This is a genomic window from Dysosmobacter acutus, from assembly GCF_018919205.1.
Lineage (GTDB): Bacteria > Bacillota > Clostridia > Oscillospirales > Oscillospiraceae > Oscillibacter > Oscillibacter acutus.
This window is the reverse complement of the sequence record NZ_JAHLQN010000001.1, coordinates 1937336-1994875: the sequence shown is the minus strand read 5'-3', so window position 1 is coordinate 1994875 and position 57540 is coordinate 1937336. Positions and strand designations below refer to the sequence as shown.

The 57540-nt window shown below is 57.6% G+C and carries 53 protein-coding genes (1 of these 53 running past the window's edge); 12 read left to right on the top strand and 41 right to left on the bottom strand.

All coding sequences use genetic code 11. The features are described from left to right. The 9 genes in view from KQI82_RS09630 to hprK are tightly spaced (at most 40 nt apart) and all read right to left on the bottom strand, a layout consistent with a single transcriptional unit that may run on beyond the window. A protein-coding gene (locus KQI82_RS09630) for a DNA polymerase III subunit alpha (RefSeq protein ID WP_216632552.1) crosses the window boundary here: on the bottom strand, window positions 1–557 show its 5' portion. 2911 nt of this gene lie to the left of the window's left edge; only the first 557 of its 3468 coding nucleotides appear in the window; the start codon lies at window positions 555–557; its stop codon lies beyond the left edge, outside the window. Between the two features lie 11 nt (window positions 558–568). Then, window positions 569–1018 carry a hypothetical protein gene (locus KQI82_RS09625; protein ID WP_216632551.1) on the bottom strand — a complete coding sequence of 150 codons (450 nt, stop codon included), beginning with the start codon at window positions 1016–1018 and terminating at the stop codon, window positions 569–571. Then, on the bottom strand, window positions 1015–1437 hold the full coding sequence (locus KQI82_RS09620) for a C-GCAxxG-C-C family protein (RefSeq protein ID WP_216632550.1): 423 nt from the start codon (window positions 1435–1437) through the stop codon (window positions 1015–1017). Before KQI82_RS09620 ends, KQI82_RS09625 begins: the two co-directional genes overlap by 4 nt. Before the next feature lie 40 nt (window positions 1438–1477). Further along, on the bottom strand, window positions 1478–2377 hold the full coding sequence (whiA, locus tag KQI82_RS09615; RefSeq protein ID WP_216632549.1) for a DNA-binding protein WhiA: 900 nt from the start codon (window positions 2375–2377) through the stop codon (window positions 1478–1480). 10 nt (window positions 2378–2387) lie between these two features. Beyond that, on the bottom strand, window positions 2388–3455 hold the full coding sequence (locus tag KQI82_RS09610; RefSeq protein WP_216632548.1) for a gluconeogenesis factor YvcK family protein: 1068 nt from the start codon (window positions 3453–3455) through the stop codon (window positions 2388–2390). 12 nt (window positions 3456–3467) lie between these two features. Beyond that, complete coding sequence (gene rapZ / locus KQI82_RS09605; RefSeq protein ID WP_216632547.1) at window positions 3468–4328, bottom strand: RNase adapter RapZ; 861 nt, start codon at window positions 4326–4328, stop codon at window positions 3468–3470. Window positions 4329–4341: 13 nt separating this feature from the next. Then, window positions 4342–5256, bottom strand: a complete 915-nt coding sequence (murB, locus tag KQI82_RS09600) for a UDP-N-acetylmuramate dehydrogenase (RefSeq protein WP_216632546.1) — start codon at window positions 5254–5256, stop codon at window positions 4342–4344. Between the two features lie 22 nt (window positions 5257–5278). Continuing rightward, on the bottom strand, window positions 5279–6214 hold the full coding sequence (locus KQI82_RS09595) for an ROK family protein (RefSeq protein WP_216632545.1): 936 nt from the start codon (window positions 6212–6214) through the stop codon (window positions 5279–5281). A 2-nt stretch (window positions 6215–6216) separates the two neighbouring features. Continuing rightward, window positions 6217–7149 (bottom strand): HPr(Ser) kinase/phosphatase, encoded by a 933-nt coding sequence (hprK, locus tag KQI82_RS09590; RefSeq protein WP_216632544.1) that lies wholly within the window; start codon window positions 7147–7149, stop codon window positions 6217–6219. Window positions 7150–7439: 290 nt separating this feature from the next. Between hprK and rpmB the strand changes: the two genes are divergently transcribed. Beyond that, on the top strand, window positions 7440–7628 hold the full coding sequence (rpmB, locus tag KQI82_RS09585) for a 50S ribosomal protein L28 (protein ID WP_216632543.1): 189 nt from the start codon (window positions 7440–7442) through the stop codon (window positions 7626–7628). A gap of 194 nt (window positions 7629–7822) precedes the next feature. On the opposite strand, the gene KQI82_RS15950 is transcribed toward rpmB, so the two are convergent. The 7 genes from KQI82_RS15950 to KQI82_RS09550 all read right to left on the bottom strand — a co-directional run bounded on the left by KQI82_RS15950 (window position 7823) and on the right by KQI82_RS09550 (window position 13415). Beyond that, the gene (locus tag KQI82_RS15950) at window positions 7823–7924 is read right to left on the bottom strand and encodes an LPXTG cell wall anchor domain-containing protein (protein WP_420908123.1); all 102 of its coding nucleotides are present in this window, start codon (window positions 7922–7924) and stop codon (window positions 7823–7825) included. 258 nt (window positions 7925–8182) lie between these two features. Then, window positions 8183–9169, bottom strand: a complete 987-nt coding sequence (locus tag KQI82_RS09575) for an NAD(P)H-dependent glycerol-3-phosphate dehydrogenase (RefSeq protein ID WP_216632541.1) — start codon at window positions 9167–9169, stop codon at window positions 8183–8185. Continuing rightward, on the bottom strand, window positions 9166–9834 hold the full coding sequence (locus KQI82_RS09570) for a glycerol-3-phosphate acyltransferase (protein WP_216632540.1): 669 nt from the start codon (window positions 9832–9834) through the stop codon (window positions 9166–9168). Before KQI82_RS09570 ends, KQI82_RS09575 begins: the two co-directional genes overlap by 4 nt. 3 nt (window positions 9835–9837) lie before the next feature. Beyond that, on the bottom strand, window positions 9838–11163 hold the full coding sequence (der, locus tag KQI82_RS09565) for a ribosome biogenesis GTPase Der (RefSeq protein ID WP_216632539.1): 1326 nt from the start codon (window positions 11161–11163) through the stop codon (window positions 9838–9840). Between the two features lie 5 nt (window positions 11164–11168). Beyond that, window positions 11169–12485 carry a DUF512 domain-containing protein gene (locus KQI82_RS09560; protein WP_216632538.1) on the bottom strand — a complete coding sequence of 439 codons (1317 nt, stop codon included), beginning with the start codon at window positions 12483–12485 and terminating at the stop codon, window positions 11169–11171. A gap of 189 nt (window positions 12486–12674) precedes the next feature. Then, a complete protein-coding gene (gene rpmF, locus KQI82_RS09555; protein ID WP_187333939.1) occupies window positions 12675–12869 on the bottom strand; it encodes a 50S ribosomal protein L32 in 195 nt (64 codons plus the stop codon). Between the two features lie 42 nt (window positions 12870–12911). Next, window positions 12912–13415: a YceD family protein gene (locus tag KQI82_RS09550; protein ID WP_216632537.1), complete on the bottom strand. Its 504-nt coding sequence runs from the start codon at window positions 13413–13415 to the stop codon at window positions 12912–12914. An 879-nt stretch (window positions 13416–14294) separates the two neighbouring features. On the opposite strand from KQI82_RS09550, the gene KQI82_RS09545 reads away from it, so the two are divergent. The 6 genes from KQI82_RS09545 to KQI82_RS09520 all read left to right on the top strand — a co-directional run bounded on the left by KQI82_RS09545 (window position 14295) and on the right by KQI82_RS09520 (window position 19838). Next, a complete protein-coding gene (locus KQI82_RS09545) occupies window positions 14295–15251 on the top strand; it encodes an RluA family pseudouridine synthase (protein ID WP_216632536.1) in 957 nt (318 codons plus the stop codon). Between the two features lie 179 nt (window positions 15252–15430). Then, on the top strand, window positions 15431–16615 hold the full coding sequence (locus tag KQI82_RS09540; protein WP_216632535.1) for an ABC transporter ATP-binding protein: 1185 nt from the start codon (window positions 15431–15433) through the stop codon (window positions 16613–16615). Further along, on the top strand, window positions 16605–17477 hold the full coding sequence (locus KQI82_RS09535; RefSeq protein WP_216632534.1) for an ABC transporter permease: 873 nt from the start codon (window positions 16605–16607) through the stop codon (window positions 17475–17477). Before KQI82_RS09540 ends, KQI82_RS09535 begins: the two co-directional genes overlap by 11 nt. Continuing rightward, the gene (locus KQI82_RS09530; protein WP_216632533.1) at window positions 17474–18331 is read left to right on the top strand and encodes an ABC transporter permease; all 858 of its coding nucleotides are present in this window, start codon (window positions 17474–17476) and stop codon (window positions 18329–18331) included. The genes KQI82_RS09535 and KQI82_RS09530 overlap by 4 nt, the downstream gene beginning before the upstream one ends. Window positions 18332–18353: 22 nt before the next feature. Continuing rightward, window positions 18354–19421, top strand: a complete 1068-nt coding sequence (locus KQI82_RS09525) for an ABC transporter substrate-binding protein (protein ID WP_216632532.1) — start codon at window positions 18354–18356, stop codon at window positions 19419–19421. A gap of 24 nt (window positions 19422–19445) precedes the next feature. Beyond that, entirely contained in the window at window positions 19446–19838 is a 393-nt protein-coding gene (locus KQI82_RS09520) for a thioesterase family protein (protein ID WP_216632531.1), read from the top strand. Between the two features lie 70 nt (window positions 19839–19908). Here KQI82_RS09520 and KQI82_RS09515 read toward each other — a convergent pair whose 3' ends face one another. Further along, window positions 19909–20421 (bottom strand): ferritin, encoded by a 513-nt coding sequence (locus KQI82_RS09515; protein ID WP_216632530.1) that lies wholly within the window; start codon window positions 20419–20421, stop codon window positions 19909–19911. A 218-nt stretch (window positions 20422–20639) separates the two neighbouring features. Here KQI82_RS09515 and KQI82_RS09510 point away from each other — a divergent pair, with 218 nt between their 5' ends. Further along, window positions 20640–21968, top strand: a complete 1329-nt coding sequence (locus KQI82_RS09510) for a sigma-54 interaction domain-containing protein (RefSeq protein ID WP_216632529.1) — start codon at window positions 20640–20642, stop codon at window positions 21966–21968. A 152-nt stretch (window positions 21969–22120) separates the two neighbouring features. After that, window positions 22121–23749, top strand: coding sequence for an amidohydrolase (locus KQI82_RS09505; RefSeq protein ID WP_216632528.1), 1629 nt, complete (start codon window positions 22121–22123; stop codon window positions 23747–23749). 43 nt (window positions 23750–23792) lie between these two features. Here KQI82_RS09505 and KQI82_RS09500 read toward each other — a convergent pair whose 3' ends face one another. The 22 genes from KQI82_RS09500 to KQI82_RS09395 form a co-directional block, all read right to left on the bottom strand. After that, complete coding sequence (locus tag KQI82_RS09500; protein WP_216632527.1) at window positions 23793–27767, bottom strand: PolC-type DNA polymerase III; 3975 nt, start codon at window positions 27765–27767, stop codon at window positions 23793–23795. A 27-nt stretch (window positions 27768–27794) separates the two neighbouring features. After that, complete coding sequence (ispG, locus tag KQI82_RS09495; RefSeq protein ID WP_216632526.1) at window positions 27795–28832, bottom strand: flavodoxin-dependent (E)-4-hydroxy-3-methylbut-2-enyl-diphosphate synthase; 1038 nt, start codon at window positions 28830–28832, stop codon at window positions 27795–27797. 8 nt (window positions 28833–28840) lie between these two features. Beyond that, the gene (locus KQI82_RS09490) at window positions 28841–29902 is read right to left on the bottom strand and encodes a M50 family metallopeptidase (RefSeq protein ID WP_216632525.1); all 1062 of its coding nucleotides are present in this window, start codon (window positions 29900–29902) and stop codon (window positions 28841–28843) included. Window positions 29903–29911: 9 nt separating this feature from the next. After that, entirely contained in the window at window positions 29912–31057 is a 1146-nt protein-coding gene (locus KQI82_RS09485) for a 1-deoxy-D-xylulose-5-phosphate reductoisomerase (protein WP_216632524.1), read from the bottom strand. A 6-nt stretch (window positions 31058–31063) separates the two neighbouring features. Next, on the bottom strand, window positions 31064–31990 hold the full coding sequence (locus KQI82_RS09480; protein WP_216632523.1) for a phosphatidate cytidylyltransferase: 927 nt from the start codon (window positions 31988–31990) through the stop codon (window positions 31064–31066). A 31-nt stretch (window positions 31991–32021) separates the two neighbouring features. Next, the gene (locus KQI82_RS09475; protein ID WP_216632522.1) at window positions 32022–32774 is read right to left on the bottom strand and encodes an isoprenyl transferase; all 753 of its coding nucleotides are present in this window, start codon (window positions 32772–32774) and stop codon (window positions 32022–32024) included. Beyond that, window positions 32774–33331 carry a ribosome recycling factor gene (gene frr, locus KQI82_RS09470; RefSeq protein ID WP_216632521.1) on the bottom strand — a complete coding sequence of 186 codons (558 nt, stop codon included), beginning with the start codon at window positions 33329–33331 and terminating at the stop codon, window positions 32774–32776. The genes KQI82_RS09475 and frr overlap by 1 nt, the downstream gene beginning before the upstream one ends. Window positions 33332–33333: 2 nt before the next feature. Next, a complete protein-coding gene (gene pyrH, locus KQI82_RS09465; protein ID WP_216632520.1) occupies window positions 33334–34053 on the bottom strand; it encodes a UMP kinase in 720 nt (239 codons plus the stop codon). A 194-nt stretch (window positions 34054–34247) separates the two neighbouring features. After that, a complete protein-coding gene (locus KQI82_RS09460; RefSeq protein WP_216632519.1) occupies window positions 34248–35003 on the bottom strand; it encodes a gamma-glutamyl-gamma-aminobutyrate hydrolase family protein in 756 nt (251 codons plus the stop codon). Continuing rightward, on the bottom strand, window positions 34996–35688 hold the full coding sequence (locus KQI82_RS09455) for a V-type ATP synthase subunit D (protein WP_187333917.1): 693 nt from the start codon (window positions 35686–35688) through the stop codon (window positions 34996–34998). The genes KQI82_RS09460 and KQI82_RS09455 overlap by 8 nt, the downstream gene beginning before the upstream one ends. Before the next feature lie 11 nt (window positions 35689–35699). Next, the gene (locus KQI82_RS09450) at window positions 35700–37082 is read right to left on the bottom strand and encodes a V-type ATP synthase subunit B (protein WP_187333916.1); all 1383 of its coding nucleotides are present in this window, start codon (window positions 37080–37082) and stop codon (window positions 35700–35702) included. Continuing rightward, entirely contained in the window at window positions 37079–38851 is a 1773-nt protein-coding gene (locus tag KQI82_RS09445) for a V-type ATP synthase subunit A (protein WP_216632518.1), read from the bottom strand. Before KQI82_RS09445 ends, KQI82_RS09450 begins: the two co-directional genes overlap by 4 nt. Before the next feature lie 45 nt (window positions 38852–38896). Next, window positions 38897–39205, bottom strand: coding sequence for a V-type ATP synthase subunit F (locus tag KQI82_RS09440; protein WP_187333914.1), 309 nt, complete (start codon window positions 39203–39205; stop codon window positions 38897–38899). Further along, on the bottom strand, window positions 39198–40199 hold the full coding sequence (locus KQI82_RS09435) for a V-type ATPase subunit (RefSeq protein WP_241426678.1): 1002 nt from the start codon (window positions 40197–40199) through the stop codon (window positions 39198–39200). The genes KQI82_RS09440 and KQI82_RS09435 overlap by 8 nt, the downstream gene beginning before the upstream one ends. A gap of 19 nt (window positions 40200–40218) precedes the next feature. Then, the gene (locus KQI82_RS09430) at window positions 40219–40899 is read right to left on the bottom strand and encodes a V-type ATP synthase subunit E (RefSeq protein ID WP_216632517.1); all 681 of its coding nucleotides are present in this window, start codon (window positions 40897–40899) and stop codon (window positions 40219–40221) included. Between the two features lie 14 nt (window positions 40900–40913). Then, window positions 40914–41441, bottom strand: a complete 528-nt coding sequence (locus KQI82_RS09425) for a V-type ATP synthase subunit K (protein ID WP_241426677.1) — start codon at window positions 41439–41441, stop codon at window positions 40914–40916. 13 nt (window positions 41442–41454) lie between these two features. Beyond that, complete coding sequence (locus KQI82_RS09420; protein WP_216632516.1) at window positions 41455–43374, bottom strand: V-type ATP synthase subunit I; 1920 nt, start codon at window positions 43372–43374, stop codon at window positions 41455–41457. Next, window positions 43374–43688 (bottom strand): ATP synthase subunit B family protein, encoded by a 315-nt coding sequence (locus tag KQI82_RS09415; protein WP_216632515.1) that lies wholly within the window; start codon window positions 43686–43688, stop codon window positions 43374–43376. The genes KQI82_RS09420 and KQI82_RS09415 overlap by 1 nt, the downstream gene beginning before the upstream one ends. A 348-nt stretch (window positions 43689–44036) precedes the next feature. Continuing rightward, entirely contained in the window at window positions 44037–45773 is a 1737-nt protein-coding gene (locus tag KQI82_RS09410) for a hydantoinase B/oxoprolinase family protein (protein WP_241426676.1), read from the bottom strand. Between the two features lie 12 nt (window positions 45774–45785). Then, entirely contained in the window at window positions 45786–47846 is a 2061-nt protein-coding gene (locus tag KQI82_RS09405) for a hydantoinase/oxoprolinase family protein (protein ID WP_187333910.1), read from the bottom strand. A gap of 31 nt (window positions 47847–47877) precedes the next feature. After that, window positions 47878–49764, bottom strand: a complete 1887-nt coding sequence (locus KQI82_RS09400; protein ID WP_216632514.1) for a TRAP transporter permease — start codon at window positions 49762–49764, stop codon at window positions 47878–47880. A gap of 139 nt (window positions 49765–49903) precedes the next feature. Then, complete coding sequence (locus KQI82_RS09395; protein WP_216632513.1) at window positions 49904–50899, bottom strand: TAXI family TRAP transporter solute-binding subunit; 996 nt, start codon at window positions 50897–50899, stop codon at window positions 49904–49906. A 378-nt stretch (window positions 50900–51277) separates the two neighbouring features. Between KQI82_RS09395 and KQI82_RS09390 the strand changes: the two genes are divergently transcribed. Then, entirely contained in the window at window positions 51278–52201 is a 924-nt protein-coding gene (locus KQI82_RS09390; RefSeq protein WP_216632512.1) for a LysR family transcriptional regulator, read from the top strand. Window positions 52202–52339: 138 nt separating this feature from the next. Here the strand turns inward: KQI82_RS09390 and KQI82_RS09385 are convergent, their stop codons facing one another. Beyond that, the gene (locus tag KQI82_RS09385; protein ID WP_216632511.1) at window positions 52340–53680 is read right to left on the bottom strand and encodes a sigma-54 interaction domain-containing protein; all 1341 of its coding nucleotides are present in this window, start codon (window positions 53678–53680) and stop codon (window positions 52340–52342) included. A 395-nt stretch (window positions 53681–54075) separates the two neighbouring features. Here KQI82_RS09385 and KQI82_RS09380 point away from each other — a divergent pair, with 395 nt between their 5' ends. Together KQI82_RS09380 and speB are read left to right on the top strand one after the other, a co-directional pair. Next, window positions 54076–55422, top strand: a complete 1347-nt coding sequence (locus tag KQI82_RS09380; RefSeq protein ID WP_216632510.1) for a YjiH family protein — start codon at window positions 54076–54078, stop codon at window positions 55420–55422. 27 nt (window positions 55423–55449) lie between these two features. Beyond that, complete coding sequence (speB, locus tag KQI82_RS09375; RefSeq protein WP_216632509.1) at window positions 55450–56373, top strand: agmatinase; 924 nt, start codon at window positions 55450–55452, stop codon at window positions 56371–56373. A 70-nt stretch (window positions 56374–56443) separates the two neighbouring features. On the opposite strand, the gene KQI82_RS09370 is transcribed toward speB, so the two are convergent. Further along, window positions 56444–57367, bottom strand: coding sequence for a LysR family transcriptional regulator (locus KQI82_RS09370; RefSeq protein ID WP_216632508.1), 924 nt, complete (start codon window positions 57365–57367; stop codon window positions 56444–56446). Between the last annotated feature and the right edge of the window lie 173 nt (window positions 57368–57540).

Genomic DNA, 57540 nt, shown 5'->3' with positions numbered 1-57540 from the left:
AGCTTCTGCTCGGCGATGCCGTGGTCCTGCATCTCAAGGTAGAAGTTATCCTCCCCAAAGAGCTCCGACATCTCAAGGGCATAGCGCTTTGCCCCTTCGTAGTCCCCGTTCTTCAGCCGTCGGGGAATCTCGCCGGCAAGGCAGGCCGAAAGGGCGATGAGGCCCTCGTGGTGCTCCCGCAGCAGCTCCAGATCAATCCGCGGCCGGACGTAGAACCCATCCACAAAGGCCATGGAGACCATGTAGCTCAGGTTCCGGTATCCGTTCTCATCCTTGCACAGCAGCACCAGGTGGCGGCTCTCCGCGTCGTATTCATGCTGCTTTTGAAGCCTGGTGCGCCCCTCCGGCGTCACATAGACCTCGCAGCCGATGATGGGCTTGACGCCCTCCGCCTTGCAGGCGCGGTAAAAGTCCACCGCGCCGTACATGACGCCGTGGTCCGTGATGGCGCAGGCCTCCTGTCCCAGCTCCCTGACCAGCTTGGGAAGGTCCCGGATCCGGCAGGCTCCGTCCAAAAGGCTGAACTCCGTATGTACATGCAGATGGGTAAAGGCCATGCTCTCCCTCCTCAGCTCAGATTCTTTTGAATGAACTCCATCAGCACGGGAATCTCTTTGCGGTTGCGCAGCGCCTCGCGAATGCCCAGCAGCGCGATCAGAAAGTAGAGCACGTCCCGGGCAAGTCCGCTGACGCCGTAAAGCCTCACGTCCATGACCGCCAGCCACAGCGCGATGATCAGCAAAATCACCGAACAGATCAGCGTGGTGGGCGCGACCCCGGCCTGCACCGAAACATCCGTCCCGCCTGCTTCCCGCTTTGTCAGGCGCACTCTGGCGCTGACGGCGCCAAAGATCTTGCCCGTATAGGCCACCTCCACCAGGCCGTCCCTGCGTGTGCGGAAATAATAGGACTTGCGGGTGGTCCACAGCTTTTTTTCACTCCAGGCGCCGGCGTTCTTTTTCAGCCGGTCGGCAATCTCCTCCGCCGTCAGACTGCTCTCCAGTTCACATTGTGTCATACCGATTTCTCCATTGTATTTATAAATTCTTCCGTCAGGTCCACAGCGGCCGTGATCAGCGCGCCGCAGGGCCGCTCCGGCCCTCTGTTGGCCTCCAGCAGCTCATTGCAGCGCAGCATGCCGAAACGTTGGCGAAACCGCTCCTCCAGAGCGCAGGTCAACTGGTACATCCGCTTCTTTTCCTCCGCCGGCTCCCGACCGGAATGATATTCCATCAGGCCAAGCACCATCACCGCGCCGCCAAACGCGCCGCACAGCTCCTCCCCGCTGCCGATTCCCTTTCCGAATCCTGCGGCAATGGCAAGGGCCTCCCGCTCCGAAAGTCCGGTTCTGTCTCCAAAGGAAGCCAGCACGCTCTGGGCGCAGTTATATCCCCTGTGGTGAAATGACAATGCAAGCTCTCCGCGATTCGCTGCCATGGTTCCGCTCCTTTCTATATGTCTATACGCTTCCCGCCGTCTACAGCTCCTTTGCAAGCTGCTGAATTTTCCGCAGCCGGTGGTTCAGGCAGGATTTTGTGATGGGCGGTTCAAATGTCTCCGCCAGCTCGCTGAGGGTCAGCTCCGGGTTTTCCAGCCGCGCGGCGGCCGTCATCTGAAGCTTGTCCGGCAGCTGCTCCATCAACCCCACGCCCATAAGCTTCCGGATGGCCTCCAACTGCTCCTGAGCCGCGTCCACCGCCTTGTCCAAATTGGCGGTGTCGCAGTTGAGCCGGCGGTTGATGCTGTTGCGCAGGTCCTTCTCCACCTTGGCCGACATCACCGCCATAGCCGCCACCGGAGCGCCGACCAGTGTGAGAAAGTCCTCAATGTGCTCGCTCTGTTTGAAATAGGTCACATGGTAGCCGTTTCTCTGAACGCTTTTGGGATGAAAGCCCATGTCCATCAGCAGCGACTCCAGCTCCCGGCCCGCCTGCTGATGAGAGGTGGCCAGCTCCAGGTGATATCGTTTTTGGGGATCGGTTGAACTGCCGCCGGCCAAAAATACGCCCCGGAGGAAGGCCGCCCGGCAGCACTCCTCCTCCAGCAGGCCGAAATTCACATGGAGCACCAGATTCTGCTCCGGGCTGTAGCCTAACAGGTTGACGATGTGGCTCAGCTTCTTCCGGTCCGTGATCTGGAAGATCAGCTTCCCCTCCTGCTCCGTCTCCGGAAGACGGTCAAAGCGCAGGCCGAAGGCCCGGTGGAAAAGCTTTGGAAGCCGCTGGGCAAACTCGCTGTTCTCCGTGATGATCCGCACCTCCGTGGTGTTGAAGGTGTTGCAGTAGAGCAAAATCCCGTATGCCTCCGCCCGGGCGCAGCAGAGCTTTTGCACCGCCATCCTGCACAGCTCTAATTTTGCATCATAGGAAAATGACATCCCCGCCTCCTTACCGCTTTTCGATCTCCAGCCGGTATGTATCATCTGTAAAGTCAAAACGCTTTCCGGCAATACGGACGCTGCGCTCCGCATGGAGCAGGATCAGTTCCCGCGCCAGGTGCCCGGGGCTGTGGCGCACAAAGCCGTTCTCCACGGTGGAGACCGGCCGGTTCACCACCTCCACACCAAGTTTACTGCACTCCTCCCGGTCGCAGCAGATAGGCTGCGCTCCTTCCAGGGCGTAGCGGGCCGCCACGCCCTTGGGGATGGGAGAGGAATTGGTGAGGCAGATGTCAAATAGACCCGGAGCGGAATGCTGGAAAATGGCCCGGATGTGGTCGGAAACCGTATATCCCTCCGTCTCCCCGTCCTGGGTCATGACGTTGCAGACATAGATTTTCAGGGCGTCGGACTCCTGAACAGCCTGGACAATTCCATCCACCAGCAGATTCGGAATGATGCTGGTGTAGAGGCTTCCCGGCCCTAAGAGGATCATATCCGCGTCCCGTATGGCGTCGATCGCCATAGGCAGCGCGGCCGGGCGCTCCGGCAAAAGCCGCACCTGGGCGATGCGGCAGTCCTGAGATTTCTTGCAGTCGCAAATCCTGGACTCGCCCACCACCCGGGCACCGTTTTCAAACTCCGCCTCAAGTTTCACATTTGCGTTGGTCACAGGCAGCACCCGCCCGGTGATGGCCAGCACCTCGCTCATGCGGCTCACCGCCATGTCAAAGGAGGGAGAAATCCCGTTGAGGGCGGCCAGAAAGAGGTTTCCAAAGCTCTGGCCGGCCAGCTGACCGTCCGGGAACCGGTAGTGCATCAGCTCCGCCATCAGCGGCTCCGTGTTGGCCAGGGCCTCCAGGCAGTTGCGGATGTCCCCCGGAGGAGGCATGCCCAAATCCTCCCGGAGCCTGCCGGAACCGCCCCCGTCGTCGGCCACCGTGACAATGGCCGTCAGATTTTCCGTATAGGCCTTCAGGCCCCGCAGCATGGTGGACAGCCCGTGCCCGCCGCCGATGGCGACGACCCGGGGACCATGGATACGGGGCAGCCGGTAATCCGTCGTTCGATTTCCCACTTCCCTGCTCCTTTAGCCCCGGGTCATGTCCCTGTGGTTTTCGCTGACCTGATAGCCCAGCCTCCCGATGTACTCCGCCAGAGTCCTGGTCACCGCCACGGAGCGGTGATGGCCTCCGGTGCATCCGATGGCGATCACCAGCACGGTCTTCCCCTCCTCCGCGTAAAGCGGCAGGGCAAAGGAAATCAGGTCTTCCAGACGCTTCATCAGCTCTCCTGTCTGCTCAAAGGAAAAGACATAGTCATACACGTCCTGGTCCAGACCGGTCTTGTGGCGCAGCGACTCCACGTAAAAGGGGTTGGGCAGAAAGCGCACATCCATCACCAGGTCCGCCTCCATAGGGATACCGTATTTATATCCAAAGGAGATCACGTTGACAGACATGCCGCCCTTGCGGCCCTGGGCGTCAAACAGATGGAGCAGCTCCCCCCGCAGCTTCCCCGTGGAGAGGGTGCTTGTGTCGATGAGATAGTCCGAACGCTCCCGCATCGGCTGTAAAAGCTCCCGCTCCCGACCGACGGCCTCCTCCAAACTGGTTCCTCCGCTCATGAGAGGGTGGAGGCGGCGGGACTCCTTATAGCGTTGGATGAGGATTTCCGGCGCGGCCTCCAAAAAGAGAGTATGGCAGGTGCACTTCATCTTCTGCAGCTGATCCAGTACGTCGAACAGCTCGCTGAAGTTGGAGCTGGTGCGCACATCGTATACCAGAGCCACCCGGTCGTAGCGTCCGTTGCTTGTGATGCAGAACTCCGCAAATTTCAAAATCATGGCCGCTGGCATATTGTCCACAATATAAAAGCCCATGTCCTCCAAGAATGAGGCGGCCTTGCTCTTTCCCGCTCCGGAGAGCCCGGTGATGATTACAATTTCCATGGTTTCACTTCTTTCAGCGGATGATCCGCACTTCTGGCTCAAGCTGCACGCCGCTCTCCCGGAGCACCGTCTCCTGTACCAGCCGGATCAGCTCCGTTACATCGGCGCAGGTGGCCCCGCCCCGGTTGATGATGAATCCGGCGTGTTTTTCCGATACCTGGGCGCCGCCCACCGTCCTGCCCTTCAGGCCGCATTGATCGATCAGCGTACCGGCATACTGGCCGGCAGGGCGCTTGAAGGTGCTGCCCGCGCTGGGATACTCCAGAGGCTGGCTGGCCTTCCTCCGCCTCATCAGCTCCTCCATCTGCGCCTTGATCTGCTGTTCATCCCCGCACTGGAGCCTTAGGACGGCCGAGAGGACCACCGCGTCGGCCTGATCGGAGAATATGCTGTGGCGGTAGCCGAACTTCAGCTTGTCGCCTTTCAATGTCCGCACTCCGTCGGGAAAGAGGGCCGTAACCTCCTCCACCACCTGGCACATCTCACCGCCGTAGGCTCCGGCGTTCATACACACGGCTCCCCCAAGGGACCCCGGAATGCCGTGGGCGAACTCCAGCCCGGTGAGAGAGTCCTTTCTGACAAAGTCCGCAAGCCTTGCAAGAGACACCCCCGCGTCGGCCTCTACCGAACACTCCCCAGTCCGGCGAATGGAGGTAAGGGACCGGGACAGGTTGATCACCAGCATATCCAGCCCCTCATCCGCCGTCAGGAGATTGGTACCGTTGCCCAGGACCAGGGTCCTTGCGCCGCACTCCCGGGCAAAATGGGCCACCAGCACCGCCTGGGCCCGGCTGGCCGGGAAGGCCATCCGCTTTGCCGGCCCACCGATGTGAAAGGAGGTGTGGCGGCTCATGGGTTCGTCGCAGGCTATCTTCAAATCCGGCAGATACTCCTTTGCCTTTTCATCCAAGCACTCGTACCAGAACATATATTCCTCCAAAAGCTGTTTTTCAGCGGCTGCGTCCCAAAAACGCCGCGCCGATCACTCCGGCGTCGTTTCCAAGAAGCGCCTTGACCACCCGGGTTTTCCGCCCGCCATGGCTGGCATAGCACTCCCGGTCCACAATCTCCCGCACCGGCCGGAGCAGGGACTCCTCCCGTTCGTTGCTGATGCCCCCTCCAATGGCTAAAACCTCGGGGTGGAGCAGATTGACCAGATTGGTGATCCCTTGGGCAAGATAGCGGATATAGGCGCCGCAGACAGCCCGGGCGGTTTCATCGCCCCTTCTTGCCGCTTCAAACGCCGTGCCGCCGTTGAGCCGCTCCCGCTTTCCGCCGGTGATCTTCCAAAGAAGGCTCTCCGGATGGGCCTCCATGGCCTCCCAGGTCATTCGCCGCAACCCGCTGGCGGAGGCGTACTGCTCCCAGCAGCCCCGCCGGCCGCAGGGACATGGGACTCCGTCAGGCTCCACCACCATGTGGCCCACCTCGCCGGCCATGCCCAGCCCCTCGTAAATCTTCCCGTCAAAGACCATGCCGCCGCCGATTCCCGTGCCAAGCGTGATGGCCACCAGGCTGCGGCAGCCCTTTCCGGCGCCGCAGTGATACTCCCCCAGTGCGGCGCAGTCCGCGTCGTTGCCAAGGTACACCGGCAGGTCCAGATGCGCCCGGAACAGCCGCTCCATAGGGATGTTCTTCATGGGGATGTTGCAGGTGTAGACAATGGTGCCGCCCTCCACCGCGCCGGGGACGCCCATACCCACCGACCGGACCTGATCCAGGTCGTCCGCCGCCGCGGCCAGGGCCATACCGGCCAGCCGGATGGCAAGCTCTTCCGGGGCCGATACCGGGCCCAAGGGCTCTTTCAGGGTCCGCAGGAGCTGCCCATCCTCATCCACCAGCCCTGCCTTCAGATTGGTTCCGCCGATGTCGATCCCAAGATACATAATTATTTCTTCCCCTTATCCACGTGCTTGTCAATGCGCCGGGAAAGCTCCTCCGCGGCGTTGAAGCCGTAGCGGTGGTGGCGGTTGTTCAAAGCCGCCACCTCCACAATGCTGGCCAGGTTCCTGCCCGGGCGGACCGGCATGGTCACGCAGGGCACCTTCACATCCATAATAGTCATAAAATGGGTTTCAATGCCCAATCGGTCGTAAAATTTGTCCTCGTCCCACTGCTCCATCTGGACCACCAGGTCGATTTGGGCGTCGGTCTTGATGGCGCGCATGCCGAAGAGCTGGCGCACATCGATGACGCCGATTCCCCGCAGCTCCACATAATGGCGGATCAGCTCCGGCGCCGTGCCCACCAGATAGTCGGAAATCTGACGGATCTCCACCGCGTCGTCCGACACCAACCGGTGCCCGCGCATCACCAGCTCAATGGCCGTCTCGCTCTTGCCGATGCCGGACTCTCCCAACAGCAGCACACCCTCGCCGTAGACGTCCATCAGCACGCCGTGGCGCGTCACCGTGGGCGCAAGCTTGTGGTTGAGATACTCGATCATATGGCTTGTGAACTCCACGGTGGTCTCGTCGGTGCGCAGCAGCGTCCGTTCAAACCGTCTGGCGCTGTTCAGGCACTCCTCGGAACATTCAAGGCCCCTTGCGATGACAAGAGCCGGGATATCGTACTGAAAGATGTTGTCATAGGACTCCTGACGCCTCTCGCTGCTCAGACCGCTGAGATAGGTGATCTCCGCCTTGCCGATGATCTGCAGGCGCCGGGGGTCAAAATAGTCAAACGAGCCTAAAAACTGCAGTCCGGGACGGTTTACGTCCGTAATCGTCAGCAGTGCGCTATCGTAGTCTTTGCCGCGGTTGAGAATCTCCAGCCCAAAAATGCTGACCGCCTCGGAAACCTTCACTCCTTGTTCACTCATAAATGCAACAACGCCTTTCCGCCAGAGGGGAAAAGTCTCCCTCCAGACTGTATCTTCTGGAAATTTATTGAAATTTTCTCTGTTGTTTATATCAATCTGATTATAGCTTACCCGGGTATTTTTCGCAATAGCAGGGGAAAAATAGTTTCTCCATCCTTAATTTTGCATTTTTTGTAAAAAGAAGCGAAATTTTTTTGAATATCTCTTGCATTTTTTGAAAACTTCTGCTATTATATCAGTCGTGCCTGTGTGAAATAGGCAGAAATAGCAACAGCAAGGAGGTGCAACGGATGGCTAAGTGCGAGTTTTGCGATAAGGGTGTCACCTTTGGTATCAAGGTTTCCCACTCCCACAAACGCGCCAATCGTTCCTGGAAGCCCAATGTGAAGCGCGTGAAGGCAATCATCAACGGTACGCCCCGCCATGTATATGTTTGTACCCGGTGTCTGCGTTCCGGTAAGGTTACCAGAGCGGTGTGATCAATTGAGAAAAGCTTCGGGCAGTCGCCTGGGGCTTTTTTTCTACCTTTCCCCTGTCCATAAAAATGCCGCAAGAGTTGGGCGGGGTTCTCAAAACAGCAAAAGGCCGTGTATCGTTTTGATACACGGCCTTTCTGTATACGCAGTGTTTGGGAAAGCCGCTCCCCAACACGTCCTGTCAGGAAAACCGGGAGTTATCTTTTCCGCTTAAACAGCAAAAATACAATAATGCCCACAATCAGAATACCGGCCAAAACAAAATAGACCCAATTGGATTGTCCGGATACAAAAATCACGGTGGGTCCATCCGCTCCGCCGATTATGCCGATGGATTCGGAGGAGCAGCCAAATAATCCAAATAGGCAAACACCTGCCAATAAACAGGTCAATCGCTTTTTAATGGAGAAATACCCCCTCTATGAAACCCTCTGATCTGTCTTTCTGCGGCCATTATAGCAGGTCTTTCGTCACACCATAAGAATTTACGAATAGAGAGCGGCCGGCCCGCCCTCTATGACTGTTTTACGGGCACCCGCCATTTCCGGAGGCACTTTTCAATTTTCCTGCTTCTTGGCCCGAGTCATCAGCTCCCGCACCACAGACTCCGTCTGCTTTTCGTGGTACAGCACGTCGTAGGCACAGCGGCAGATGGGCATTTCCACGCCAACCTTCTCCGAGAGCTGGCACACGCTTTCCGCCGCATAGTACCCCTCTACCACGGCGCCCACCTCATCCATGGCCTCCCGGGCGGTCCTGCCCTGGCCGATGAGGATGCCGGCCCGGAAATTGCGCGAGTGCATGGAGGTGCAGGTGACGATCAGGTCTCCCATGCCGGCAAGCCCGGCAAAGGTCAGCCGGGAGCCGCCCATCCGCTCTCCCAGGCGGCCCATCTCCGCCATGGCCCGCGTCATCAAAAGGGCCCTGGTATTGTCTCCGTATCCCATACCGGCAATGACGCCGCAGCTGAGGGCCACCACGTTTTTCAGCGCCGCGGCCAGCTCCACCCCCACGATGTCCGGGCTGGTATAGATACGGAAATAGTCGTTCATGAACACGTCCTGCACCGTCCGGGCCACCGCCTCCTCCTGATGGGCCGCCACGCAGCCGGTGGGCATCCGAACCGACACTTCCTCTGCGTGGGAAGGTCCGGAAAGTGCAACAACTTTACACTTTCCCTCTGTCTCCTGAACCAGAATCTCTGACATCCGACAGTTGCTGCCCTTCTCAATGCCCTTGGAGACCGACACGATCACCGCGTCCTGGCGCAGATGGGGGGCGGCAGTCCGTCCGGTGGATCGGACCGCAAAGGAGGGCGTCGCAAAGACCACCGCATCCGCATCCTCAACGCACTTCAGATCATCGGCATACCGGAGAGCCTCCGGCAGAGTCACCTTGGGAAGCAGCGGGTTGCACCGGCTGGAGCGCAGCTGCGCCGCCTTTTCCGGGCTGTGGGACCAGAGCGTCACGTCGTGTCCGTTGTCGCAAAGCACCATGGACAGAGCCGTTCCCCAGGCTCCGCTGCCCAAAACCGCGATTTTCATGGCGTCCCCTCCTTTTTCCGATGGATGCTGAACTTGGATTCCGTCCCGCGCAGAATGCGCTTCAGATTCCCCCGGTGCTTCCAGACCACCAGAGCCCCGATGATGAGCGCCAAAACCGTGATAACCGGATCATGATAGACGAAGAAGCTGGAGATGGGGAAGGTGGCCCCGGCCCAGATGGAGCCCAGAGAGACCCATCTGGTCACCACAGCCAGCACCAAGAAGCCACCCCAGACCACTATCGCCACCCGCCAGTCAATCATAATGGCCATGGTGCCGCCGGAGAGAATGCCCTTGCCCCCTTTGAAGTGGAACATGCAGGGGAACATGTGGCCCAACAAACAGAAAAGGCCCGCCCAGTACTTGCCGTAAATCACCCACTCGCCCTCCATGAAAAAGGACGGCAGAAAGCCTTTGGCCACCCAGACGCCGATCAAAATGGCCACAACCGCCTTCAGGACGTCGGTCAGGATGACCACTATCGTCAAAGGCCCGCCGAAAGTGCGGTAGAAATTGGTCAGTCCGGCGTTTCCGCTGCCGTGCCCCCGCACATCATCCCGCAGGATGTACTTGGAGACGATCACAGCCCCGTTGAAGCAGCCGCAGAAATAGGCCGCCGCCGCGATGATGGCGGCCCGGAGCCAAAGCTCAGTCCATACGCTCATCGCCTACTCCTCCTTGTCGCCCTTTTGCCGGATGGACAGGATGATCGGAGTGCCCTCCAGTCCAAAGGTATTGCGGATACAGTTTTCCAGATACCGCTGATAGGAGAAATGAAACAGCTTCTTTTCATTGCAGAAGACCACAAAATGAGGCGGCTTAATGCCCACCTGGGTCATATAGTAAATCTTCAGCCGGCGGCCTTTGTCCGTGGGCGGCTGCACCCGGGTCTGGGCGTCTGCAAGGACGTTGTTCAGCATGCCGGTGGTGATCCGCGTGGCGGCCTGGTCGTTGACATAGTTGATGAGGTCGAATAGGCGCTCCACCCGCTGGCCCGTCAGGGCGGAGATGAACACGACAGGCGCATAGGTCATATAGCTCAGGTCCCGGCGGATGTCCTCGCGCATGCGGTCCATGGTCTTGTCGTCTTTTTCCACCGCGTCCCATTTGTTGACCACGATGATGCAGGCCTTGCCCGCCTCGTGGGCCAGCCCCGCCACCTTGGTGTCCTGCTCGGTGACGCCCTCGTTTGCGTCAATGAGGATGAGACACACGTCGCAGCGGTCAATGGCCATGGTGGCACGGAGCACGCTGTAGCGCTCGATGTTCTCCTCCACCCTGGCCTTTTTCCGCATGCCGGCGGTGTCGATGAAAATATATTTGCCCTTTTCATTTTCAAAGACCGAGTCAATGGCGTCCCGGGTGGTGCCGGGCACATCGCTGACGATCATGCGCTGCTGGCCCAGGATGCGGTTGGTCAGGGAGGATTTGCCCACGTTGGGCTTTCCGATGAGGGCCACGCGGATGAAATCATCCTCCGCCTCCTCCTCATCCTCCGGCGGGAAATGGGCCACACAGGCGTCCAGCAGGTCTCCCGTGCCGTGTCCGTGGACAGCGGAAACCGCGATGGGATCGCCCAGCCCCAGGTTGTAGAACTCATAGATATCCGGGTTGGTGACGCCGGTGGAATCCATCTTGTTCACCGCCAGAACCACGCTCTTGCCGCAGCGCAGCAGCATATTGGCCACCTCGTGGTCTGAGGCGGTCACGCCGGTTTTGATGTCGGTCAAAAAGATGATCACCGCAGCGTTGTCGATTGCGATCTGGGCCTGCTCCTTCATGAACTTCAAAATCTCATTGTCGGTGCGTGGCTCAATGCCTCCGGTGTCCACCAGGGTAAACTTCCGCCCGTTCCACTCCGACTCCCCGTAAATCCGGTCCCGGGTGACGCCGGGCGTGTCCTCCACAATGGAAAGGCGCTGGCCGATCAATTTATTGAACAGCATGGACTTGCCCACATTGGGCCGTCCCACAATGGCAACGATGGGTTTCATCCCTTTCACTCCCCTTCTTGAATCCTGCCGCAGAAAATGGCGTCCACCAGGCTGAAGCCATCCTGCTCCACCACAGTGACCGGCCGCTCAAGCGCCCGCTCCAGGTCCGCCACCGTCAGGTCGTCCAAAAATACATCTCCCCCGTGACGCAGCATGTTGGCCGGGATCAGTACATGCTCCCCCAGGCTTCTGCCCTTCAGCTGGGCGATGATGTCCTGAGCGGTGAGCAGCCCCGCCACGTCGATGGTGCGGCCGAAAAAGTCGTTGTAAATGCCGATGACCTCACCCCGGAGGGATGGGCACCAGGCCTTTGCCTTTTCCACAAGGCCCGCGATAAACGGTTCGGCGGACTTGCCGGTAACGCTGGTAAAGGAGGGATAGCTCCCCTTCGGGTCCACATCCTGCAATCCCCGATCAAACTCCGTGAGGAAGGAGCGCAGCATTCCCACGCCGTTTTCTATCTGGGCAAAGTCCTCATAGTAGGACTCCTCCGGCAGCTCCCGTCCGGCCTTGATATACAGCTCGTCGGCGCAGAAGAATTTCCGGCTCCCATACCGCTTCAGGCACCGGGCCCCGTACTCATCCACCGTATCGATGATCTCCGCCGCCTTCTCCGCGTCCACCATGCCGATTTTGGCAAGGCCTTTGCGGTACTTGGTCAGCCCCACGGGCACCACGGAGCAGCTGGCAAAGCCGATGTCCATCAGGTCCTCTATGCTGCGCCGCAGGTGTACCCCATCGTTCCAGCCGGGGCAGACCACGATCTGCCCGTTCATCACAATGCCGGCCTCGCCGAAAGCGCGCATGTAGGCAAGGCTTTTGTCGGCGTGGACGTTGCCCAAAAGCCGCTTGCGCAGCTCCGGCTCCGTGGCCTGGACCGAGACGTTGATGGGGGAAATCCGCAGGTCGATGATCCGTTGGGCCTCCCGCTCGCTCAGATTTGTCAGGGTGATGTAGTTCCCCATCAAAAAGCTGAGCCTTGCGTCGTCGTCCTTAAAATATAAAGTGTCCCGCATCCCCGGCGGCATCTGGTCCACAAAACAGAAGAGGCAGTGGTTGGAGCAGGGCCTGGGCTCGTCCATCAGATAGGTGTCAAAGTTCAGCCCTAACTCCTGGCCCTCTAACTTTTTGATTTGAAGTCTCCGCTCCGCGCCGCCGCTTTCGCGCAGCACCAGCTCCAGCACCGGATCATAGCAGTAAAACCGATAGTCCAGCACGTCCACAATTTCATGGCCGTTGACGGCAATCAGTTGTTCCCCCGCTGTGATCCCGGCGCGCTGCGCCGGACTGCGCTGATCGACAGAAGTAATGATCGTGCTCATGAATCGGCCCTTCCCCAAGTCTCCTCCGGCCAAAGGGCCGGGAAAATGCGTGCTGCATCCGGGTGCGGCACAGCTTCCAAACGCTCTATTGCGTATTATATCCAATCAGGCGGAAAACCGCAACAGCGCGGACGCACAAAAAGATAAGGAGGGAAGAATGACTTCCCTCCTTCAAGACACATCTGATGCTTATTTCGCAACAACGGACTTGATCTCTTTGACCTGACGGCCATTGTAGGTACCGCATTCCTGACACATTCTGTGAGGCAGGTGCAGCGCACCGCATTTGGGGCACTTCACAAGACCGGGAGTCGCCAGCTTCCAGTGGGAGCTGCGCCGTTTGTCGCGTCTTGCTTTGGATACTTTTCCCTTAGGGACTGCCATTGTGACACCTCCTTGATCGGAAAGGCAGGACTGCCTTTGAACTTATTGATCGGAATTATCTAAAAGCTTTGCCAGGACGGCAAGTCGGGGATCAGGCTCCTTTTTGCAGGAACAGGGGCCAAGATTCAGATCAGCCCCACACCGCGGACATAACCCCTTACAATCTTCCGAACACAATGTCTTCGTGTCCATTTCCAGGATAAACGCCGTCCGGGCCAAATCCTCCACGTCCACCTCGCCGTTTTCCAGCAGCACGATCTCGTCGTTCTCCTCATCCTGAAGCTCCTCCGCCAGCATGCACTGGAACCGGACGGTCTTCAGGTTTTGAAACGGCTTGGCGCACCGGTCGCAAACGGAGGAGAGTATGGTTTTCGCCGTCAGCTCCAGCTCCAGCACATCGGCCCGGTTGCGCACGGTACCCGTCACCTCAATGGGCTGACGCGCCGGATAGGCGCCGCCGAACTCCACATCGGAAAGGTCCATGGAAAACCGGAACGGAAGCTCCTTTCCCGGTGCTGCAAGGATGGATTTTACATCAAGACGCATAATTCACCTCGTAATGACACGAGTAGTATTATAAGGGATTGTCTGTCACTTGTCAAATCTTTTCTTGCAAAATTTTTCAAATGACGGCGAGGTAATACGAGAAGGCTGTGGAGCGCTATGGACATCAGCGTACTAAAGAAGACGCCAAAAAGGGGAACTAGAATGTAGGAGTGATGTTACACCCTATGCTTAGCGCCAGTGAATGGGGTCTGTTGAAGCTTAAAGGTTAGGTAAATTGAGAAGCGGAAACGAATGGAGATACACAAAACGGTAACAGGCATAGATGACCTCAACCACCATCCCTAATCTTAGTGGGTAAGGGGCCTAGCAGGACTATATTGGCTTTGGGCAGTGGGCGCAGTAATTGAAATTCCTGTTGAGATAAGGGGATTACAGCCCAAAGAGGGTGGGGATACAAATTCAGTAGTCATAATGGTGGTGCGCTGGGTGGGAGGAGGGAGAGGTGGAGACTTATTGGAGGGCCGGAGAGGATCTCATTGAGCGGGGCATGGGATGATGTGTGGTGGGGGGGCTGGGATAAATAAGGGCCGTTGAGAGGAAAAAGAACTGGCAATCGGCAATAGGTGATGAAGCGAGCACAAGAGGCGGGGGGATCGAGGAGGGGGTTTGTGTCAGATAAATGGAGAAGGTCGTATTATTTCTGACTTGATTGAACTCAATAAGTATTTTTTTTTTTGGTTAGCGCATGCACGCGACGGATGAGGATACAGGGGTAAAGCCGGGGGGGCACTTTGTGGCGGAAGCGGAGGGACACAACACGACCGAGGAGGGACTTAAATTTTTCAAATCAGATAAAATAGAAAATACTACTTTTTCAGCGGGACATCAACCGCTGGTTTTTTGCGGGAGGGCAACGGAATGCGGGAACTCACCATTGGGAAAAATGACGCCGGTCAGCGGCTGGACCGCTTTGTTGCAAAGACGCTGCCGCTGCTGCCCCCCGCTCTGCTTCAAAAATACATCCGCCTCAAGCGGGTCAAGGTCAACGGCAAGGGCTCCAAAAAAGATGCGCGCCTGCTGGCGGGCGATGTTATACAGCTCTACATCAACGATGAGTTTTTTGACCGGCCCACAGAGGACAACGCCTTCCTCACCCTCTTCAAGCCTCAGCTGGACATCCTCTATGAGGACGAAAACCTGATGCTGCTGAATAAGCGCCCCGGCCTTGTAGTGCACGCGGACGAAACGGAGAAGGTCAACACCCTCATCAACCACGTCCAGGCATACCTATATCAAAAGAAAGAGTGGAACCCCAGGGGGGAGAACTCCTTCACGCCGGCGCTGTGCAACCGCATCGACCGCAACACCGGCGGCATCGTCATCGCTGCCAAAAACGCACAGACCCTGCGGATCATCAACGACAAGATCCGAAACCGGGAGATCAAAAAGCTCTACCTCTGCATTACCTTGGGGCGGATGCAGCCTCCTCAGGGAAAATTAGAGTGCTTCCTCTTAAAGGACGAGGCGAAAAAGCAGGTCTTTGTCTACCACCGCCCGGTCAGCGGCGGCCGCTCCGCGCTGACGCTTTACCGCACGCTGGAGACCCGCGGTGAGCTTTCCCTGGTGGAGGCGGAGCTGCTCACCGGCCGGACCCACCAGATCCGGGCCTCCTTTGCCGATGCCGGCCACCCGCTGTTGGGGGATGGAAAGTATGGAGACGGCGCGGTCAACCGGCGGTATCACGAGACGCGCCAGGCCCTCTATTCCTACCGCCTGGTCTTCGATTTCCCCACTGACGCGGGCCCGCTCAACTACCTGCGGGGCAAAGCCTTCAGCGTGTCCGACGTGGCATTTAAAAATAAGTATTTTCCTTAAGTATTTTCTTGACTTTTCAAGATGTTTCCTATATAGTTGCATTCAGCGCGGCTGCATGCTGTTCTTTCGACAAATTTTCGTTGTAAGAAGGTATGCGGCCACCATTCTATGCCGAATTTCAGGTTCCCCTGGGGCAAAGAGAAGAGGCGGATCATTACAAAGGAAACGGGGGAGGATAAATGTCCAAAGAGTTGATTCGCCTGCGGGGCTGCTGCATGGCGTTTGACGATGAGCTTGTTCTCAAAGACATGAATCTCTATATCAAAGACAAAGAATTCCTCACACTGCTTGGGCCCAGCGGGTGCGGCAAGACCACCACGCTGCGGATTATTGGCGGCTTCACGACACCTACGTCGGGAGACGTCCTCTTCGACGGTGTGAGGATTAATGATGTTCCGCCCTATAAGCGGCAGATCAACACGGTGTTCCAGAAATACGCTCTTTTTCCCCATTTGAACGTATTTGAGAACATCGCGTTCGGCCTTCGGATGAAGAAAATCCCTGACCCGGCCAACCCCAAGCGCATGGTCAAATTAGAGGAGGAAGAAATCCAGAACCGTGTGATGGAGATGCTGGAGATCATCAGCCTGAAGGGATTTGAACACCGCAAGATCGACGCCCTCTCCGGCGGACAGCAGCAGCGCGTGGCCATTGCCCGGGCCCTGGTCAACCAGCCCAAGGTCCTTCTTCTGGATGAGCCCTTAGGCGCCCTGGACCTCAAGCTGCGCAAGGATATGCAGATCGAGCTGAAGAAAATTCAGCAGCAGGTGGGCATCACCTTTGTCTATGTCACCCACGACCAGGAGGAGGCCCTCACCATGTCCGACACCATCGTGGTGATGGACAAGGGCACCATCCAGCAGATCGGCACTCCGGAGGATATCTACAATGAGCCGAAAAACGCCTTTGTGGCGGACTTCATCGGTGAGTCCAACATCATCGATGGACTGATGGTGGAAGACGGCGTGGTGCAGATGTACGGAAAGAAGTTCCCCTGCGTGGACGGCGGCTTCGCGCCGAACGAGCCGGTGGATGTGGTCATTCGCCCCGAGGACATCGACATCGTCCCCGTGGCCCAGGGCCAGCTCACCGGCACGGTGACCAGCGTCACCTTCAAGGGCATGCAGTACGACATCATCGTGGACTTCCGGGGCTTCAAGTGGCTCATTCAGACCACCGACCACTCCCCCGTGGGAGCGAAGATCGGCGTCAAAATCGACCCGGACGGCTTCCACATTATGAAAAAGAGCGATTACTCCGGCAAATTCGGCGACTACAGCTCCTACAGTGAAGAGTATGACGAGCTTTCCGACGCCACCGAGGACGAGGAGGAGCCGCCGGAGGGTGAAAGCGATGAAGAATAAGTGGCTCTCCCTCCCCTATGTGGTCTGGATGGCGATCTTTGTGGTGGCCCCGCTGATCCTGGTGGTGGTCTATGCCTTCCAGTCCGACTCCGGGTTCACCCTTGAAAATTTTAAAACCATGGGGGAATACGCCGGCGTGTTTGGCCGCTCTTTCCTCCTGGCCGCCATTGCCACAGTGCTGTGCATCCTGATCGGATATCCCATGGCCTACTTTCTTGCCCGGGAGGGCCCCGGCATGCGGCGCATTGCCACCATGCTCATCATGCTGCCCATGTGGATGAACTTTCTCCTGCGCACCTACTCCTGGATGTCTCTTTTGGAGAACACAGGCCTTATCAACACCTTTTTCAAGAACATCGGCCTCATCGATCTCTATAACAACATCGCCGTCCACTTCGCGGCCGACCCCAGCAGATATGTGCCCATCTCCTTCTTCCCCATGATCAACACGGAGGGGGCCATTGTGCTGGGCATGGTCTACAACTTCCTGCCCTTTATGATCCTGCCGATTTTTACGGTCATTGAAAAGATCGATCCAAAGCTCATTGAGGCGGCCCAGGACTTAGGGGCCAGCACCTCCATGGTGTTCAAAAAGGTCATCTTCCCCCTGTCTCTTCCCGGCGTGCTCTCCGGAATCACCATGGTGTTTGTTCCGGCCGTGTCCACCTTCGCCATCTCCCGCCTCTTAGGCGGCGGCATGGTGACACTGCTTGGCGATCTCATTGAGGCCCAGTTCTTAGGCGGCGCCTACAATCCCTATCTGGGTTCCGCCATCTCTCTGGTGATGATGGTCATCGTCCTGATCTGCATGGCGGTGATGAATCGCTTCGGCGAAGGTGAAGAGGAGGCGATGCTGCTGTGAAAAGGAACAATTTCCTCAACCGCTTTTTCCTGGTGCTGGTCTTTCTTTTTCTCTATGCGCCCATTTTCGTCCTGATCGTCTTCTCTTTTAACGCCACCAAAAGCCGCACGGTCTGGGGCGGGTTTTCCCTGCAGTGGTATGTGAAGCTGTTCCAGAACGACGCCATTTTACAGGCGCTTCAGACCACGCTGCTGGTCTCCGTTCTGGCGGCGCTGATCTCCATGGTGGTGGGCACGGCCGCCTCCATCGGCTTTGCCTCGTTGAAGCGGCGCTGGCGCAGTGCCTGCATGTCCATCAACAACGTGCCGCTGACCAACGCGGATATCGTCACCGGCGTCTCCCTCTCGCTGCTCTTTGTCCTGGCCATTGACACCTTCAACGCCACGCTGGGCCAGGCCGCCGGCGTCACTTGGACCAAGGGGTTCGGCACCATGCTGATCGCCCATGTGACCTTTGACATTCCCTACGTAATCCTGTCCGTCATGCCCCGGCTGCGCCAGCTGGACCCCCATATCTATGAGGCGGCCCAGGACTTGGGTGCCACAGGCTTCACGGCGTTCCGGAAGGTAATTCTGCCGGACCTGATGCCCGGCATCATCAACGGCGCCATCATCGCCTTCACCATGTCCATCGACGATTTCGTGATCTCCTACTTTACGGCCGGCTCCAAGGTCTCCACCCTTGCGATGGAGATATACGCCATGGCCCGGCGGCAGATCACACCGGAGATCAATGCCATCTCCACGCTGCTGTTTGTGTCCGTACTGATGCTGCTGGCCATTGTCAATCTGCGCCAGGCCAGCCAGGACCGGCAGGCCATAAAACAAAAAGCGGCTTTGATACCGCAAAAATAAACGGAAAAGGAGACTACCTGAATTGAAAAAAAAGCTTTCTCTTGCCCTGGCACTGCTGATGCTTTCCACCCTGCTGGCCGGATGCGGTTCCAGCAACACGCCCAACGGCGAGGTAAACGTCCTCAATTGGGGCGAATACATCTCTGACGGTGAAGACGATACCATGGATGTCATCAAGGAGTTCGAGGAGCAGACCGGGATCAAGGTCAACTACAAGGTCTGTTCCGACAATGAGACCCTGTACTCCAACCTGAAGCAGGGAGACTCCTATGATGTGATTATTCCCTCCGACTACATGATCTCCCGCCTGATCGAGGAGGGCATGCTGCAGAAGCTGAATTTTGACAACATCCCCAACTTCTCCGATGTGATGGATAACTTTGTCAACCCCGAATACGACCCCGCCAACGAATACTCTGTGCCCTATATGTGGGGCACGGTGGGCATCATCTACAACACCTCCATGATCTCCGACTCCATCACCAGCTGGAGCGCCCTGTTCGACACCAAGTATGCCGGGCAGGTGCTGATGATCAACAACTCCCGGGACGCCATCGGCATTGCCCTGAAGTATCTGGGCTACTCCTACAACACCACCGACCCGGGTGAGCTGCAGGAGGCCATCGATCTTCTGGCCAAGCAGAAGGCGGACGGCATCGTCCAGGCCAAGGTGATGGACGAGATTTTCGGCAAAATGGAAAACGGCGAAGCCGCCATCGGCGTCTACTATGCCGGAGACTTCCTGACCATGCAGGAGACCAACCCGGACCTGGCCTTTGTCGTTCCCTCCGAGGGGTCCAACCTGTTTACCGACGCCATGTGCATCCCCACCAGCGCCGCAAACAAGGAAAACGCCGAGAAGTTCATCAACTTCATGTGCTCCACCGAAGTGGGCCTGGCCAACTGCGAGGCCATCGGCTACTCCACTCCCCTCCAGTCCGTGTACGACGCATTGGACGAGGCAACCCGCAGCAACCCGGTAGCCTATCCCTCCGACGAGGTGCTGGCCACCTGTGAGACCTTCACCAATCTGCCCCAGGATATCCTGAAGGAGTTCTATACGGACAAATGGCTGAAGCTGGGCTCCTGATTTTATGGGAGCGAGGTGTCAATTGTGACTAAAATCGGTTCTAAGTTTACAGTGGAAGCAGTTGTGACGGACCAAATGTCCGCCGCCGCCGCAGGTTCCGGGGCTCTGCCCGTGTTCGGCACTCCGTTCATGCTGGCCATGATGGAAAGCGCGGCCATGCAGTGCCTCCAGCCGTTTCTTGAAGAGGGGCAGGGCTCTGTGGGCACCCATCTGAACGTCTCCCATGACTCGCCGACCCCCATCGGAATGAAGGTGCGGGCGGAGGCGGAGATCATCGCGGCGGACGCCAAGATGGTGGAGTTCAAAGTGATGGCTTACGACGAGCTGGGCCTGATCGGCCAGGGCACCCATCAGCGGGCTGTCATCGCCAGCGAACGCTTCCTCACCAAGTGCAACGCAAAGCTCAAAAAGGGATAAAAACGAAAGCCCCGCGCACGAATGACGTGCGCGGGGCTTTTTCTATGCCTTTGGAAGCGTTCGCAGCCGCTTACAGCACCAGGGATGGGGCCGCGTACACTCTGGCGGCTAACTCGCTGTTGAGCATGTAGAGGCTCTTGGGATCGGAACCAAATAGCTCCATTTTGGAGATCAGGTCGTTGGCGTTGGTCTCCTCCTCGCCCTGCTCCTTGACAAACCAATCCAAAAACTGCATAGTGCGGAAATCCTTCACCTCATAGGCCGCCGCATAGATGTCGTTGATGAGGCTGGTGACGTAGATCTCATGCTCCAGCGCGGCCTTCAGCGGAGCCATATCGTCGCTGAACACCTTGTCCGGCTTGTCAATGGCCTCCAGCGTCACAAGCTCGTTGTTGTTCTGGAGATACTGATAGAAGAGCATGGCATGATCCCGCTCCTCCTGGGCCTGCACCTTGTACCAGTTGGCAAAGCCGTCCAGGCCGCGGCGTTCATAGTAATTGGAAAAATCCAGATAGAGATAGGCGGAATAGAACTCCTTGTTCACCTGCTGATTGAGCAGTTTGGATACTGTTTCGTTCATCATTGTTACAATCTCCTTCGTTTTGAATTGGGCCGTTCGGGGCCTTATTGTTGTTTTGATTTTACCTCTAAAACCGGATACTCGCTATTGCAAATACCACATTTCTTTCAGTTTCATAGAATTTTTTTGCTCCCTTGCTTTCCCCGCTTTTCTTAGCTACAATATTAAAATAAGCTTTGTTTCTCCGCGCACCAGTTTTATGCGGAAGGTAGGAGAGTTCCATGCTCATCAATTACATGCAGCAGGCCGTGGGCCTATATGCAAACGCCGACGCCCTGATCTTTTGTGACAAGGATGGATACGTGGAGTACGGAAAGTGGTCCGATAACCGCTATTACCAGTGCTCCGAGGTAGTGGGAAAGCACATATTGGAGCTCTATCCCACGCTGACGGAGGAGACCAGCACCATCATGCGGTGCCTGCACAGTAAATCCGCCCGGATTGACGACATCCAGCATCTCAAGAACTTCAAAGGCGACCAGGTGGATATTGTCAGCACCACCCTTCCCATCGTGGTGGAGGGAAAGGTGATCGGCGCCCTCTGCGCCTCTTCCTATTACGGGGACGGCGCAAAGCGGGAAAAGAGCGCCGGAAAGGATGGCGGATTGTACCAGCTCTCCGACATCATCACGGAAAACGAGCAGATGAAAGAGCTGAAGATTCAGATCGCGGGCATTGCCCAGACCCGTTCCCCGGTCCTGATCTACGGCGAAACCGGCACGGGAAAGGAACTGGTGGCCCAGTCGATCCACACCAGCGGCAGCCGCAGGGAGCGGCCCTTCATCGCCCAGAACTGTGCCGCCATCCCGAACACGCTGCTGGAAAGCCTCTTTTTCGGCACGGAAAAGGGCAGTTTTACCGGCGCGGAGCGAAAGAAAGGGCTCTTTGAACTGGCGGAGGGCGGAACGCTCTTTTTGGACGAGATCAACTCCATGGACTTTTCCATCCAGTCCAAACTGCTCAAGGCGTTGGAGGAGCACACCTTCCGCAGGGTCGGCGGCACCCGGGACATCGCCGTGGACACCCGGGTGATCTGCGCTATGAACGAGTCCCCCCAGGAGGTTCTGCGCAGCGGAAAACTCCGCCGGGACCTCTTCTACCGAATCAGCGTGGTCCCCATTTCCCTTATTCCCCTGCGCCGGCGCAAAGAGGATATCCTGCCTCTGTCCGCCCACTTCATCGATCGCTTCAACTTAGAGCTTGGCCGCTCCATACAGGGCCTCAGTGATCTGACCTCCCATGCGTTTTTGAGCCACGCCTGGCCCGGCAATGTCCGCGAGCTGCGCAACGTCATTGAGCACGCTTTTAATGTGGAATGCAGCGGCCAGATCACCATCAAGAGCCTGCCGGAGTATTTCTTCGACTCCCCGGCGGAGGAGGAGCGCCGCCTCAGCACCGGCACGCCGCTTGTGGAAGCCGTGGGAGCCTACGAAAAGCTGCTGATTGAGCAGGCCCTCCGCTCGACGGGCAGCATCACCTCCGCTGCCCGTCTGCTGAAGACCTCCCGCCAGACCCTGCGGTATAAAATGGAGAAATACCAGATCGGGTAGGGCAAAATTTTTTGCCCTACCGATGTAAAATTCTTTGCCTTTCCTTCCCCCCGGCCCCTGCATTCCTTGATTCTTCAGGCCAACAGATTGGCACGAAATTTGCTTATATTCTTGTGACCGGACATCCGGTATGAAAAAGGAGGTATTGGAGAATGGATTTGATTCTGAAAAACGGACGCGTCTACACCATGGACGGCAAAATCGCCCAAGCGGTGGCGGTTCAGGGCGACACCATTATGAAGGTGGGCACAAACGAAGAGGTGGAAGCGCTGGCGGACGGCTCCACCCAGGTGATGGACCTTGGCGGCCGGGCAGTGGTCCCCGGCTTCATCGATACCCACACCCATCTGGTGGCCTATGGCTGCTCCATCAACGCGGTGAATTTAGAGGGAGTGGGCTCCAAGGAGGAGATCGTCTCCCGCTGCGCCGACTTCATCGCCCAGCACAGCATTCCTGAAGGGACCTGGGTCCTGGGCCGGGGCTGGAACCAGAACCTGTTCAGCGGCGAGAAGACCTTTCCGGACAAAAATGACCTGGACCGTGTCTCCCGCACCCACCCCATCCTCATTATCCGCACCTGCGGCCATATCGGCATTGCCAATACGGCGGCGCTGGAGAGCGTCGGCGTTTGCAAGGACACCTACATCGAAGGCGGCCAGTTCGACTTAGGCGGCGACGGGCTGCCGAACGGCGTAATCCGCGAGGCGTCGCTGGAGTGGTTCAAGAAGAATAAGACCGCCAAACAGAACTTAAGCGAGATCAAGCGGGCCATTGTGGACGGCGGCGGCGACCTTCTGCGCTACGGCGTCACCTCCATCCACACCGAGGACTCCTATGACCTGGGCTATGGCGGGGACTTCATCGATATCTACAACGCCTACCAGGAGCTGATTGCCGAGGGCCGCCTCCCGGTCCGCATTTATCAGAAAATCTCCCTGCCCAAGGCTGAAGATATCGCTGAGTTCCTTGAGCGCCACCCGGATCTGCGGACCGGATACGGAAACGATTTTTACCGCATCGGCCCCATGAAGCAGTGGTCCGACGGCACCCTTGGTGCCAGGACGGCGGGGATGCTGGAGCCCTACAGCGACGATCCCGGCAACACAGGCCTCTATTACTACACCCCTGAGGAGCTGTACCAGAATATCCTCACCGCCCACAATGCCGGGATGCAGGTGTGCATCCACGCCATCGGCGACGGCGCCCTTGAGATGCTGCTGAACGCTTATGAGCGGGTTTTGAAGGAATCGCCAAAAACCGACCACCGCCACCGGATCGTGCACTGTTTTGTGGGGCATCCGGACCAGTACAAGCGCATTGCAAAAATGGGCCTGATCATCAATACCCAGCCCATCTCCACCTCTACCGACATCCCCATGATGGCGAGCCGCGTGGGCGAGGAGCGGGAAAAGAGCTGCCACGCCTGGCGGGCGCTGACCGACCTTGGCGTGGTGATCACCGGCTCCTCCGACATCCCGGTGGAAACCCCAAACGTCTTTAAAGGCGTCTACGCCATTGTCACCCGCCGCAATGTGGATCACAATCCTCCGGAGCCCTGGAACGCCGACCAGGCGGTCACGGTGGAGGAGGCTCTGAAAATCTTCACCATCAACGGCGCCTACTCCGCCTTTGAGGATCATCGCAAGGGCACCATCACCGAGGGCAAGCTGGCGGACATGGCGGTTTTGGACAAAGACCCCTTTGCCGTGGAAGCCGAGGCGCTGCGGGACATTTTGGTGGATCACACCATTCTGGGCGGCAAGGTCGTCTACTCCCGGTAACTGTCAAAAAGGCAGCCGCTTTTGATAAGCGGCTGCCTTTTCCTTAGAAGAGGGTGATCTGGCTGGTTTCCGCCATGCCCGCGAACGCGCCCAGTCCCCTCAGCTGTTCGATATGGGTCTTGGACAGCTTGCTGCAGCACATGGAGAACTCCTCGATGGAGATGAAGTGCTTTCCCCTCCGCTTTTCCACGGTGTCCAGCGCGGCGGACTCGCCCAGTCCATGGACAGAGGTAAAGGGCGGCAGCAACCCCTTTTCCACCACCTTGAACTTGGTGGCGTCGGATTCATAGATGTTGATGGTGTCAAAGTGGAAGCCCCGGAGATAGAACTCATAGCACACCTCCAGGGTGGTCAGCAGGTCCTGCTCCACCGCCGTGGCGTCCTTGTTGTTTTCAATCTCCCGGATTTTTTTCTTCACCGCGTCCAGCCCGGCGCAGCAGTATTCCGCGTCAAAGGCCTTTGCACGGACCGAGAAGAAGGTGGCATAGAAGGCCAGCGGCTCATGAACCTTGTACCAGGCGATTCGGAAGGCCATCATCACGTAGGCCACCGCGTGGGCCTTGGGGAAGAGGTAGCCGATCTTGGCCAAGGAATCGATGTACCACGCCGGCACGCCGTGGGACTCCATGGCCTCCACCCAGCCGTCCTCAAAGCCGTTTTTCTTCACCTTTCCCTTACGGACAGATTCCATGATCTTAAAGGACATCTTGGCCTCCAGGCCCTTGGAGATCAGGTAGAGCATAATGTCATCCCGGCAGCCCACCGTCTCGAGAACGGAGGCCGTGCCGCTGACGATCAGCTCCCGGGCGTTGCCCAGCCACACGTCGGTGCCGTGGGAGAAGCCGGACAGCCGCACAAGGGTGTTGAAGTCCTTGGGCTGGGTGTCCACCAGCATCTGGCGGGTAAAACGGGTGTTGAACTCCGGAATGGCCACAGCGCCGGTGGGGCCAAGGATTTCGTCGTTTTCATACCCCAGCACCCTGCTGGAGGTGAAGATGGACATGGTGTCCGGGTCGTCCAAGGGGATGCCGTGGGGGTCCACGCCGGTCAGGTCCTGCATCATGCGCACCATGGTGGGATCATCGTGTCCCAACATGTCCAGCTTCAGGAGGTTGTCCTCCATGCAGTGATATTCAAAGTGGGTGGTGACCGTATCGCTGTTGGGGTCGTCCGCCGGGTGCTGAACCGGGCAGAAGTCCTCGATGTCCATGTCGTCGGGCACCACCACCAGCCCGCCGGGATGCTGCCCGGTGGTGCGGCGGGTTCCCACGCAGCCCAGGGTTAGGCGGTTCTCCTCCGCTCTGCCGGCGCTCATGCCGTTTTCCTCCAGGTACTTTTTCACGAAGCCGTAGGCGGTCTTCTCCGCCAGCGTGCCAATGGTTCCGGCCCGGAACACCTGGGTCTCGCCGAACATCTCAATGGCGTGGCGGTGGGCTTTGGCCTGGTACTCGCCGGAGAAGTTCAGATCGATATCAGGCACCTTGCCGCCTCCGAAGCCCAAAAAGGTCTCAAAGGGGATGTCAAAGCCGTCTTTTACATACTGCTCTCCGCAGACCGGACATACCTTGTCCGGCATATCCGCGCCGCAGCCGTAGGAGCCGTCCTGGATGAACTCAGAGTGTTTGCATTTGGGACAGCGGTAGTGGGGCGGCAGGGAGTTGACCTCCGTAATACCCGACATATAGGCCACAAGAGACGATCCCACGCTGCCTCGCGAGCCCACAAGATAGCCGTTTTCCAAGGACCGCTGGACCAGCTTCTGGGCGGACATGTAAACCACGTCATACTTGCCAAGAATGCCGCCCAGCTCCACATTCAGGCGGTCCACAATCAGCTGGGGCGGATCCTCGCCGTAGAGGGCGTGCACCTTCTCCCAGACCAGGCGGTTCAAATCCTCCTTGGAGTTTTCCAGCCGGGGCGGGAACAGCTGGCCCTTGGGCAGCAGCTCAATGACCTCTACCTGGTCGGCAATGGCCTGGGGGTTTTTCACCACCACCTCAAGGGCCTTCTCCTCACCCAAATAGGAAAACTCCGTCAGCATCTCGTCCGTTGTCTTGAAGTAGATGGGCAGGGGTTCGTTGGCGTCCGGGAACTTCTTGGACGCCAGCAAAATGTGGCGGTATACCTCGTCCTCCGGCTCCTGAAAGTGGACGTCGCCGGTGGCGCAGACGGGCTTGCCCAATTCCTCGCCCAGCCGGCAGATGGTGCGGTTGAACTCCCGCAGCTCCTCCTCCGTCCGCACGGTTCCGTTGCGCAGCATAAACTGGTTGTTGCAAAGAGGCTGAATCTCAAGGTAGTCGTAGAAGGAGGCGATCCGTTTGAGCTCGTCCCAGTCCTTGTGGTCCACCACGGCCCGGAACAGCTCCCCCGCCTCGCAGGCGGAGCCGATGATGAGACCCTCCCGGTGGGCGATCAGCTCGCTCTTTGGAATGGTGGGCACACGCTTAAAGTATTTGAGGTTGGAGGCGGAGATCAGCTGATAGAGGTTCTTGAGCCCCGCCTTGTTCTTAGCCAGCAGAATGATGTGCTTGGGCTGGCGGTTGACCTTCTTCCCCAGGGGCCGCAGTCTGGCCATCTCGCCGTTTACCTCCTGGATGTCGCCGAGGCCCTTCCCTTTCAGCATCTCAAAGAAGGGGATGAGCATGTAGGCCACCGTGGCCGCGTCATCGCTGGCCCGGTGGTGATTAAAGGCCGGCAGCTTCAGCGCCTCGGCCACAATGTCCAACTTGTATTTCCCCAGCTCCGGCAGCAGATTCTGCGCCAGGATCAGCGAGTCCACATAGGTGGGCTGAAATGGAAGCCCCACCTTCCGGCAGCCCTCCCGGATGAAGCCGATGTCAAATTCCGCGTTGTGGGCAGCCAGGGGCCGCCCGTCCACAAAGTCCAGAAAGGCGCTCAATGCCTCCTTGAGCTGCGGCGCGTCCCTGAGCATGTCGTCGGTGATCCCGGTCAGGCCAACGATCTCCGGCATCAGGCGGCGGTTGGGGTTGACAAAGGTCTGGAAACTCTCACAGACCTCACCGTTTCGCAGCACCACCGCGCCGATTTCCGTAATGGCCTCCTGCATCACCTTCAGTCCCGTGGTCTCGATGTCAAAGCAGACGAACTCCCCGTCAAAGGCGCAGCTCTGGGTCCCGTGGACGGCGATGCGGTCGTCCAGGTTGTTGACAAAGTATCCTTCCACGCCGTAGATGACCTTGATCTTGTCCCCGGCCGCCTTGGCGGCTTCCGGAAAGGACTGGGCCACGCCGTGGTCGGTGATGGCGATGGCGCTATGGCCCCAGCGGATGGCCTCCTTCACCACCTCCTTGGTGTCGGTGAGCGCGTCCATATTGGACATCTTGGTATGCAGGTGCAGCTCCACCCGCTTTTCCGGCGCTGTGTCCTGCCGCTGGGTGTGCTCCACCACATTGATGCAGTAGGGGTTGAGCTGCACATCCCGGCCGTCGTAGGTCAGCTCCATCTTCCCCTGAACCCTCAGCCACATCCCGGGCGAGATGGCGTCCTTAAGCTGCTCCACCTCCTGATCCCGCAGCATCTTCCGAACGGTGATGGAATTCCGGAAATCAGTCATGTCAAAGCTCAGGCTCCATACGCCGGGGCGGCGGGTCTCATGGCAGTCGGCAAAAAATACCTTTCCCTCCACGGTGACGGTGCCCATCTTTGGGTTCAGGTCCTCCATGGGAACGGGGCTTCCCTTGATGACGCTGCCCAGGAGAATCTGAGAGGGCGCTTTTCCGCCTTTTCCGCCGGATTTGGCGCTCACTTTCGGGGCTGGGCGCTGGCAGGAGGCGTCGATTTTCACCTTGCTGAATCCGTAGACTCCGGCGATCATCTCCTGAAGGTCGGAGACCTCCTTTCCGCACAGCTCCACCTCCGTCACCAGCTGGAGGGTGATGCTCCGCAGGGACCGGTCCATGACCGCGCCGCTCAGATAGGAGCCATAGAGCTTCAGGTGAAGCTCCCGGGGCGGCGTCAGGTCGGCAAACATATCAAAAAATGGGATCTTTTGAGCCATTGATCTTCCTCTTTTGCATTGATGTCGTTACAGCAGTTCAATCTCTTTCATCAGGGCGTCCACCAGCTGTTCCTGAGGAACCTTGTAAAGCAGTTTTCCTTTTCGGAATAGGATTCCCTCCCCATTGCCCCCGGCAATTCCGATGTCCGCGGCCGAGGCTTCCCCTGGCCCGTTGACCGCGCAGCCCATCACCGCCACGGTGATGTTTTTCCGGCAGTTTTGCAGCCTCCGCTCCACCTCCTCCGCAATCGGGATCAGGTCGATCCGGGTGCGTCCGCAGGTGGGGCAGGCGATCAGATTGACGCCGGAGGCGCGCAGTCCGGCGGCTCTGAGAATCTTATGGGCCGCGTAGACCTCCTCCACCGGGTCCGCGGTCAGCGTCACCCGGATGGTGTCCCCGATGCCAAGGCACAGCAGTCCGCCGATGCCGATGGCGGATTTTACCATTCCCATAGAGGGCGTGCCCGCTTCCGTGACTCCAAGGTGCAGCGGGTAGTCCGTCCGCTCGCTGAGCAGCCGGTAGGCGGACATGGTCAGGGGCACGTCGGAGCATTTGACGCTGATGCAGATGTCGTCAAAGTCAAATTGGTTGAGCAGCGCCACATGCCCCATGGCGCTTTCCACCAGCGCCTCGGCGGTGACGCCGTTGTATTTTTGGCGCAGCTCCTTTTCAAGGGAGCCTCCATTGACTCCGATGCGGATGGGAATTCCCTTCTGACGGCAGAGCTCCGCCACCGCCCGTACCTTCTCCCCGCCGCCGATATTGCCCGGGTTGATTCGGATGGCGTCAACGCCCCGCCGGGCGCACTCCAGGGCATAGCGGTAGTTGAAGTGGATGTCGGCCACCAGCGGAATGGATATCTGCTCCTTGATCCGGTCCACCGACCTGGCCGCGGCCTCGTCGGGAATGGCCACGCGGATGATCTCACATCCTGCCTCCTCCAAACGATGGATCTGGGCCACCGTGACCTCCACATCGCGGGTATCTGTGTTGCACATGGACTGGATGGACACCGGCGCGCCGCCGCCCACCAACACATTGCCCACTTGAAGCTGCTTTGTCATACTTCACCTCATTGAAACAGTTTTACGATATCGTTGAATGTCACAAACAGCATCAGCACCATCAGCAGGGCGAACCCGGCCGCATGGATGTAGTTTTCATATTTGGCCGGAATCTGCCTGCGCAGAAGGTGCTGCGACAGAGTGTTGACCACCAGGAAGAAAATTTTTCCGCCGTCCAGGGCAGGCAGGGGCAGCAGGTTCATCACCGCTAAGTTGACGGCAATCAGCGCCGCAAAATAGAGGATGTTGTCCAGCGCATCCCGCCAGGAGGAGGCGTCCTCCCCCACCTGGGTGATGGTGCTGACGATTCCAACAGGGCCGCTGAGGTCCTTTACGGAGGCCCCGCCGGTGACCAGTTCCACCAAACTGTAGCGGACAATGCGCACAAAATCCACCGCGTTGAGCCAGCTGTATTTCAGCTTGGCAAGAAGCGTCCCCTCCTCCAGCACACCAAAGTAGAGCCCATACCCCTGGTAGCTCTTCCCGTCGGTGCCGGTGTACTCCTGATAGGGCAGTGAAAGCGTAAGATTTTTCTTCTCCCCGTCCCGGAGGATCCGCAGTTCATAGGTGTTGTCGTCTCCGCGGCTCAAGAACAGGGGGATATCGGAATAAACATAAATTCGCTCTCCGTCGATGGACAAAATCCGGTCGCCCTCCTGAATCCCCATCTCCCCTTCCGCGGTGAATTCGGGGGCAAAGCCGCTGACCACCGGCATCCGGAAGGCGCCTGCGGAGGAATACAGGATCATGATGATCAGAAGACCTGCAATGAAGTTCATGATCGCGCCGGCGGCAAAAATCAAAACTTTTTTCCAAAACCCCTGGTTGTTCAGGGCATGGGGGTCTTCAGAGTCCTCCTCTTCCCCCTCCATGGCGCAGTAGCCGCCAATGGGCAATATGCGAAGGGAGTACTCCGTCTCCCCTTTTTTCTTATGGAAAATCGCGGGGCCCATGCCGATGGAAAACTCATTGACCCGCACGCCGCAGGCCTTTGCTGAGAGGAAATGGCCCAGCTCATGGACCGCGATCAGGATGCCGAAAATGAGAATTGCCGCTAAGATATAAACCATTCTATTACCTCATTGTCTGCCAAGTACAGCTGCCCGGGCGCACCTGTCTGCTTCCAGTATATCCTCCAGGGAGGCATTCCATTTCACCAAAACCCTTCTCCGGGCAGATTCCACCAGTTCGGGAATCTCCGTGAAGCCGATTTCCCCCTTCAGGAAAAGCCCCACCGCCTCCTCATTGGCGCCATTGAGCACCGCACAGGCAGTGCCTCCCTCCTGCGCCGCCTCCATGGCCAGGCGCAGGCAGGGAAAGGACTCCAGGTCCGGCGCTGCAAAGGTCAGCGGCGGGCAGGAGAGCAGATCCAGAGGCGGCTCCGGATTTTCACCTCGGCAGGGATAGGTCAGCGCATACCGGATGGGTAAACGCATATCCGGCGTTCCCAACTGAGCCAGCACCGCGCCGTCCCGGTACTCCACCAGGGAGTGGACAATGCTCTGGCGGTGAATCACCACATCCACCTGGGAAAGAGGCAGGCGGTAGAGCCGCATCGCCTCGATGACCTCCAGTCCTTTATTCATCAGCGTTGCACAGTCCACTGTGATTTTAGGGCCCATCTTCCAATTGGGATGATGTAAAGCATCTTTACTTGTCATATGCTTTAACTCTTCTGATTTTTTTCCATAAAAGGGGCCGCCTGAACAGGTCAGGATCAGGCGGCGGAGCTCCCGGCGGTCACGGCAGCCCTGGAGGCACTGAAAGATGGCCGAGTGCTCGCTGTCCACGGGCACCACCTCCGCCCCATGGCGGTCCGCCGCATCCATGACCAGCTCCCCGGCGCACACCAGCGTCTCCTTGTTGGCAAATGCGATTCGCTTTCCCTGCTCAATTGCGGCCAGTGTGGGGCGCAGGCCCACCATACCCACCACGGCCGTCACCACGGTATCCGCCTCTTTGATTGACGCGGCTTCCAAAAGTCCCTCCATTCCGGAGAGGACCTTTACCTCTAAATCCTTCACCCGGCCGCGGAACTGCTCCGCCGCAGCCTCCTCATAAACCACGGCAAGACGCGGCCGGAACCGCCGCGTCTGCTGCTCCAGCAGTGCAATATTCCGGTTGGTGGTCAAAGCGGCCACTTTCAGTCCTAACTGTCCGGCCACGTCCAAGGTCTGACGGCCGATAGAGCCGGTGGAGCCCAGTACAGAAATCACTTTGCTCATCTTGTCTCACCAACTCATCTTCCAGCTCAAAAGGGCCCAGACAAAGGGCGCTACAAACGTCACGCTGTCAAACCGGTCCAAAATTCCGCCGTGGCCGGGCAGCAGATTGCCATAGTCCTTAACGCCGAACTCCCGCTTGATGACGGAAAAGCTCAGATCGCCGATCTGGCTGATCACACTGCCCACCAGTCCCAGCACAATTACCCACGTCCAGCTGAGCCCTATGCCCGCCTGAGCGACCACAGGAGGCTCACTGGTCAGGGCAAACTGCATCGTGTCGGTAATCAGCTTGAAGATCGTCATGCCGATCACACCGCCTAACAGGCCGCCTACAGCGCCTTCCACCGTTTTTTTGGGGCTCACATGGGGCGCTAACTTGTGTTTTCCGAACAGCATTCCCGCAAAAAGCGCGAAGGTGTCGCTGCCGAAGGAGATGCACAGCGGCACAAAGACCCACGCCTGCCCCTGATCCATCAGCCGAAGCCGCAGCAGGCAGGAGAGCATGGTTGGAAACACCATGCCCGCAAAAATGGCCGCCGCCACCTCTCCGAAGGAGACCTGCTTTTCCTTCCCATAGCAGAAGATGGCGTCGAAAAACAGCACTGTTATAAACACCATGGCAAGCAGAGCCACGATACTGAACTCCCGCTGCAGAATCCTCTGGAACCACTCCGGCCGTTCTCCCCAAAACCGGACTACAGAATCATGCTCGAAGGGCCAGGCGGAAAAGAGCAGCGCCGCCCAAAGGACCGACCAGACCATGGGGTCTTTGGTTGATTTTCCCCGCTCGCCCAACACCGCGTGCATCAGCTCATAGGCTCCAATGACGCACATGGCACAAACCAGCACCAAAGTGGCCCAGGAGGGCGCCCATACCAGTACAAGGAGCAAAAAGGGTATGCCCACCACAGCGACCAAAATCCTTGCTTTCATACAAAATCCCTCACAAATGTGAAAAGTGCTTTCACTTTACTCCGCCGAACCGGCGGTCTCTGTGCTGATAATCGGCAATGGCCTCATCTAACTGGGACTCGTCGAAGTCCGGCCAGAGTGTATTGGTGAAATAAAATTCGGAGTAGGCGCACTGCCACAGCAGGAAATTGCTCAAGCGCAGCTCTCCGCTGGGCCGGATGATCAGCTCCGGGTCCGGAATACCGCCGGAGTCCAGATAGGCGGAAAATAAGGACTCGCCCAGCTCCTCCGCCTCCCGTTTACCCGCCGCGCAGTCGGAGGCAAAGCGGCGCACTGCCCGTAAAATCTCATCCCGCCCGCCGTAATTGAGGCAGATATTGGCCTGAAAATCCTCCTCACTGAGGTGAGAGGAAATCCGGTTGGTTCGATCCACCAGAGACTGAAGCTCCGGGGAGATGCGGCTGAGGTCCCCAAAAAACCGGAGCCGGATGTCGTCTTTTTCCATGGTGTCGATGGCTTCAAGGAGATAGCGCTTCAAAAGCCCCATGATGACGCCCACCTCGTCTTCCGACCGCTTCCAGTTCTCTGTGGAGAAGGCGTAGACCGTCAGGTATTTGACGCCCAGGTTCTTGCAGTGCGTGGCGATTTTTCGAAAATTCTCCGCGCCCACCTTATGTCCGGCGGTGCGGGGCAGGCCCCGCTGCTTTGCCCAGCGGCCATTGCCGTCCATAATAATCGCAATATGGCAGGGCAGGCGGCCCAAGTCCACCTGCCCCGCCCTGTCTTTTGATAGAAACTCCGCCATCAGACTGCCATCAGTTCCTTTTCTTTTTTCTCCAGCAGCTTGTCGATCTCCTTGCAGCTGTCGTCGGTGAGCTTCTGCAGGTCCTTCTCCACCTGCTTCATCTCGTCTTCCGTGATCTCGGAGGCCTTCTCAAGTTTCTTGAAATGGTCCATGGCATCACGGCGGATGTTGCGCACCGCCACCTTGCCGCCCTCAGAATACTTGTGGATCTGCTTTACCAGCTCCTTGCGGCGCTCCTCAGTGAGCTGAGGGAAGTTCAGACGAATGCTCTTGCCGTCGTTCTGGGGATTGATGCCCAGGTCAGAGTTCTGAATGGCCTTTTCAATGGCCTTGACCGCAGAGGTGTCCCAGGGCTGGATCACCAGGGATCGGGGATCGGGAGAGGCGATGGACGCAATCTGCTGGATGGGAGTGGGCGTACCGTAATAGTCCACGCTGATGCGGTCCAGTACAGCGGCGTTGGCCCGGCCGGCGCGGACGGAAGCAAAGTCTGCGCTGACAGACTCGATGCTCTTTTTCATTTTTCCCTCATAGACCTTGTATTCCTCTTTTAACATGGTTATGCCTCCTTCACAATTGTGCCGATTTTCTCTCCGCAGACAACGCGGACAATGTTATGGGGATCCTTCAGTGCAAACAGCAGGACCGGGATGTGATTGTCCATGGACAGCGACGTGGCGGTGGAGTCCATCACCTGGAGGTGCTGGGCCAGCACGTCGTCATAGGTAATGAAATCATATTTGACGGCATCCGGGTCCTTCATGGGATCAGCGGAATACACACCGTCGATATTTTTCGCCAGCAGGATCACCTCGGCGCTGATCTCCGCCGCACGCAGCACCGCGGCCGTATCCGTGGAGAAGAACGGGTTTCCCGTGCCACAGCCAAAGATCACCACCCGGCCCTTCTCAAGATGGCGGATGGCCTTGGAGCGGATGTAGGGCTCCGCAATGGCCCGCATCTCAATGGCGGTCTGTACCCGGACGTCCACGCCCTTTTGCTCCAGTACGTCCGCCACCGCAAGGCAGTTCAGCACAGTGGCCATCATACCCATGTGGTCGGCCCGCGTGCGCTCCATCCGTCCTCCGCCGTCCTTGACGCCCCGCCAGAAGTTGCCGCCTCCGACCACCAGGCCCACCTGAACGCCCATCTGCACACACTCTTTGATGGAGTCGCACACCCGGCCGATGACCTCAAAATCCAAGCCGGAATGTTTGTCCCCGGCCAGCGCTTCTCCGCTGATCTTCAACAGCACCCGCTTGTATATGGGAGTGTCCATGTCCTTATAACCTCCGAACCTTTAAAATCACATACAAACGTATTTTACCGTATTTTCCCCGTTTTGCATAGGGGGAAAACAAAGATTTTCAGAAAAAGACACATTTCACCAATTAAAAAATTGAGCCGCTTTCAGCGGCTCAATTTTTTTACACTGGTTCAGAGGAATTTTTGTTTCACTGCGCCCGGAACCGCTTACTTTAGTCCGGCGAAATACAAAAACAGCTTCTCCGGCTCCGCCGTGTCCTTTCCATCCGGACTCAGCAGCTCAGGATGCCACTGCACGCCGAAAAGCGGCAGCGACCGATGGCGGATTCCCTCTACCGTGCACTCCGCCGTGTAATCCTCCTCTGAGCCCCGGCTGAGTTCCGCGCAGAGGAACCTCCTCCGCTCCGGGGAAACCGTATCGTCAAACCAGACCTGACACAGGGTAAACTCCGGAGCCAACCGCTTAATGGACTGATGGTGCAGCGTATTGATCACGGTTTTGGGGCCGTAGAGACGCTCCAGCCAAGTGTCCGGCAGGGAGTATGCGCCGTGTAGGTCCTCTCCCCTTCCGTTGGCACGGTGAATCGCATTGGTCCTTCCATCCTGCACCAGACTGCCGCCGAAATGGACGTTCATCAGCTGATATCCCCGGCAGATGCCAAGCACGGGAACGCCAAGCTCCACCGCCCGGTCCAGCATCCTGAGCTGCGCCTGGTCCAGCGCCGGATTTACGCCCCGGCTGCTCTGATTTTCCTCAGCGTAGAGCGCAGGGTCCACATCGGGAACTCCGCCGGGCAGAATCATCCCATCGCAGGAATCAAGGTCTTCCGGATTTAAGGAGATCAAGCGCTCCACCCCGGGCAGAAAGCGCAGCACAGCGTTTGAAACCGCCCGCACCGACCCAAAGGCGTCATCCGGCTGAGGACCGGCAATCAAAATCCGCTTCATCTGTCTCTTATGCATTCCGGAATTCCCGCAGGGCGGCCTCATCCCGGGCACGCTGCTCCTCTATGGCTTCCTTCAGCAGCATATCCTTCACCTTCATCAGCCGGGTGGTGGTGGCCCGGTCGTTTTCGTCCAACTTCATGGTGATATAGCGGATGGTCTCCTGGGTGTCGGGAATCATCACATACTCCAGCGCGTTGACGCGGCGGCGGGTCTTCTCGATCTCCTCGGCCATCAGCTGGGCGGATTTTTCAATCTGCGCCAGCTTCAGCATATCCTGAAACACCCTGCCCAAGGCGTCCACGGCGGTGTCTAACTCGCCGGAGGTGGCCGCGAAGCCATAGGGGTAGATGTCGCTGTCCGACTGGGTCTTGGTGCGGAACTCATAGACCGGCACGTTGACCGACATGATGTTCTTGAAAGTCATGGACAGCTCCACGCTCTGCTTAGGGTACATCAGAGCCTGCTCCAGCGCCTCGGAGGACATGAGGGCCGAGGCCACGGTGAAAGAGCCGTGTACCGTCATCAGCTCTTCCTCCACTTTGGCGCGCAGGTCCTTGACCTCCCGCACCGTGTCCAAGAACTGCTTCATCAGCTCATCCCGCTTATCCTTGAGCAGCTTGTGGCCCCGCTGGGCGGTGCGGAGCTTTCCCTTCAGCCGGGTCAGCTCCATTCGGGTGGGGTTCACATTGATCTTTGGCATGCTCCCACTCCTTACTGTTCTTTTTTCGGCAGATACTTATCGATGTGCTTTTGTTTGATTCGTTTCAGCTCTGAGGTGGGCAGGATGCTCAGAAGCTCCCATCCCAGGTCCAGCGTCTCCTGAATGGAGCGGTTTTCATCATAGCCCTGGTTCACATAACGCCGCTCAAACTCATCGGCAAATTTGGCAAACAGCAGGTCCGTGGGCGTCAGAGCCGCCTCACCCAAAATGCTCATCAGCTCCTTGTTGTCCTTACCAGTGGAATAGGCGGCAAAGAGCTGGTTCATGGTGTCGGCGTGGTCCTCCCGGGTCTTTCCCTCGCCGATGCCCTTATCCTTCAGTCGGCTCAGGGAGGGCAGCACATCCACAGGGGGATTGATTCCCTTGCGGAAGAGCTCACGGCTCAGGATGATCTGTCCCTCGGTGATATAGCCCGTCAGGTCGGGGATGGGGTGGGTCTTGTCGTCCTCGGGCATGGTCAGAATGGGGATCATGGTGATGGAGCCGGGGCAGCCCAGACGGCGGCCGGCCCGCTCATACATGGTGGCAAGGTCCGTATAGAGGTAGCCGGGGAAGCCGCGGCGGCCGGGTACTTCCTTCTTGGCCGCGGAGACCTCGCGCAGCGCCTCGGCGTAGTTGGTGATATCCGTCATGATGACCAGCACGTGCATGCCCTTTTCAAAGGCCAGATACTCGGCGGCGGTCAGCGCCATGCGGGGCGTGGAGATGCGCTCCACGGCCGGGTCGTTGGCCAGGTTGGAAAAGAGCACGGTGCGGTCGATGGCGCCGGTGCGGCGGAACTCGCTGACAAAGAACTCGGACTCCTCAAAGGTGATGCCGATGGCGGCAAAGACCACGGCAAAGTTGGAACCGTCATCCCCCAACACCTTGGCCTGGCGGGCAATCTGGGCGGCCAGGTTGGCGTGGGGCAGGCCGGAGCCGGAGAAAATAGGCAGCTTCTGGCCGCGGACCAGGGTGTTCAGGCCGTCGATGGTGGAGACGCCGGTCTGGATGAACTCATTGGGGTAATCCCGGGCGGCGGGGTTCATGGGAAGGCCGTTGATGTCCCGGTACTCCTCCGCCAAGATGTCGGGGCCGCCGTCGATGGGCTGGCCCATGCCGTTGAACACGCGGCCCAGCATGTCGCCGGACACGCCTAATTGCAGCGGATGGCCCAGGAAACGGACCTTGGACTGGGCCAGGTTGATGCCCTGGGCGGATTCAAAGAGCTGCACCACGGCGGTGTCGCCGTTGACCTCCAGCACCTTGCCGCGGCGGATGCCGCCGTCGGGCAGCTCCACCTCCACCAGTTCATCATAGGTGACGTTCTCCACCATGCGAACCATCATCAGCGGGCTGGCGATCTCCTGAATGGTACGATATTCGCGAATCACTGGTCCTCACCTCCCTCGTCCACAATGGCTTTGATCTCTCGCTCCATTTCCGTCTCAATGGCCGCATAGACCTGGACATATTCGTCGGCCTCCACGCTCTTGGCGCGTCCGATCTTTTCACGGGCCGGGATATCGAAGAGCCTGGCGGTGGGCGCGCCCTTCAAAATGGCGGCGCGGCACAGCGCGTCGTAATTCAGAATCAGACTGAGCAGCTTTTCCTGCCGGTCATAGGAGGAGAAGCCGTCCACATCCACAAATGCGTTTTGCTGAAGGAAGTCCTCCCGAACCATGCGGGCGGCCTCCAGCGTCAGCTGGTCCGCGGGAGAGAGGGCGTCCTTACCCACCAGCTGGACGATTTCGTTCAGGCTTGCCTCGCTTTGGAGCAGCTTCATGGCGGCGGCGCGGTTGGCCATGAACTCCTTCCCCAGGTTCTCGTCAAACCAGGGCTTCAGGGAGTCCAGATACAGCGAATAGGAGCTCAGCCAGTTGATGGCCGGGAAATGGCGCTTATAGGCCAGCTGGGCATCCAGGGCCCAGAAGACCTTGACAATCCGCATGGTGGCCTGGGACACAGGCTCGGAGAGGTCGCCGCCGGGAGGGGACACGGCGCCCACGGCGGTCAGGCTGCCACGGCGGTCGTCGGAGCCGATGCACTCCACGCTGCCGGCCCGCTCGTAGAACTGGGCAAGGCGGGAGGCAAGGTAGGCGGGATAGCCCTCTTCACCGGGCATCTCCTCCAGGCGGCCGGACATCTCGCGCAGCGCCTCGGCCCAGCGTGAGGTGGAATCGGCAATGACGGCCACGTCGTAGCCCATATCCCGGAAGTACTCGGCGATGGTGATGCCGGTGTACACGCTGGCCTCACGGGCGGCCACGGGCATATCGGAGGTGTTGGCGATGAGCACCGTGCGCTTCATCAGGCTTTCGCCGGTACGGGGGTCCTTCAGCTCCGGGAACTCCCGGAGCACGTCGGTCATCTCATTGCCCCGCTCGCCGCAGCCGATGTAGATCACAATGTCCACGTCGGACCACTTGGCCAGCTGGTGCTGCACCACTGTCTTGCCGGAGCCGAAGGGGCCCGGAACTGCGGCGGTGCCGCCCTTGGCAATGGGAAACATGGTGTCGATCACGCGCTGGCCGGAGCACAGGGGCTTGACCGGAGGATACTTGTGCTGGTAGGGGCGGCCGGTGCGGACTGGCCACTTCTGGGACATGGTCAGCTCCACCTCGCTGCCGTCTTCTCTGCGCAGCGTGGCCACCTGCTCCAGAACCGTGAAGGAGCCGCTCTGAATTCTGGTGATGGTGCCGCTCAGATTGGGAGGGACCATCACCTTGTGAAGCACCACCGGCGTCTCGGGCACCGTGCCGATGATGTCGCCGCCGGTCACCTTGGCGCCGGGCTCCACCACGGCGGTGAACTCCCACTTCTTCTCATGGTCCAGCGCGGGCACTTCCACGCCGCGGGTGATGCAGGCGCCTACCTTCTCCACGATCTTTTCCAGCGGACGCTGGATGCCGTCGTAGATGCCCTCGATCATGCCGGGGCCAAGTTCCACACTCATGGGGTAGCCGGTGGTCTCCACCTCGGCGCCGGGGCCAAGGCCCGAGGTCTCCTCATAGACCTGAATGGAGGCGGAGTCACCGTTCATCGTCAGGATTTCACCGATCAGCCGCTGCGGGCCCACCCGGACCACGTCGGACATATTCGCGTCCGAAAGTCCGGTGGCAACCACCAGCGGGCCGGAAACTTTTACAACTTTACCACTCAATACGAAAACCTTCTTTCAGGATAGATTCGCCAGAAGGGGCGCCGCTCACAGGATATCCGCGCCCACGGCGCGTTCAATGGCCCGCTGGAGGCTCTCTTTTCCGATTCCAAGGGAGCCCTCCCGTCCGGGGATGAGGATGATGGCCGGGCGCAGCTCATCCTTGTACCGGGCAATCTCCGCCGTCAATCCGGCGGCCAGCTGCTCGGTGAGGTAGATCACCGCACAGTCCTCTTTGGCCAGTCGGTGAATGAGCTCCCTTGCCTCATCCGGCGAGGTCACGGGGTAGGTATCCAGTCCCAGGGCCCGGAAGCCCATCACCGATTCCCAGTCCCCAATCACAGCAATTCTATACATACGCTTCACGCAGCCTTTCCCGGATAATCTCCGGCGAGAGCCCCGCGGCCCGGCCCATCAACAAAATGCGCAGGTTGGTAAACTCCGTCTCCCTGGCGGCCAGATACCCCACCAGCGGTGCCTCGCCAAAGGCCACATACTTGGCGTCGGCCAGATAGTCGCTGACCGCGTCGTCGCAGAGCTTCTCAAACCGGGTCAGCGGTCCGCCGGAGAGGGCAGCGGCCCCCGCCTCGGCGGCCTCAGCCAGCACGGTGGAGGCATAGGCCTCGCCCATGTTGCTGCCGCCGGAGACAGCTATCGCGCATACGGCGTCCGCCGGCACCGTTCCGCCCTCGAACACCACTCCGGAGAGGAACTCCGGGCTCTTGCCCATGCGCAGCGTACGGACCAAGGTCCTGAGGTTCACCGCGTCGATCATGGTCTTCACGTAGCCCACCAGGAAATCGCTTCCCGTGGATTCTGCCAGGTCGCGCATCTCCCTGTAGCAGCGCCTGTCTAACACCACGTCGCTCAGCTGGGGATCGCCAGTGGTCTGGAGCACTTCTTTCGCCTCAACATACCCTTCCGCCAGGGCCCGCGGCAGCTCGTCCAGTTCCCCGGATTCCTCCGCCCCGCGCAAAAGCGCCGTATCCACGCGCCCAAGATTCATCAGCATATGTCCCGGATCGGTCTCCATCGCCTGGGCCTTCAGCAGCACCTTGAGGTTATGGTAATCGTACTTGATCCGGAAGAGCTCCAGGTAGCGTCCATCCGGCGCAAATCCGCTGAGATCCTCCAGCATCTCCTGCCGGGCGGCGGAGAGCGCCTCATCCATCTCCTCCGGGTGCTGGGCGGAGAGCTTGGGGTAGCCGCACTCCTCCAGAGTCTTGGAGATTTCCTCCTCGCTGCGGCTCTCAAGAAGCTCCTCCAGGCGGTCGCGGCTGAGCAGACTGTTCTCCATGGCCTTGATGCGGCTGGAAAGGAACAGATAATCCGTATCTTTGATATGACTCAAGGCAGTCCCTCCTAATTCCTTACGAGAACAGGATCTTGGCCACCTCGCCGGCGATCTCGTTCTTCTGGAGGCGCACCAGTGTTTCAAAGGTGCAGTTTACCTCCACGTTCTGGTCCGCAAGAATGAATCCGCCGCGGACGTCACGGGTCTTTTCAGAGAGCGTCAGCATAGCCGTTCCCTGCGCCATCGCGGACACGCTGGTGGCCACCTTATTCAGCAGCGCCCCCACCTTGGAGTCCCCTAACTGAAAATCGGGAGCCGCGGCCTTGGCCAGCAGCTCATTGGCCCGGGCCACAGCCGCCTTGCCGACGCGCCTGCGGTCCTCCGGAGAGAAGATGACCTCTTCCCTGCCGGTCTGTGCCGCCTGCACCATCAGCTGGGCAAGCGTCTCCACATACTCCTCTTCAGGCAGCGAGCAAAGCTGGTCCAGCGCCTTGTCAAACGCCTCGTCCAGCATCTTCTGCTTGGCCGATAAGGTAACCTTACGGGCCTCCATATGGGCCACGCTGATCAGGCGCTCTTCCCGCTCGGCGGCATTTTTCCCGCTGCGCCCGTCTAACTCGCCCTTCTCCCGGTCCGCCTGGGCCTGGTAGGCCGCCCGGACCCTGACCGCCTCCGCCTCCGCCTCGGTGCGGATCTGATCGATCTCGGCCTGGACGTCCTGTCGGATGCGGTCTGTGATTCTGTCAATGCCGTTCATGGTTCCGTCCCCGCTTACTTGCTGATGTTGATGATCATCAACATGGAGGCCAGCAGAGACAGGATGGCGTAGAACTCAACGGTGATGCACAGCACCATGCCCTTGGACCAGTCGTCGGGCTTCTTGGCCAGGATATTGATGGAGCCGGCGGCCACGCGTCCCTGAGCGATGGCGGAGAAGAGTCCGCCCAGCGCCATGGGCAGGCAGGCCACAAAGTACTGCATGCCCTGGGCAATGGTCAGCGCGGGCAGCGTGCCGGAGAGCAGACCCATGCGGAAGATGGCGAAGAACCACACCACCAGGCCATAGAGGCCCTGGGTGCCGGGGATCACCTGCAGGATCATGACTTTACCAAACTTGGAGGGGTCCTGGCACAGCAGGCCCGTACCGGCCTCGCCGGCCATGCCGGTGCCCTTCGCGCTTCCGATGCCGCTCAGGACCGCCGCCAAACCGGCGCCCAGCAGGGCCAGGGCCAGGCCGCCGATGCTTCCAAGGAATGTGAGGCTCTGCTGGAGTTCCACCATCTGTGCAATGTCAGTCATAATAATTTCCTCCTTATTCTTTTACAATATCCACAAATTTTGTATTCATCTCCAGGGGTCTGAAGGGCTTTCCCCCGTCCTTGTAGAACTTCCCGAAATACTCCAAGCACTGCAGGCGCAGGTCATGGACATAGCAGCCCAACAGGTTCAGCGCAAAGTTCAGGGCGTTGCCCGCCATGGAGATGATCAAAAATACCACGATGTTGCCAGGAATTGCGCCCAGTGTATTGAACACCTGGGCAATGACGCTGCCCGCCAGCATCAGGGCCATCAGTCGGGAGTAGGAAAGGATGTCTCCGAAATAGCCGGTCACATGGTTATAGAGGGAGCCAAACACGGCCGTTACCTTTCCAAAGCCCTTTGCGTTCCAGCCGGAGCCCACCAAAACCATCACGATGCCAGCGATCAGCAGGAGGTTGGTCACGCCCAGAACGGCCAGCCCGATACCGGCGAAGACCACCCACCAGGTCACTTCCTCCCAGATGGCGTCCATCACCTCGCCGCGCCGGAGCTTTTCCACAAAGCTGATGGCCATGCCGGTGATGATCTGGACCGCGCCCAGGCACATGGAACCCACCAGGATCATCAGCGTGTCGTCCAGCGGCGTAAAGAGGGACGGCAGCGCGGTGAAGGTGGTGTCGGGATTGATAATCTTTGCCACCTGGGGCAAAAAGTCGCCAAAGAATCCGCCGGTGAGCGCGCCCATGAGGAAGGTGCTGATTCCGCACAGGCCCAAAAGCCCAAAGAAGTGGCTCATGGTGCCCTTGGGCCGGTATTTCTTCAGCACCACCGCCGAGGCGATCATCATCAGAAGGCCGTAGCCCATGTCCGCCATCATGATGCCGTAGAACAAAATGAAGAACGGCGCCATCAGCGGGTTGGGGTCCACGCCGTCATAAGCGGGCAGGGAGTACATCTCCGTCACCATGTTCAGCGGCCGGGTCAGGAGGTTGTTTTTCAGCTTCACCGGGACCTGGGGATACTCCTCCGGAGCCGGATCCTCCGCCTCCCAAGCGCATCCCTTCTCCTCAAAGAGGGACTGAAGCCGGTCTATGGAGTCCGCCGGCGCCCAGCCTTCAAAAAAGACGATGGTGCCGTCGGTCATCAGCCGCTCCGCCGAGGATTCCTTTGCAGCCGCCACGTTCAGCTGATCCGCATAGATGCGCAGCTTGCCGTAGTCCTCCTTATGGGAGGCGATGGACTCCACGGTCTCCGCCTGGCTTTTGCGGTTCTCCTCCAGCGACCGGTCGATCTGGGCCAGATTCTCAGATACAGTGCCGGTATAGCCTTTGAAGGACGTGAGACTGACTCCATGGGGCCGCAGAACCTCCATGGCCTTTTGCTCATCCAGGCGGTGCACGACCAACAGCAGATACCGCTGCTGCTTGTCGGCGCTGACCTCAAAAAGCTCCGCCGCTATCCCGGAAAGCTGATTGCGCATCTCCCTGGGGTCGGCTCCCGCCGGGCAGACGGCCAGGCGGAACAGCGTCCACTGGGTCCCTTCCCGCTCCAGGGGCAGATCCAACTCCGCCCAGGGCATCAGAGACTGGCGTCTGGCGATCAGGCGCCCCTCCTCCCCCTGCAGATGGCTCAGGGTCTGGAGCAGTTCGTTGACCTCATTGCTGAGCTGTGATGCCTGAAGTCCAAAAAATTCCGACTCACCGATGGCATTCCGCTTGACAAATAATCCATCGGACACTTTTCCATATTTGCGAATGGCAGAGAGGGCCGCGTTGACGCCGGTGATTCTGCTCCTGGTATCCATCAGGGCAGAGCCGTTCTTGCTCAGCAAACGGGCCCACTGGGGATCGGCCAGCTTCTCCCCCGGCTCACTGATCTCCACACAGCCAAGCCGAAGGAGCCGGTCCAGCAGCTCCTGTCGCTGACTTGCCAGTGCGATGACACGGAGCCGCTTCATTTTGACAATGGCCATCAGCGACTCACAACCCTTCTGACAATAAACTGCGTAGCCTCGGTCATCTTGCTGGCGGCTGCCTGGCAAAGGTCTTCTCCGCTGCGCCTGGCCTCCTCCATGATTTCAGCCGTCCGCTTTTCCGCCCGCTCCTCCGCCTCGGCAAGCAGCGCCTTGCCGCGCTCCTCCGCCTCAGCTCTGGTCTTCTCCACAAGCGCTTTTCCGTCGCGCTCGGCATCGGCAAGGAGTTTTTTTGCCGAAGTTGCAGCCGCAGCCTTCTCCTCCTGCATACTCTGCTCGGCGCCCGAAATTTTTTCAATGGCCTCAAGAGACATTCCGTGTCACCTTCTTTACTACATATTGTGTAAATTATGGAAACTTCCAGCAATAAAACACATCATTTATTATATAAGATTTACCAAAAAAAGCAATAGCATTTCTCTCTTCTCATTCAGACATTTTTTGAATACTGTCATAACATATCCTTATCCATGTCCGATTCTCTGCAATATGAGTGTTCCCGCTTTGCGTCAGACGATTCTTTTTCCGGCAAAAGAACAAAAAAGACTGCGGTGCAGCCTTTGCACCGCAACCCTTTGCAAGGTTTCACCGCTGCCGCCTGACCTCCCGGGCCCATTCGGATGTGGAGGGGATCCGGAATTGGCCCGGGAGTGTGATCTGCATCACTTTCTCAAAGCGGCGGTAGCAGCCTCGTCGACTGTTTTTGTTTCCATATTGATGACAACGCCATAGAGTTCCCTGGCGTTCTCCGCGCTGACCTTCTCATTGAGCACATCCTCAAGCACATACTCGGGGCGGCGCTTGAAGGGGTTGCCGTAGCCGCCGGAGCCGGGCGTCTGGGCGCTCATGATGTCGCCTTCCTTCAGCTCAATCTCAGAGGATTTCGCGGAGGGCAGCACCTTTTCACCCGGTGTGTCGGGGTTGATGACGAACCGGCCGGGAGCACCGGGCAGACCGCCTTCCAGTCCCCAGGGCGCCACTTTCTGACGGTCGCCGTGAGAGCCGAAGATGGTATCCTGCAAAATACGGTAGTCCCGTCTGTAGCCCAGGCCGCCGCGGTACTCACCGGCGCCGCCGGAATCGTTGCGGATCTCATAGCGGTCCACCATGATGGGATACTCCGCTTCCATACACTCAATGGGCAGGTTGGAGGAATTGGTGATGTGGACGTGGACGCCGTCCAGGCCGTCCTTGTTGTAGCGGGCTCCAAAGCCGCCGCCAAGGGATTCCGGATAGACGAAGAACCGGTCGTGCTTCACATCGTTTCCAGAGAAGATGACGGTGGTCACGGCGCTGTTGCAGCCGGCCATCACCTGCCTGGGCACCACCTGGGCCATGGCGCCGAACACCACGTCCGCCACGCGCTGGCAGGCGTCGGTTCTTGCGCCGCAGGCGCCGGGTACCTTCGGATTGACCAGGGTGCCCGCCGGGGCGTAGATTTCAATGGGGCGGTAGAATCCGCCGTTGGGGGGCAACGTGGGGTCCACAATGGCCTTCAGGGAGTAGTACACCGTGGCCTTCAGCGCGTTTTCCACCACGTTGACCGCGCCCTTGACCTGGGGAGCCGTGCCGGTGAAGTCCAGATACATGCTCTCGTCCTTCACTGTCAGCTTCAGGTGGATGGGCACGCGCTTGCCGATATCGATGCCGTCGTCGTCCATATAGTCTTCGAACTCGTACTCGCCGTTGGGAATCTCATGAATGCCGGCACGCATCTTGCGCTCGCCGTAGTTCATCAGCTCCTCCATGCCGGAAAGGACGATGTCACGGCCGTACTTGTTGATGACATCCACGGTGCGCTCCGCGCCGATGGTGTTGGCTGCCACCTGGGCCATGATGTCGCCGGTGCGCTCAAAGGCCGTGCGGCAGTTGAGCATGATGACGTCCATCACGTCCTGGAGCAGTTTGCCCTTTTTCATGATGTGAATGGGCGGGATGCGCAGACCCTCCTGGAAGATGCTGGTGCTGTCGCCGGACATGCTGCCGGGCACCCGGCCGCCCACGTCGCTGTGGTGGGCGATGTTGGCCACATAGGCGACGATCTCGCCGTCGTGGAAGATGGGCGCCGCAATGGTGATGTCCGGAAGATGGGTACCGCCGCCGCTGTAGGGGTCGTTGGCGACGAACATGTCGCCCGGCTCAATCTCGCTGGGGTCGTACTTCTGGGTGATCTTCTGCACAATGCCCAGCATGGACCCCAGGTGGACCGGGATGTGCTCCGCCTGGGCGATGGTCTCGCCCTTGGCGTTGAAGATTGCGCAGGAGCAGTCTTTTCTTTCCTTGATGTTGGTGGAGTATGCGGTTCTCACCAGGATGCCGCCCATCTCCTCCGCGATGGACATGAACGCGTTGCTCAAAACCTCAACAGTGATCGGATCAACCTTCATATAGTTAAACATTTCCACGCCCCCTTATTTCGCCTCGTAGCTGATCATCAGGTTCAGATATCTGTCTGCACGGGCCGTATGTCCCGGCGGAACCACGATGGTGGAGTCCATCTGCTCGATGATGGCTGGACCCTGGACCTCATTGCCGGCCTTGATCAGGTCGCGGTTATAGATGTTGGTGTCCACATACTCCCCGGCCTCTTCAAAGTACACATCCCGCTTGCCGATGACGGCTGCGGAGGCATCTGGCCCCTCAATGGGGTGCTCCACCAACTCGATGGTCTGAACCTTGCCCAGTGCGGTGGCGCGGTAGTTTACAATCTGCACCAGTGCGCCTTCGTTGCAGTAGCCGTATTCCCGCTTATGGGCCTGATGGAACAGGTCGCGGATTTCGTCGATGTTGTCCTTGGTGATCTCCTTGTAGGGGATCTCAATGCTCAGCTCGAAGTTCTGGCCATAGTAACGCATGTCGGCGTGACGGATGATGACCTTATGCTCCTCGTCGATCTTTTCATCATCCAGCCAGGCATCGCCCTTATCGGTCAGTTCCTTGAAGTTTTCGTTCATCTGGTCGATATTTTCGGGGACAAAGTTCGCAATGCTGGTCTTCACATAGTCAGAGCGGATATCGGATACCAGAAGGCCCACCGCACAGAGGATGCCGGGGTTGCAGGGGATCATGACCTTGTTGATGCCAAGGTCTTTGGCCACGTTGACCGCGTGGAGGGCCCCCGCGCCGCCGAAAGCCACCACCACGAACTCTCTTGGGTCATAGCCGCGCTCCACAGAGACCACGCGGATGGCGCGGGCCATGTTGGAGTTGACCACGGTGATGATGCCGCGGGCCGCGTCCAGAGCGCTCATACCCAGGGGCTTCGCCAGCTTCTCCTCAATGGCCTTGTAGGCCGCCTCTTCGTCGATCTCCATGCGGCCGCCCAAGATGACCTTGGGATTGAGCCGGTGGAGCACCACGTTGGCGTCGGTCACAGTGGGCTTGTCGCCGCCCCGGCTGTAGGCGATGGGGCCGGGATAGGCGCCGGCGCTCTCAGGGCCGACCTTCATCATGCCGCCGTTGTCGATCCAGGCGATGGAGCCGCCGCCGGCGCCCACTGCGGTGACGTCGGTCATGGGGACCTTTACGGGGAATTCGGCAATGGCCTTGGCGGTGGTCAGCTTGGGAGAGTAGTTCTCGATCAGGGAGACGTCGGTGCTGGTGCCGCCCATGTCAAAGGTGATGATGTTCTTTACGCCTGCCAGCTTTGTGATGTAATTGGCTCCGGACACACCGGCGGCAGGGCCGGACAGCGCGGTGCGGATAGGGTTTTCAAATGTGGTCTCAATGCTCATCAGGCCACCGTTGGACTGGTTGATATAGGGAGTCAGGTCCATGCCCATATCCTTGACGCGCTGCTTGAACTGTTTGGCGTAGATGCCCACCTTGGGGCCGATGTAGCTGTTCAGCGCGGTGGTGGTCATGCGCTCATACTCCCGGATTTCCGGCAGCACCTCGCTGGAGACGGAGACATAGGCCTCAGGATGGCGCTGGAGGATGATTTCCTTGATCTGCTTTTCATGCTCAGGATTGATGTAGGAGTGCAGCAGGCAGACCGCGTAAGCCTCCGCCCCTGCTTCCTTCAGCTCATCCACCAGCCGCTCCACCTCGGCGGTATCCAACGCCTTGAATACGGTGCCGTCGGCCATGATGCGCTCATCTACCTCCTTGCGCATCTTGCGGTAGATGATGGGGATGGGTTTTTCCACCTGGGTATCGTAGAGGGATGCACGGGTCTGGCGGGCCAGCTCGATCAGGTCCCGGAAACCCTTGGTGGTGATGATCGCCGTTTTGGCACCCTTGCGCTCCAGCGTAGCGTTTGTGGCCACCGTGGTGCCGTGGACCAGGTTGGACACCGCTGCGGGGGATACGCCGTGCAGCTCCAGGATTTCCTTCACGCCGTTTCCGATGGCCTCGGAGGGGTCCCAGGGGGTGGAGGGCAGCTTATAGACATTCACTTCCCCGGTGTCCTGGTTGAACATACAGACATCTGTAAAGGTACCGCCAACGTCAACTCCAATTTTGTAACTCATAGTCTCACCCTTCAATTTTATTCAGAATTCTTCAGACGGCAGGCTCGCTCACCGTGTTGCCCTTCTTCTTCTGCAGCAGAAGGAGGGCCATCAAAACGGCAAAGATTGCCAGGCCGATCACGTCGCAGATCTTGAACTGGAGGAACATAAACACCGCACACACAAAGAACGCCAGCCGGAGCAAAACGCCCAGGCGCTTGACCATATAGCCCTGGATGGCCGCGGTCAGAGCATAGCACATCACAATGCCGCACAGCACGGCCCACAGGATATCCAAAATGCCGCCGTTCATCAAAAAAGCGGTATTGTAGACGAACATATAGGGGACGAAGAATGCCACAATCGCCAGCTTGCAGCCCTCGCTGGCCGTCTGGATGGCCTTGGAGCCGGCGATGCCGGCGCCTGTATAGGCGGCCAGGGCCACGGGAGGCGTAATGCCGGAGAGGCAGGCAAAGTAGAAGATGAACATGTGCGCCGCCAGAGGCACGATGCCCATACTGGTGAGCACAGGGGCCAGCACGTTGGCGCAGAGTATGTAGGAAACCGTGGTGGGCAGGCCCATGCCGAAGAGGATCGCCGTGCACATGCTGAGGATCAGGGCCGGCAGCACGTTGCCGCCGGAGAGGCCGATGATCAGGCTGGAAATCTTCAGGCCCAGGCCGGTGAGGCTGATGCAGCCGATGACGATGCCGGCGCAGGCACAGGCGCAGGCGGTGGAGGCCGAGCCCTTGGCCGATACAATCAGCGTCTCAACAATGGACTTGAAGCTCATCCTTGTTTCCTTCTTGAACATGCACACCACAATGCAGGCCACCATGGCAAAGAAGGCGGACTTGATAGCGGAGTAGCCCACCACTGTCAAAAGAACGATCAGTAGCACCAGGGGAAGGAACAGGGGCCAGTCTTTTTTCAGCACCGCCTTCAGCTTGGGGAGCTCATCTTTATTCAGGCCGTTCAAACCGTTTTTGGCGGCAATGGCGTCAATCGAAATCCAGATGGTGAAGAAGTACATCACTGCGGGAATGATGGCCGCAACCACAATATCCAGGTACTTCATGCCCAGATATTCCGCCATCAGGAAGGCGCCGGCCGCCATGACCGGAGGCATAATCTGTCCGCCGATGGATGCCGCCGAAACGGAAGCTGCGGAGAGAGTCCTGTCGTAATTCATCTTGATCATCAAAGGGATGATGATCGATCCGCAGGCCGCCACACAGGCGACGGCGCTGCCGGAAATGGTGCCGAACAGGGCGCAGGCGATTACCGCCACCTTGGCGGGTCCGCCCCGGGCCGCTCCGGCAACGGAGGAGGCCAGATCAAAGAACGCGGCGCCGGCGCCGGTCTTTTCCAGGAACGCCGCGAAGATCACGAACATCACCACAAAGGTGGCCGCCGTATCCAGCGCCGTACCAAATACGCCGTCATAGGTATAGAGGGTGGTAATGATGCGCTTGACACTGTATCCGGAATGTCCCAGCATGCCGGGCAGGTATTGGCCCAAAAAGGCATAGAGGATGAATACGCCGCCGATGATGGGCAGGGCCATCCCGTTCGTCCGGCGGGTGGCTTCCAAGACGCACAGCAGCGTGATGAGGCCCATAATCACATCCAGCTGCGTGGTAAAGATGCCGCCGCGCAGCAGGATGTTCTCAATGTTGAAATAGGCGTAGCCGACGCTGGCGATGGACAATGCGATGAAGATCAGGTTTATGATGCCAAGGTCCTTTTTCTCCCCCTCCTTCGGCTTGAAGGTGGGATAGATCAGGAATGTCAAAAGCAGCACCAGCAGCAGGTGGAAGCTGCGAAATGCCATGGCGGGCCGGGGGATAAAATTCAGTACCACAATGTGATAGACGCCGAAGATGATGCCGATCAATGCGATAATCTTTTTCACAATGTTGTCTATTTTTTCACTCATACTTTCTTTCCCTCCTGCGCCTTTGCAACTTCAGGCGCTTATGGCTCAGGCAGACGGGATTGCTACCTTTTTTGAGATTGAGGATATGTACAATGTCCCGCATCATACATATCCTCCATATCCTCAATCAGTCACTGTCTTACTTGCACTCGGGCGGGATCAGGTTGTCGGGGACCTTGATGCCGGCTTCCTCAAAATAACGGATCGCGCCGGCATGGTAGGGAATCGTGGAATAGCCGATGTTCTCCAGGGACATCTCGTCGCCGAACTGGGCAAAGATGCTCTTGATGAGATCCTGGTTCTCGTAGCAGGCCTTGACCACCTGATACACCAGCTCCTCATCCACGTTCTGGTTGGAGATCACCATGTTGTAAAGGCCCACGTTGTTGGTGTCCTCGGGCAGAGCCTTATAATATCCGCCGGGGATATCCAGCCACACGTACTGGGGATACTTCTCCTTGAACGCATCCACCTTGTCGTCAGGGATGGTAAGGATCTTTACCTCGTTGGTGGCCTCCAGCTCACTGACCGCGGAGGCGGGATGGGCCAGGGTAAAGCCCTTGATGGTGCCGTCGCCCAGGGCACGGGAGGCGTCGGAGTTGGGCAGGTTGGACATGTCGACGCTGATGCCGCAGACATCCAGCACACGGTTCATCAAAATCTGGTTGGAGCTGCCCACAGGGCCGCCGGACCAAGACACGCCTTCAATGTCATAGAGGCTCTCAAAGCCGGAATTTGCCAAAGTGATAAACATGTAGATGCCGCCCCAGCCAGGCATAACCGCGCGGATGTCGGGGCAGGCCTGCTGGCCTTCAAAATCGTAGATGCCGTTGTATGCCTCGTACATGACCTCGGTGGCACACATGCCCATCTCGATTTCACCGGCCTGGGTCAGAAGCGCGTTGTTGGCCGAAGCGCCCGTCACCTCGACGGTGGCCTCATAGCCGTCTAACTTGGAGTTGACAACAGTGGAGATCGAAGAAGCGCCGTTGTAGAAACCGCCGCCCACCGAAGATGCTCCGATGGAGAATTTGACGGTCCCCCCCGTCTGTCCGCCGCCTCCGCCGGAACCGGAAGCAGATCCAGAACCGCTTCCGCCGGTGGAGCCGCAGCCGGCAAGCAGGCTCAATACCATTAGTCCTGATAACAAGATAGCCGCTACTCTTTTCATTGCGTTTCCTCCCTTTTTGTAGTTGGTTTTGTCATTTCTGACATGCAATCACTGAATGGTTGATTATTCTATCACTCTACTTTTTCTAACAACTTCATCACTGATTGCTGTTGTCACTCTACCATTTCCCAATTTTCTTTGCAAATATCTTTATTTTCAAAATAGTTATGACGAAATAATCATATTCTTTTTAATCTGATTTTTATTAGTTATTATGCCTATTTTGTATCCGTATTTTTTGTGCATTAGCTCCAACCAATCAGAAAAATTTGATTTTATTGCACAAATTGTTTAGAATATGTTTTACATACCCCCATCCAAAACAAAGGACTGAGTACATCTATGTTTTCTGAAAAATACGCGTTCTTTTTGGAGATTGCCGAGTGCGGCAGCGTCACAAAAGCCGCCGACCGCCTGCTGATTTCCCAATCAGCCCTGAGCAAATACCTGCGGCGTCTGGAGGAGTCCTTGAACACACAGCTATTTGACCGCAAGTCCCTTCCCCTGAAGCTGACCAGGTCCGGGGAGGTTTTCTACCGCTATGTCACCCAGTGCATGGATCTGGAAAAGCAGTGCATGACACAAATCGAAAATCTGAAGGAAAATGTGGTGGAGACGCTGCGCATCGGCGTGGGGCCGTGGCGTGCAAGCTGCTTTCTTCCAAAGGTGCTCCCCCTGTTTCAGGAGAAATATCCCTTTGTGAAACTGGAGATTTTAGAGGGGGTTTCCGATTTTCTGGCGGACAGCATCGCAAAGAATAAGATTGACATCTGCCTGATGGGCGCTTCCAGCCGCTATCCCTTCCTGGAGCATATTCCGCTGGGAAATGAGCGTATCCTGCTGGTAGGCAGCAACTTTCATCCCATTGTGAAGCAGCTTCGGCTGAGCCATTCGGATTATAACGACTTCATTAATGTGGATATCCGCCTCTTTCGTCAGGAACGCCTGATTATGACCACCACCCGGCAGGGATTTGCTCAGTCCATTGAAAATTACTTTGCCAAGGTGGACTTTGCACCCACAGATGTGATCCGCATTGAAAACCTGCAAACCGGAATCTACCTGACCGCACAGGGCAACTATTTTTCCTTTGTTCCGGAAATCGCAACCCAGTCCCTGGCGCTTCCGGAAAATATCTCCTTTTTTACCATTGGTCAGCCGGAGCTGATCTATCCCATCTCCCTTACTTATAATAAAAATACACAGCTCTCCAATGCCGCAAAACTCTTCGTGGACACCACCCTTGCCTACTATAATAAACTGTAGCACATCCTGCCTGTCACTTCCCTCGGCTTTTTGTCCCATCCAAAACTTGAACTCCACAGAATCAAAAAACAGAGTGCAAAGATGTTCTTTGCACTCTGTTTTTCTTCCAAATTCCGGGAAACGTCAACTGTGTGGCCTTTACTTCAGGTCATATTTTCTCATCTTATACTGCAGCGTCTGCCTTGAAATCCCAAGGGAATCAGAGACCTCCATCAAGTTTCTGGACAGGCCCAGCGCCTTTTCGATCTCAGCCCTTTCAAACGCCTCCACCTTGTCCTTCAGACTTGTCCCGCCGCGGGGCCGGCCTTCTCCTTTATCAGGAGGGGCCTTTTTGCTCAGAAAGTATTCGGGCAGGTCAGATGGGCCGATCACTTCGCCGTCGCAAACCAGAAAGGCATACTCTATGAAATTTTTCAGCTCCCGCACATTTCCCGGCCAATCATAGTCCTGAAACTGCTTTGCCGCCGCGTCGTCAATGAACCGGATCCCCCTCCCCATCTTCTTCTGATACTGCCGCATGAAGCATTGGACAAGGGCCGGGATATCATCCTTGCGCTCTCTCAGGGGTGGAATGTTGATCTGGGCCACGCTCAGTCGATAGTATAAATCCGACCGCAAGAGGCCCTCCTCCACCGCCTGTGCCGGAGGAAGATTCATGGCCGCAACCAATCGCACATCCACCGCAATGGGATTGCTTGCGCCCACCTTGTAAATCTCCCTGTTTTCTATGGCGCGGAGCAGCTTTGACTGAAGGTGAATGTCCATGGAATTGATCTCATCCAGGAAAAGCGTTCCGCCCTTCGCGTTTTCAAAAAGTCCCTTTCGGTCCACCGCTCCCGTAAAACTTCCCTTTACCGTGCCGAATAAAGTGCTTTCCATCAGGGTGGGCGGTATGGCGGAGCAGTTCACAGACAAAAACGGCATCCTGTCTCTTTTAGAGTGGGTGCACATGGACTGGGCGATGATTTCTTTTCCGGTGCCGGTCTCCCCCACGATCAGGACGGAGGAGTCCGTGGCCGCGATTTTCAAGATATGCTCCTTCTGATTGATCAGCGCCCTGTTCTGTGTGACAAAATCATCCAGGTGATAGAGGGCGGAGGAGTTATATTTGTTTTCGGCAATGTATTTTTCGTCGTCGTAAATGGAAAATTCCACGGTCCCTACCACTTCCCCGTTGATAAACAGCGGGAAGGTGCTGCTGATGAAATGAAAAATCCTGTTTTTATAATCGCAGTTTGTCACGGGCATTCCCAATACAGGCTTGCCGCTTCTTCTCACCTGACAATTGACGCTGCTTTCCGGCGTAAGGGTCGGGTAGATTTCAAATATGTTTCTTCCAATGAAATCGTCGGCAATGAATTTGTTCTTTTCTCTGGAAAAATACGCTGAGTATTCAATGATGTTCTCCGTATTGAGGAACAGTATCGCATCCACATGGCTGAAGTATTTCGTGATGTGTTCCATATACTCAACGATCATTTTCCATACATCCTCTTAAAAAATTTTTTAAAATTTAAAAAGATTAGTTCTAAAATACGGCCTGGGGCCCCTTTATTGCAGCCATTTAGGAACCGGACCGTTCTGTTGTTTTTCCTATCATACTATCAAGCGGTATCAAATAGCAAGTAATTTGTGTTCCGGTCCATCATTTGCGGCACATTCAGCCCATTTACGGTGAAATAGGCCATATTGGCACGTATTTTGCTTTTATATGATCGAACATCCTTACGGAGCGGCTGCTGGAAAGGGGGTGAATAAAGCGCAGCCCATCCGGGATCGTTCCATTTGAGGGTATTGGGCCTTTTGTCCGCGGCCAATCAACACAAAGCGGATAGGTTCCATATCACTTTGTGCAGGTATTTAGGAGGTAGAACATGGAGACAACCAACCATTATACAAAAAAAGACTTTTTAAAATTCCTAATCCCCTCCGCAATCGGTCTGCTGTTTTTTGCAGTCCCGCTTTATGTCAATGGAGAGTGGACGCTCCTCTATGGGCTGTGCGCCAGTTTTTTAGGCGACGTGATTGCTCCTGTCGTGGACTATATTTTAATTGCCGTTATCTGCATCTCCGCTGTTTTGAGCGTGTGCGGCACCTGCCTGCACGTCAAAAAAATTGTGGACACCCCGACCCTCAGCGAACTGTTTGTCACTTCAAAGCTCTATCTGGTCATCCGGCTTATCGGCGCTCTTTTCGGCGTATGCATCCTGCTCCGGCTGGGGCCCGAGATGCTCTGGGGTGAGGCAACCGGCGCAACCGCCTGGGGCATTGTGACCAATATCGCCACATGGTTTGCCTTAGGCGTGATCTTGATGCCCTGTCTCACTGATTTCGGCATTATGGACTTTGCGGGATTCCTCTTCCGAAAGTTCACCCGGCTCCTCTTTCACCTCCCGGGCCGCTCCACGGTGGATCTTCTGGCAAGCTGGGTGGGCTGCAACGCCACGGGAACCATCCTCACTGTCAAGCAGTATGAACGCGGGTTCTATACCGCAAGAGAGGCCGCCACAATTACAACCTGCTTCTCCGCCGTGTCCATCTCCTATTCCCTGGCCATTGCCACGATGGTGGACCTGCAAAACGTCTTCTTTCCCTTCTATCTGAGCTTGTCCTTTGCCGGAATTGTGGCCAGCTTTATCTGCTGCCGCATTTTCCCTCTGGCAAAGATTCCAAATACATATTATACAAAGGAATCCACGTTTTCCGAGGATCTGCCCGAACACGTCAATGCTCTCAAATATGCCACCGAGCAGGCCATGGAGCGGGCAAGAAAGGCCCCGGGCCTGGGCGCCCTGCTGAAAATCGGCGTATCCAGCTATGTGAACATCATGTTCACCCTGATGCCTTTGGTGGTCGCGGTGGGCACCATCGCCCTGGTCATTTCCGAGTACACGACTATTTTTGAGGTTATCGCGACGCCCATGGGATATCTTTTGCAGCTGCTGGGGCTGGAGGAGGCCTTCGCCGCCGCTCCCGCCACCCTTGTGGGCTTTGCGGACATGTTTCTTCCCGCCGTCCTGCTGACCCGCGTCGCCTCTTTTGAGACAAGGTTTGTCGTCTGTGGCATGTCCCTGATGCAGGTGATTTTCCTGACCGAAACCGGAAGTCTGATCCTTCAGTCCAAAATTCCCTTGAACGTTGGAAAATTATTTGTGGTCTTTATGGAGAGAACCATCGTTGGATTGGTCGTTATGACGCTTCTGGCCAATCTGCTCTATTAATTCGTAATTGCAAAGGAGAATGCTGTCATGGAAACCCGTCAGCTCATTCAAGACCCGGCCCTCTGGGCAGGGCTCAACCGCCCCGGCCTTGCGCTGGAGGACGCGGATGTTGTGATTTTCGGCGTCCCTTATGACGGCGCCGTTCAGTTCAGGAGCGGAGCCCGCAATGCGCCCAAGGCCCTGCGGGAAATTACCTATACCATCTCGCCCACAACTGAGGACCTGGAGTGCTTTTCAGACCTGAACATTCTGGATTTGGGAGACGTGGACTGCGGCGATCATAACGCCTTTTTCCGCCAGGTGGAGGAGATCGCCTGCACCTGCGCCAGAAATGGCAAGTTCTTTCTGATGATCGGCGGAGACCATTCCACCACCATCCCGGTTCAGAGGGGGCTGGACCGGGGGCTGAGCGAGGATTTTGGGATCATCCACATCGACGCCCATTTTGACCTGTGCAACGATCAAAATGGAAACCTCCTCTCCCACGGCTCCACGGAGCGTAGAGCCATCGAGTTGGAGCATGTGAAGGGGATCGATTCTCTGTTTTTTGTCGGAATCCGCTCCCTGGAGCTGGACGAGGTGGATTTCTACAGGGAAAACCCCGTCCATGTGCTCACCTCAAAAAATATCCGGGCCCTGGGCTGGGAGGAGAGCGCCAGGCGGATCGTTGAAAAGATGCGCGGCCATAAACACGTTTATATCACGCTGGACATTGACTGCCTTGACCCGGGCTATGCCGCGGGAACGGGCACTCCGCAATTCGGAGGAATGGATCCCCGGGAGCTGCTGAATATACTTGGCTGCCTCTATGCTCAGCTTCCTGTCGTCGGTATGGATGTGGTGGAGGTAGCTCCCGATCTGGACCCGGCGCTGTGTTCGCTGTTCGCGGCAAGAAAGATTGTGACAGAGTGTATGGGACACTGGTATCGAAAAAGCAGAGGGTTTCATTAAGGGAGAAGGCCCCCGAGGAAAATTCCCCGGGGGCCTTCTGTTTACCCATGCGTTCTCCTCTCTCTGTCCTCTATATCTGCTGATCTGAAAACAGCAGGCGAAAATGGTCCACAAACAATCGCAGAGCACTGCTGGCCGTATATGCTGATTCCCGATAGGTCAGCGTAAAGTGCATGGTCAGTTCAGGCGCGTCGATCGTACAGTAAATCGGGCTGGGTGAAATGCTGCGGTGACGCTGCATGGACTGCATAATGAGCGCAACCCCAATTCCATTCGACGCCAGCTCCCAAGCAATGTTGAGATTTGGAACAAACGTGATGCGGGACGGGGCAAAGCCGACCGCTTCAAACAGCTGGCGAACCGTGCTCTGATAGAATGCCTCCGTGATGTTGAACTGCTCATCTTCAAGGAGCTTCAGATCAATCCTTGGCGGATCATCGCTGTTAAGCAGGTGCAGTTTATCTACAAGAGGGTGCGTATGGGAGAGTACAAGGAAGAGTTTATCATAGGCGATCAGTTCATTTACGAATCCGTCGCTGCTCAGCGGAGCACTTAAGATGGACAGATGAAGTTTTCCTTCACGCAGCATCTCGGAAAGCTGACGGGTGGATCCGCAGCGCATCTCGATGTGGATGCCCGGATGCTCCTTGCAAAAAGAGGCCACGCTTTTGGGCATCACGTAATTTGCAATTTGACTGGGTACGCCAAAAAACAGCGTGCCCTGTTTTTGAAGGGAAATATTTGCAAACTCCTGCTTCATCTGCTCCACAAGAGACAGATAATCCCTTGCATAGGAGAGGTATCGGCTTCCGGCATAGGTCAGGGAAAGCGGCGACGTGCTTCGGTCAAACAGGGACACGCCAAGTCGCCTTTCAAGCGCATGGAGGGAACGGCTCAGCGCCGGCTGAGCCACGTGCAGCTGTTCCGCCGCCCGGGTGATGTTCCGATTCTTTGCGATGGCAAGAACAAATTCGACCTCTTCAACTGAAAGCATAATCATCCCTCCCCTTGGTGATATCGTCATCATATCATAACAAATCTGTTATAACAATACCATTATTTCTGGTATTTTACATTCCGACTTGTCCTGATTAAAATAAAAATAAGAACTTCACTGTATTGTCAAGTCAACAAATTGTTTGCAAAACAGTATGGAAAGGAGGCGTT

Excerpts from the sequence above, each read along its gene's own strand:
- KQI82_RS09625 (WP_216632551.1), bottom strand. The coding sequence starts at position 1,018 with ATGACACAATGTGAACTGGAGAGCAGTCTGACGGCGGAGGAGATTGCC.
- KQI82_RS09620 (WP_216632550.1), bottom strand. The coding sequence starts at position 1,437 with ATGGCAGCGAATCGCGGAGAGCTTGCATTGTCATTTCACCACAGGGGA.
- whiA (WP_216632549.1), bottom strand. The coding sequence starts at position 2,377 with ATGTCATTTTCCTATGATGCAAAATTAGAGCTGTGCAGGATGGCGGTG.
- rapZ (WP_216632547.1), bottom strand. The coding sequence starts at position 4,328 with ATGGAAATTGTAATCATCACCGGGCTCTCCGGAGCGGGAAAGAGCAAG.
- murB (WP_216632546.1), bottom strand. The coding sequence starts at position 5,256 with ATGTTCTGGTACGAGTGCTTGGATGAAAAGGCAAAGGAGTATCTGCCG.
- KQI82_RS09595 (WP_216632545.1), bottom strand. The coding sequence starts at position 6,214 with ATGTATCTTGGGATCGACATCGGCGGAACCAATCTGAAGGCAGGGCTG.
- hprK (WP_216632544.1), bottom strand. The coding sequence starts at position 7,149 with ATGAGTGAACAAGGAGTGAAGGTTTCCGAGGCGGTCAGCATTTTTGGG.
- rpmB (WP_216632543.1), top strand. The coding sequence starts at position 7,440 with ATGGCTAAGTGCGAGTTTTGCGATAAGGGTGTCACCTTTGGTATCAAG.
- KQI82_RS09575 (WP_216632541.1), bottom strand. The coding sequence starts at position 9,169 with ATGAAAATCGCGGTTTTGGGCAGCGGAGCCTGGGGAACGGCTCTGTCC.
- KQI82_RS09570 (WP_216632540.1), bottom strand. The coding sequence starts at position 9,834 with ATGAGCGTATGGACTGAGCTTTGGCTCCGGGCCGCCATCATCGCGGCG.
- der (WP_216632539.1), bottom strand. The coding sequence starts at position 11,163 with ATGAAACCCATCGTTGCCATTGTGGGACGGCCCAATGTGGGCAAGTCC.
- KQI82_RS09560 (WP_216632538.1), bottom strand. The coding sequence starts at position 12,485 with ATGAGCACGATCATTACTTCTGTCGATCAGCGCAGTCCGGCGCAGCGC.
- rpmF (WP_187333939.1), bottom strand. The coding sequence starts at position 12,869 with ATGGCAGTCCCTAAGGGAAAAGTATCCAAAGCAAGACGCGACAAACGG.
- KQI82_RS09550 (WP_216632537.1), bottom strand. The coding sequence starts at position 13,415 with ATGCGTCTTGATGTAAAATCCATCCTTGCAGCACCGGGAAAGGAGCTT.
- KQI82_RS09545 (WP_216632536.1), top strand. The coding sequence starts at position 14,295 with ATGCGGGAACTCACCATTGGGAAAAATGACGCCGGTCAGCGGCTGGAC.
- KQI82_RS09540 (WP_216632535.1), top strand. The coding sequence starts at position 15,431 with ATGTCCAAAGAGTTGATTCGCCTGCGGGGCTGCTGCATGGCGTTTGAC.
- KQI82_RS09535 (WP_216632534.1), top strand. The coding sequence starts at position 16,605 with ATGAAGAATAAGTGGCTCTCCCTCCCCTATGTGGTCTGGATGGCGATC.
- KQI82_RS09515 (WP_216632530.1), bottom strand. The coding sequence starts at position 20,421 with ATGATGAACGAAACAGTATCCAAACTGCTCAATCAGCAGGTGAACAAG.
- KQI82_RS09510 (WP_216632529.1), top strand. The coding sequence starts at position 20,640 with ATGCTCATCAATTACATGCAGCAGGCCGTGGGCCTATATGCAAACGCC.
- KQI82_RS09505 (WP_216632528.1), top strand. The coding sequence starts at position 22,121 with ATGGATTTGATTCTGAAAAACGGACGCGTCTACACCATGGACGGCAAA.
- KQI82_RS09500 (WP_216632527.1), bottom strand. The coding sequence starts at position 27,767 with ATGGCTCAAAAGATCCCATTTTTTGATATGTTTGCCGACCTGACGCCG.
- ispG (WP_216632526.1), bottom strand. The coding sequence starts at position 28,832 with ATGACAAAGCAGCTTCAAGTGGGCAATGTGTTGGTGGGCGGCGGCGCG.
- KQI82_RS09490 (WP_216632525.1), bottom strand. The coding sequence starts at position 29,902 with ATGGTTTATATCTTAGCGGCAATTCTCATTTTCGGCATCCTGATCGCG.
- KQI82_RS09485 (WP_216632524.1), bottom strand. The coding sequence starts at position 31,057 with ATGAGCAAAGTGATTTCTGTACTGGGCTCCACCGGCTCTATCGGCCGT.
- KQI82_RS09480 (WP_216632523.1), bottom strand. The coding sequence starts at position 31,990 with ATGAAAGCAAGGATTTTGGTCGCTGTGGTGGGCATACCCTTTTTGCTC.
- KQI82_RS09475 (WP_216632522.1), bottom strand. The coding sequence starts at position 32,774 with ATGGCGGAGTTTCTATCAAAAGACAGGGCGGGGCAGGTGGACTTGGGC.
- frr (WP_216632521.1), bottom strand. The coding sequence starts at position 33,331 with ATGTTAAAAGAGGAATACAAGGTCTATGAGGGAAAAATGAAAAAGAGC.
- pyrH (WP_216632520.1), bottom strand. The coding sequence starts at position 34,053 with ATGGACACTCCCATATACAAGCGGGTGCTGTTGAAGATCAGCGGAGAA.
- KQI82_RS09460 (WP_216632519.1), bottom strand. The coding sequence starts at position 35,003 with ATGCATAAGAGACAGATGAAGCGGATTTTGATTGCCGGTCCTCAGCCG.
- KQI82_RS09455 (WP_187333917.1), bottom strand. The coding sequence starts at position 35,688 with ATGCCAAAGATCAATGTGAACCCCACCCGAATGGAGCTGACCCGGCTG.
- KQI82_RS09440 (WP_187333914.1), bottom strand. The coding sequence starts at position 39,205 with ATGTATAGAATTGCTGTGATTGGGGACTGGGAATCGGTGATGGGCTTC.
- KQI82_RS09430 (WP_216632517.1), bottom strand. The coding sequence starts at position 40,899 with ATGAACGGCATTGACAGAATCACAGACCGCATCCGACAGGACGTCCAG.
- KQI82_RS09425 (WP_241426677.1), bottom strand. The coding sequence starts at position 41,441 with ATGACTGACATTGCACAGATGGTGGAACTCCAGCAGAGCCTCACATTC.
- KQI82_RS09420 (WP_216632516.1), bottom strand. The coding sequence starts at position 43,374 with ATGGCCATTGTCAAAATGAAGCGGCTCCGTGTCATCGCACTGGCAAGT.
- KQI82_RS09415 (WP_216632515.1), bottom strand. The coding sequence starts at position 43,688 with ATGTCTCTTGAGGCCATTGAAAAAATTTCGGGCGCCGAGCAGAGTATG.
- KQI82_RS09410 (WP_241426676.1), bottom strand. The coding sequence starts at position 45,773 with ATGTTTAACTATATGAAGGTTGATCCGATCACTGTTGAGGTTTTGAGC.
- KQI82_RS09405 (WP_187333910.1), bottom strand. The coding sequence starts at position 47,846 with ATGAGTTACAAAATTGGAGTTGACGTTGGCGGTACCTTTACAGATGTC.
- KQI82_RS09400 (WP_216632514.1), bottom strand. The coding sequence starts at position 49,764 with ATGAGTGAAAAAATAGACAACATTGTGAAAAAGATTATCGCATTGATC.
- KQI82_RS09395 (WP_216632513.1), bottom strand. The coding sequence starts at position 50,899 with ATGGTATTGAGCCTGCTTGCCGGCTGCGGCTCCACCGGCGGAAGCGGT.
- KQI82_RS09390 (WP_216632512.1), top strand. The coding sequence starts at position 51,278 with ATGTTTTCTGAAAAATACGCGTTCTTTTTGGAGATTGCCGAGTGCGGC.
- KQI82_RS09385 (WP_216632511.1), bottom strand. The coding sequence starts at position 53,680 with ATGATCGTTGAGTATATGGAACACATCACGAAATACTTCAGCCATGTG.
- KQI82_RS09380 (WP_216632510.1), top strand. The coding sequence starts at position 54,076 with ATGGAGACAACCAACCATTATACAAAAAAAGACTTTTTAAAATTCCTA.
- speB (WP_216632509.1), top strand. The coding sequence starts at position 55,450 with ATGGAAACCCGTCAGCTCATTCAAGACCCGGCCCTCTGGGCAGGGCTC.
- KQI82_RS09370 (WP_216632508.1), bottom strand. The coding sequence starts at position 57,367 with ATGCTTTCAGTTGAAGAGGTCGAATTTGTTCTTGCCATCGCAAAGAAT.